The 57,671-nt window shown below is 36.3% G+C and carries 48 protein-coding genes (1 of these 48 running past the window's edge); 30 read left to right on the top strand and 18 right to left on the bottom strand.

Annotated features, from left to right (window positions below):
- Positions 1-466, bottom strand: the 5' portion of a protein-coding gene (locus QNJ50_RS06360; RefSeq protein WP_300633298.1) for a hypothetical protein. The gene continues 65 nt to the left of window position 1, outside the view; the window shows 466 of its 531 coding nt (coding positions 1-466); the start codon lies at positions 464-466; its stop codon lies off the left edge, out of view.
- A 483-nt stretch (positions 467-949) separates the two neighbouring features.
- Between QNJ50_RS06360 and hetR the strand changes: the two genes are divergently transcribed.
- Complete coding sequence (hetR, locus tag QNJ50_RS06355) at positions 950-1,849, top strand: heterocyst differentiation master regulator HetR (protein ID WP_300633296.1); 900 nt, start codon at positions 950-952, stop codon at positions 1,847-1,849.
- A 1,224-nt stretch (positions 1,850-3,073) separates the two neighbouring features.
- Here hetR and QNJ50_RS06350 read toward each other — a convergent pair.
- On the bottom strand, positions 3,074-3,676 hold the full coding sequence (locus QNJ50_RS06350; protein ID WP_300633294.1) for a hypothetical protein: 603 nt from the start codon (positions 3,674-3,676) through the stop codon (positions 3,074-3,076).
- A 402-nt stretch (positions 3,677-4,078) separates the two neighbouring features.
- Here QNJ50_RS06350 and rpsD point away from each other — a divergent pair, with 402 nt between their 5' ends.
- Entirely contained in the window at positions 4,079-4,687 is a 609-nt protein-coding gene (gene rpsD / locus QNJ50_RS06345; protein WP_300633292.1) for a 30S ribosomal protein S4, read from the top strand.
- A gap of 71 nt (positions 4,688-4,758) precedes the next feature.
- Here the strand turns inward: rpsD and moaA are convergent, their stop codons facing one another.
- Positions 4,759-5,748 (bottom strand): GTP 3',8-cyclase MoaA, encoded by a 990-nt coding sequence (gene moaA, locus QNJ50_RS06340; protein WP_300633290.1) that lies wholly within the window; start codon positions 5,746-5,748, stop codon positions 4,759-4,761.
- A 919-nt stretch (positions 5,749-6,667) separates the two neighbouring features.
- Here moaA and QNJ50_RS06335 point away from each other — a divergent pair.
- Together QNJ50_RS06335 and QNJ50_RS06330 are read left to right on the top strand one after the other, a co-directional pair.
- Positions 6,668-7,717: a hypothetical protein gene (locus QNJ50_RS06335; RefSeq protein WP_300633288.1), complete on the top strand. Its 1,050-nt coding sequence runs from the start codon at positions 6,668-6,670 to the stop codon at positions 7,715-7,717.
- A gap of 395 nt (positions 7,718-8,112) precedes the next feature.
- Positions 8,113-9,393, top strand: coding sequence for a bifunctional sterol desaturase/short chain dehydrogenase (locus QNJ50_RS06330; RefSeq protein WP_300633286.1), 1,281 nt, complete (start codon positions 8,113-8,115; stop codon positions 9,391-9,393).
- Positions 9,394-9,950: 557 nt separating this feature from the next.
- Here QNJ50_RS06330 and QNJ50_RS06325 read toward each other — a convergent pair.
- Positions 9,951-10,778, bottom strand: a complete 828-nt coding sequence (locus QNJ50_RS06325) for a carbohydrate ABC transporter permease (protein WP_300633284.1) — start codon at positions 10,776-10,778, stop codon at positions 9,951-9,953.
- Between the two features lie 306 nt (positions 10,779-11,084).
- Here QNJ50_RS06325 and QNJ50_RS06320 point away from each other — a divergent pair, with 306 nt between their 5' ends.
- From QNJ50_RS06320 to folE, 5 genes are all read left to right on the top strand, one after another.
- Positions 11,085-11,780, top strand: coding sequence for an aldehyde oxygenase (deformylating) (locus tag QNJ50_RS06320; protein ID WP_300633282.1), 696 nt, complete (start codon positions 11,085-11,087; stop codon positions 11,778-11,780).
- A 259-nt stretch (positions 11,781-12,039) separates the two neighbouring features.
- The gene (locus QNJ50_RS06315; protein WP_300633280.1) at positions 12,040-13,062 is read left to right on the top strand and encodes a long-chain acyl-[acyl-carrier-protein] reductase; all 1,023 of its coding nucleotides are present in this window, start codon (positions 12,040-12,042) and stop codon (positions 13,060-13,062) included.
- Positions 13,063-13,482: 420 nt separating this feature from the next.
- Positions 13,483-14,466: an acetyl-CoA carboxylase carboxyltransferase subunit alpha gene (locus QNJ50_RS06310; protein ID WP_300633279.1), complete on the top strand. Its 984-nt coding sequence runs from the start codon at positions 13,483-13,485 to the stop codon at positions 14,464-14,466.
- Between the two features lie 428 nt (positions 14,467-14,894).
- Entirely contained in the window at positions 14,895-15,620 is a 726-nt protein-coding gene (locus tag QNJ50_RS06305) for an SDR family oxidoreductase (RefSeq protein ID WP_300633277.1), read from the top strand.
- Between the two features lie 518 nt (positions 15,621-16,138).
- Positions 16,139-16,834 (top strand): GTP cyclohydrolase I FolE, encoded by a 696-nt coding sequence (folE, locus tag QNJ50_RS06300; protein ID WP_300633275.1) that lies wholly within the window; start codon positions 16,139-16,141, stop codon positions 16,832-16,834.
- Positions 16,835-16,982: 148 nt separating this feature from the next.
- Here the strand turns inward: folE and QNJ50_RS06295 are convergent, their stop codons facing one another.
- A complete protein-coding gene (locus QNJ50_RS06295; RefSeq protein ID WP_300633273.1) occupies positions 16,983-17,609 on the bottom strand; it encodes a phosphoribosylanthranilate isomerase in 627 nt (208 codons plus the stop codon).
- A 125-nt stretch (positions 17,610-17,734) separates the two neighbouring features.
- On the opposite strand from QNJ50_RS06295, the gene psaK reads away from it, so the two are divergent.
- Both psaK and QNJ50_RS06285 read left to right on the top strand, forming a co-directional pair.
- Entirely contained in the window at positions 17,735-17,986 is a 252-nt protein-coding gene (gene psaK / locus QNJ50_RS06290) for a photosystem I reaction center subunit PsaK (RefSeq protein ID WP_300633271.1), read from the top strand.
- A gap of 503 nt (positions 17,987-18,489) precedes the next feature.
- Positions 18,490-19,686 carry a site-2 protease family protein gene (locus tag QNJ50_RS06285; RefSeq protein ID WP_300633269.1) on the top strand — a complete coding sequence of 399 codons (1,197 nt, stop codon included), beginning with the start codon at positions 18,490-18,492 and terminating at the stop codon, positions 19,684-19,686.
- 284 nt (positions 19,687-19,970) lie between these two features.
- Here QNJ50_RS06285 and QNJ50_RS06280 read toward each other — a convergent pair whose 3' ends face one another.
- Entirely contained in the window at positions 19,971-20,453 is a 483-nt protein-coding gene (locus tag QNJ50_RS06280; RefSeq protein WP_300633267.1) for a GNAT family N-acetyltransferase, read from the bottom strand.
- Between the two features lie 462 nt (positions 20,454-20,915).
- On the opposite strand from QNJ50_RS06280, the gene QNJ50_RS06275 reads away from it, so the two are divergent.
- Positions 20,916-21,524 (top strand): HD domain-containing protein, encoded by a 609-nt coding sequence (locus tag QNJ50_RS06275; protein ID WP_300633265.1) that lies wholly within the window; start codon positions 20,916-20,918, stop codon positions 21,522-21,524.
- A gap of 51 nt (positions 21,525-21,575) precedes the next feature.
- Here the strand turns inward: QNJ50_RS06275 and QNJ50_RS06270 are convergent, their stop codons facing one another.
- Positions 21,576-22,298, bottom strand: a complete 723-nt coding sequence (locus tag QNJ50_RS06270; RefSeq protein WP_300633263.1) for a peptidase E — start codon at positions 22,296-22,298, stop codon at positions 21,576-21,578.
- Between the two features lie 1,048 nt (positions 22,299-23,346).
- Here QNJ50_RS06270 and QNJ50_RS06265 point away from each other — a divergent pair.
- A complete protein-coding gene (locus QNJ50_RS06265; protein ID WP_300633261.1) occupies positions 23,347-23,934 on the top strand; it encodes a hypothetical protein in 588 nt (195 codons plus the stop codon).
- A gap of 400 nt (positions 23,935-24,334) precedes the next feature.
- Here QNJ50_RS06265 and QNJ50_RS06260 read toward each other — a convergent pair whose 3' ends face one another.
- Together QNJ50_RS06260 and QNJ50_RS06255 are read right to left on the bottom strand one after the other, a co-directional pair.
- Positions 24,335-25,171, bottom strand: coding sequence for a biotin/lipoate A/B protein ligase family protein (locus tag QNJ50_RS06260; RefSeq protein WP_300633260.1), 837 nt, complete (start codon positions 25,169-25,171; stop codon positions 24,335-24,337).
- Positions 25,172-25,378: 207 nt separating this feature from the next.
- Positions 25,379-25,852, bottom strand: coding sequence for a YbjN domain-containing protein (locus QNJ50_RS06255; protein WP_300633384.1), 474 nt, complete (start codon positions 25,850-25,852; stop codon positions 25,379-25,381).
- 186 nt (positions 25,853-26,038) lie between these two features.
- Here QNJ50_RS06255 and QNJ50_RS06250 point away from each other — a divergent pair, with 186 nt between their 5' ends.
- Complete coding sequence (locus QNJ50_RS06250; protein ID WP_300633259.1) at positions 26,039-27,283, top strand: serine/threonine-protein kinase; 1,245 nt, start codon at positions 26,039-26,041, stop codon at positions 27,281-27,283.
- Between the two features lie 315 nt (positions 27,284-27,598).
- Positions 27,599-28,585: an SGNH/GDSL hydrolase family protein gene (locus QNJ50_RS06245; RefSeq protein ID WP_300633257.1), complete on the top strand. Its 987-nt coding sequence runs from the start codon at positions 27,599-27,601 to the stop codon at positions 28,583-28,585.
- A 283-nt stretch (positions 28,586-28,868) separates the two neighbouring features.
- Here the strand turns inward: QNJ50_RS06245 and QNJ50_RS06240 are convergent, their stop codons facing one another.
- The 5 genes from QNJ50_RS06240 to QNJ50_RS06220 form a co-directional block, all read right to left on the bottom strand.
- The gene (locus QNJ50_RS06240; protein ID WP_300633255.1) at positions 28,869-30,143 is read right to left on the bottom strand and encodes an SPFH domain-containing protein; all 1,275 of its coding nucleotides are present in this window, start codon (positions 30,141-30,143) and stop codon (positions 28,869-28,871) included.
- Between the two features lie 190 nt (positions 30,144-30,333).
- The gene (locus QNJ50_RS06235) at positions 30,334-31,695 is read right to left on the bottom strand and encodes an SPFH domain-containing protein (RefSeq protein WP_300633253.1); all 1,362 of its coding nucleotides are present in this window, start codon (positions 31,693-31,695) and stop codon (positions 30,334-30,336) included.
- 126 nt (positions 31,696-31,821) lie between these two features.
- Positions 31,822-32,157, bottom strand: a complete 336-nt coding sequence (locus QNJ50_RS06230) for an NfeD family protein (RefSeq protein ID WP_300633250.1) — start codon at positions 32,155-32,157, stop codon at positions 31,822-31,824.
- A gap of 535 nt (positions 32,158-32,692) precedes the next feature.
- Positions 32,693-33,337, bottom strand: a complete 645-nt coding sequence (locus tag QNJ50_RS06225) for a hypothetical protein (RefSeq protein ID WP_300633248.1) — start codon at positions 33,335-33,337, stop codon at positions 32,693-32,695.
- A gap of 200 nt (positions 33,338-33,537) precedes the next feature.
- The gene (locus tag QNJ50_RS06220; protein ID WP_300633246.1) at positions 33,538-34,323 is read right to left on the bottom strand and encodes a hypothetical protein; all 786 of its coding nucleotides are present in this window, start codon (positions 34,321-34,323) and stop codon (positions 33,538-33,540) included.
- A gap of 186 nt (positions 34,324-34,509) precedes the next feature.
- Here QNJ50_RS06220 and bchH point away from each other — a divergent pair, with 186 nt between their 5' ends.
- Positions 34,510-38,262, top strand: coding sequence for a magnesium chelatase subunit H (gene bchH / locus QNJ50_RS06215; protein WP_300633244.1), 3,753 nt, complete (start codon positions 34,510-34,512; stop codon positions 38,260-38,262).
- A gap of 115 nt (positions 38,263-38,377) precedes the next feature.
- A complete protein-coding gene (locus QNJ50_RS06210) occupies positions 38,378-39,115 on the top strand; it encodes a hypothetical protein (RefSeq protein WP_300633243.1) in 738 nt (245 codons plus the stop codon).
- 115 nt (positions 39,116-39,230) lie between these two features.
- Here QNJ50_RS06210 and QNJ50_RS06205 read toward each other — a convergent pair whose 3' ends face one another.
- The 3 genes from QNJ50_RS06205 to QNJ50_RS06195 form a co-directional block, all read right to left on the bottom strand.
- Positions 39,231-39,632 carry a hypothetical protein gene (locus tag QNJ50_RS06205; protein ID WP_300633242.1) on the bottom strand — a complete coding sequence of 134 codons (402 nt, stop codon included), beginning with the start codon at positions 39,630-39,632 and terminating at the stop codon, positions 39,231-39,233.
- Positions 39,633-40,293: 661 nt separating this feature from the next.
- Positions 40,294-40,497: a hypothetical protein gene (locus tag QNJ50_RS06200; protein WP_300633240.1), complete on the bottom strand. Its 204-nt coding sequence runs from the start codon at positions 40,495-40,497 to the stop codon at positions 40,294-40,296.
- Between the two features lie 10 nt (positions 40,498-40,507).
- Positions 40,508-41,758 (bottom strand): CCA tRNA nucleotidyltransferase, encoded by a 1,251-nt coding sequence (locus QNJ50_RS06195; protein ID WP_300633238.1) that lies wholly within the window; start codon positions 41,756-41,758, stop codon positions 40,508-40,510.
- 84 nt (positions 41,759-41,842) lie between these two features.
- On the opposite strand from QNJ50_RS06195, the gene QNJ50_RS06190 reads away from it, so the two are divergent.
- The 8 genes from QNJ50_RS06190 (at position 41,843) to QNJ50_RS06155 (ending at position 50,006) form a co-directional block, all read left to right on the top strand.
- A complete protein-coding gene (locus QNJ50_RS06190) occupies positions 41,843-42,091 on the top strand; it encodes a Ycf34 family protein (protein ID WP_300633236.1) in 249 nt (82 codons plus the stop codon).
- Between the two features lie 322 nt (positions 42,092-42,413).
- Positions 42,414-43,088, top strand: coding sequence for a tRNA (adenosine(37)-N6)-threonylcarbamoyltransferase complex dimerization subunit type 1 TsaB (gene tsaB, locus QNJ50_RS06185; protein ID WP_300633234.1), 675 nt, complete (start codon positions 42,414-42,416; stop codon positions 43,086-43,088).
- Positions 43,089-43,694: 606 nt separating this feature from the next.
- Entirely contained in the window at positions 43,695-44,978 is a 1,284-nt protein-coding gene (locus QNJ50_RS06180; protein ID WP_300633232.1) for a glycosyltransferase, read from the top strand.
- Between the two features lie 114 nt (positions 44,979-45,092).
- Complete coding sequence (locus tag QNJ50_RS06175) at positions 45,093-46,160, top strand: glycosyltransferase (RefSeq protein WP_300633231.1); 1,068 nt, start codon at positions 45,093-45,095, stop codon at positions 46,158-46,160.
- Between the two features lie 149 nt (positions 46,161-46,309).
- Positions 46,310-47,185, top strand: coding sequence for an ABC transporter permease (locus tag QNJ50_RS06170; RefSeq protein WP_300633230.1), 876 nt, complete (start codon positions 46,310-46,312; stop codon positions 47,183-47,185).
- A gap of 1 nt (position 47,186) precedes the next feature.
- Positions 47,187-48,467, top strand: a complete 1,281-nt coding sequence (locus QNJ50_RS06165) for an ABC transporter ATP-binding protein (RefSeq protein WP_300633229.1) — start codon at positions 47,187-47,189, stop codon at positions 48,465-48,467.
- Between the two features lie 186 nt (positions 48,468-48,653).
- Positions 48,654-49,613 (top strand): glycosyltransferase, encoded by a 960-nt coding sequence (locus QNJ50_RS06160; RefSeq protein ID WP_300633382.1) that lies wholly within the window; start codon positions 48,654-48,656, stop codon positions 49,611-49,613.
- A 165-nt stretch (positions 49,614-49,778) separates the two neighbouring features.
- The gene (locus tag QNJ50_RS06155; protein ID WP_300633228.1) at positions 49,779-50,006 is read left to right on the top strand and encodes a hypothetical protein; all 228 of its coding nucleotides are present in this window, start codon (positions 49,779-49,781) and stop codon (positions 50,004-50,006) included.
- A gap of 672 nt (positions 50,007-50,678) precedes the next feature.
- Here the strand turns inward: QNJ50_RS06155 and QNJ50_RS06150 are convergent.
- Positions 50,679-51,080: a hypothetical protein gene (locus tag QNJ50_RS06150; RefSeq protein ID WP_300633226.1), complete on the bottom strand. Its 402-nt coding sequence runs from the start codon at positions 51,078-51,080 to the stop codon at positions 50,679-50,681.
- A gap of 812 nt (positions 51,081-51,892) precedes the next feature.
- Here QNJ50_RS06150 and QNJ50_RS06145 point away from each other — a divergent pair.
- From QNJ50_RS06145 to QNJ50_RS06125, 5 genes are all read left to right on the top strand, one after another.
- Positions 51,893-52,171, top strand: coding sequence for a hypothetical protein (locus tag QNJ50_RS06145; protein ID WP_300633224.1), 279 nt, complete (start codon positions 51,893-51,895; stop codon positions 52,169-52,171).
- Between the two features lie 425 nt (positions 52,172-52,596).
- Positions 52,597-53,235: a sigma-70 family RNA polymerase sigma factor gene (locus QNJ50_RS06140; RefSeq protein ID WP_300633222.1), complete on the top strand. Its 639-nt coding sequence runs from the start codon at positions 52,597-52,599 to the stop codon at positions 53,233-53,235.
- Between the two features lie 854 nt (positions 53,236-54,089).
- The gene (locus QNJ50_RS06135; protein WP_300633220.1) at positions 54,090-54,725 is read left to right on the top strand and encodes a peptidoglycan-binding protein; all 636 of its coding nucleotides are present in this window, start codon (positions 54,090-54,092) and stop codon (positions 54,723-54,725) included.
- Positions 54,726-55,454: 729 nt separating this feature from the next.
- Positions 55,455-56,390, top strand: coding sequence for a MoxR family ATPase (locus tag QNJ50_RS06130; RefSeq protein WP_300633218.1), 936 nt, complete (start codon positions 55,455-55,457; stop codon positions 56,388-56,390).
- A gap of 203 nt (positions 56,391-56,593) precedes the next feature.
- Entirely contained in the window at positions 56,594-57,571 is a 978-nt protein-coding gene (locus QNJ50_RS06125) for a VWA-like domain-containing protein (protein ID WP_300633216.1), read from the top strand.
- Positions 57,572-57,671: the final 100 nt, after the last annotated feature.

Genomic DNA, 57,671 nt, shown 5'->3' with positions numbered 1-57,671 from the left:
CAGTTAATCTCTTATTTTTGGCAATTATATATAAACTAGCATAAGCATAGAATGAACAAGTGCCATTTTTAGCTTGACTACGATAGATATAATCTTGTTCATCTTTTGTAGGATTACCATAATAAGGAATTAAATTTAAATCAATGGCTAATTTTAGTTTTCTCTTTTTTCTTCGCCGTGTTAGCTTACTTATTAATGCTTGATTTAGCTGATTTTCTAATTCTTGAAAATTTTGAAATTTATTTAAATGATATCTAATATTTCTGCCAGAGCAAGAATTTTTTAGAATAGATGCTGTATTTTCTATGGTATTTGCTTTACTTGCTGCAGCCACTAAAATATTAAATAAATCTGTTTGTTTACAATCACCTTGGGTCTTAATCGAAATATGTCCTGTTAAACAATCAATAACTTCTTTCAAAGTATCTTTATCGCTTAAAACAGCTTTTTCTGTTAAATTAGTCAATTCTTTTTCAACTCAATTAATCTTCAAATGTCATGGATAATTTAACAGTTTTATTTTCAAAATATCCAGACAACATACATCCCAAGTGATAGACAACTGAGTCAATAAGTAAAAATTATATTTCTACAACAAGATAGAACTTTTGTACTAATTAATTGAGTGGAGAAGTCAATTTTTTCCCTGACGGTACTGTGCGTAAACTTGCAATCATCGCCTCTTCAAAAAAGTTTTCCATCTACTGAATTTACACTTATGCATAGTTAAAGACTAAATTTTGAGTATATGCTATTATCTTGCCTACCCGTACCTACATGCAAGAAAATACTGATACACTCTTGACTGTGATACTTAAGTTGCTGTTGTCACAATGGCAACTCCCAAAAAATCATCTAATATTTGAGATATTTTATTAACTTGGGTGTATACTACCGATCTCAACTGATATCTAGAACTTTATCAACGTATTATTAAAGTGTTTGTAATATGACTAACGATGTAGATCTGATTAAACGATTAGACCCCAGTGCGATGGATCAGATCATGCTATATCTGGCATTTAGTGCAATGCGGACTAGCGGGCACAGACACGGGGCTTTTCTTGATGCAGCAGCAACTGCAGCAAAATGTGCTATTTACATGACCTACTTGGAGCAAGGGGAAAACTTGCGAATGACCGGTCATTTACATCATCTGGAGCCAAAGCGGGTTAAAGTCATTGTTGAAGAAGTACGACAAGCATTAACCAAAGGTAAACTATTAAAAATGCTTGGTTCACAAGAACCTCGCTACCTGATTCAGTTACCTTACGTCTGGATGGAAAAATACCCTTGGCAACCAGGACGCTCTCGTATTCCGGGCACAAGTTTAACAAGTGAAGAGAAAAAACAGATAGAGCAGAAATTACCATCAAATTTACCTGACGCTCAACTAATTACTTCATTTGAGTTTCTTGACCTAATCGAGTTTCTCCATAACAGATCTCAGGAAGACTTTCCTCCAAAAAACCAAATGCCTTTAAGTGAAGCATTGGCAGAACATATCAAACGTCGTCTACTTTATTCGGGAACAGTTTCCCGCATTGATTCACCTTGGGGCATGCCTTTCTACGCGCTTACTCGTCCATATTACGCAACTGCTAATGACGAAGAACGTAAGTACATCATGGTAGAAGATACAGCGCGATTTTTCCGCATGATGAGAGATTGGTCAGAAAAACAACCTAAAGTCAAAAGAATTCTAGAGACATTAAATATCCCATCAGGGCGCTTCCAAGAAGCTTACGAAGAATTAGATGAAATTATTCGTGCTTGGGCAGATAAATATCATCAAGAAGGTGAGACTTCGATGGTATTACAAATGGTATTTGGTGAACAAGACGAATAAAAGCCTTGAATCTATGTAACATTTCTCTTTTCCTCGCAGAAAGGATTTAACAACTAATAAAGATATTAAGAATCTACCTAAAGGTTGATTTTTATAGGGCTGTAAAATTAAGCATTTCAGTTTAGGTTGTAGTTTTTCAGGAAAGGGAGCGTCTCTAATTTGCAGAAGAATCAAATCTAGACTTATTTTGTTTAAAGGAAATGATTCAGTAGAGATTTTTGAATCTATTTTAGATATATTCTGAAAGACTTAATTGAGTCAAATAAATTGCCCATATAACTAATTGCCTAGTAAGTCAGTTGTTAAATAATTTATATTTTGTCGGGGCCGCATCTAAAATTACTTATTTTACAATCCAAATTTTTTTGGTAAATCTAATTTTGGAAATCTAATTTCAACTATTTACGTCTTAGTTAGATTACAGTTTAATTTGATTAGAGTAATCCAGAATACAAGAATAATTTTAGTTGATTTTTGACGACTTACACTTATCAAATACCTACTTCGGGTGTATACCTACAATATGGAACAAATGGGTATGGGCTGTAAAACCTATACCCAAAATAGTATTTAGGTTTGGAAAAAAGTACATTTAAAATATACAACTCAAAAAAAATAATGGGATGTAGGGTGAAACGCTTGTAGGGCTTGAGGGATGAAGGGTCAAATGCTTGTGGGGAGTTGGGGTTGAGGTGTATAGCTCCTCATTATTATTCCTTGCTTGGGAATTTATCATTGATAACGAATTTTCATGCTCTAACTTATTGCAGACCTATGCCATTATGGCTATAACTCAATACAGTTCAGTTAAGACTTTTTTTAACAAATAACATTGTAAAGACGCGACAGAGCCTGTGGCGACCGACCGGCGGCGTCGGTGTTAGCCTCTGTAGCTTCTCTACGAATAAATTTAGGCTTATCTGTTAGCACGCGCCTACGGTGTTTGACCGCATCCTGACGGATGAACAGCGGTTCGCCCTATGGCGCGTCTTCCAAGCTGCGTCCAAACACGTAGTGCGGATAACCGTATTGGGCCATAACTTCTTTGTGTTTGATGCCATTTCCCCAAGCAAAAACCTATCCATTTTGATAAATAGTGGATAGGTTGCAAATTGTATTCAGTTATTTCATTTCTATCTTCTTGCTTGGCAATTTTCTATTTGCAATGTATCCAGATCAAAGCTTTTTTTCTTAGCAAACTTTTGAAGTTAAATTTTTGTCACATCAAGGCGAAATATTAGTGATAGGATCACTTGCATCAATACAGGTTTCCATCGCCTGGGTGGGAACAAGGTCGATTTCACTTCTTAAACCAACTACACACTGAGCAAAACGTGTTGGTAAAAGACTGCGATCACAAAAACTTAAAACTTCTGGGTCTGCAGATTCTTTGCTGTTTCTACTTATACCGACAACACAACTTGCTAATTCCTCAGGACGTCGTGCTTTTTCACAAGATGCTAGCGCATCTTTAGCTTCCAATTGAGTCTGTTTAACGATTTTAGTGAGACATTTAGATAATCTTTGTGGATGAAGTGCTCTAGCGCAAGCTTTTGACGCAGCTTCCGGACTAACATTATTATTTACTAATCTTCCCGCACACACTCGGTAACTATTTGTTTGTCTACTAAAAACAGCATCTACCGGACTTGGAAAAGAAATTGCTACGATACCAGCAACTGATAATACTGGTACAGCGACTTTCATTACTTTTTGGAGAAGCATTCCAGTACCCATATCATTGAAGTTATATTTTTGTTGTTCTTCAGTGTTCTTATACTCAGAAGGTGAATTTAAAAGATCCCTGTTGTTTGATTTGAATAGCATTAAATATCTCCAAACACCATAATTATTGCTATTTCATCATATTAATCTTGTTCTAGAAAGCTTGATCAATGTGAATGATATTTCTTTCCGTTAAAAGCTTTTAGTTAGATAACCTCAGGAAATATAGCACCACGGTTTTAGGTCAGAACATTTCCTGTTGCCCGTTCCCTTCTTAGCAAAATATAATTTCCTAACCTAGGTACTTACTGCTGTACATACAATTTATTTTTCTGAGACGCTAGATAATTAACCCATGCTCTCAGGCAAATCTAAAGATATTGACAAAATTGAGGTTTACATATAAAAGCGAAATTGACTAAAAAATTCTCGCATTTTTAGCCAAGGAATGTCACAATGGTATGTCTGAGTAAAATTTAAAGAGGAATATAGTTAAGGAAACTCATGTCCCGATATAGAGGACCACGTCTAAGAATTACACGCCGCCTGGGAGAATTGCCAGGATTGACTCGCAAAAGTGCTAGACGCGCTTATCCTCCCGGTCAACACGGTCAGAATCGTAAGAAGCGCTCCGAGTATGCTATTCGTTTGGAAGAAAAGCAGAAACTTCGCTATAACTACGGTCTCACAGAAAAACAATTGCTGCGTTATGTGCGTAAAGCCAGACGCGTAACAGGTTCTACCGGACAGGTACTACTGCAATTGTTAGAAATGCGTTTGGATAACACCATTTTCCGTTTGGGTATGGCTCCAACGATCCCTGCTGCACGTCAGTTGGTGAATCACGGTCATGTCTTAATAAACGGAAAGGAAGTTAATATTGCTAGCTACCAATGTCGTCCTGGAGAAGTTATTACTGTCAGGAATAATGACAGGTCACGCAAGATGGTAGAAACCAATTTACAATATCCGGGCTTGGCTAATCTTCCCAGTCATCTGGAATTTGATAAAAATACTATGACTGGTAAGGTTAACGGTCTATGCGAACGTGAATGGGTTGCACTTAATATCAACGAACTGCTGGTGGTGGAATACTACTCACGGAAAGCTTAAAAAATTCGTTGGTGGTCAATGGTCAGTAGTCAGTCAGTTCATAAAACTGACAACTGACTTGTCACTTTTTCTTAGCCACCAATTTGTGACATAGTGCGATTGTAAACTCCTGTTTGGTTACCAGTTTCGCGCTGCTTAAAGTTAATTTCTGGCTTTATTAATAATAGTTTTCTTACTTGCTCTCGTATTTTTGCTGGACTCACATCATTGCGTAGAGCTGTTTTTAAATCCAGTTGACCAGCCTCATTTAACAAACAAGGACGTAACCAGCCATCTGCACTCAGGCGCATTCTATTGCACCGGTTGCAAAAGCACTCAGACATTTGACTAATGAATCCCAAGGTTCCCTTTGCTCCCGGAATTTTAAACACATCTGCCGGTCCATTTCCAATAACTTGAGATTCTGTTAATCCCCATTTTCGCCGGATCCTGTCACGTAACTCCTCAGATGCGATCCAGCCCTTATCGGAAAATAATAAACTATTGCCAATGGGCATAAATTCAATAAAACGTACATGCCATTGTTTATCTATAGTAAGTGCGGCTAAATCTAAAACTTCATTGTCATTGACCCCTGGAATTACCACTACATTGATTTTTAACGGGTTGAAACCAACTTTGTACGCGACTTGCAGCCCATTCCAAACTTTTTCCCAACTTTGCCGACCTTGGCGACCAGTAATTGCTTTAAAAGTATCTGGATCTAAGGAATCTAAGCTGATATTAATTCGACGCAACCCAGCTTGATAAAGCTCTTTTGCAATTGGCGCTAACAAAAAACCATTGGTTGTCATTGAAAGGTCCTTTGTTTGTCTGAGGGATGCAATTTCTTCGACTAACCTAACCACTCCAGGGCGTAATAAAGGTTCACCACCAGTTAGACGAAAGCGAGTGAAACCAAGAGGAATAAAAACTTCTTCAAGCAGGGCTAATAATTCTGTATCTGTGAGAAATTCTTGCTTAAGTATATAGTTTAATTCTTCACCTTCTGGCATACAATACTGACAACTAAAATTGCAACGATCTATTAAACTAATCCTGAGATAATCTACCTGATTCATGGCTTATTATTTTGATTTTTTATTCAATGGGATTAATTGATTGTTATTTAACCCAATAAATACAGGTATACCAATATTTTTTCATTCACAAATCAAACCTGAGATTGTTTCTAAAATAAAGTTTTTTGCTTGATACAAAAAATCACCAAAAATTATTTAAGTAGAAAATATTTATAATTAAAAGTAAATTTGGTCCCATTTTATTTTTATTATTAACAGCGAAAATTTGACTTTTGGTGGTTGACTATAGAAGATACATTGATTTTATTTACAATTTATACATCTTTATATCTAGTAAATTTTATTACTGTAATTAAAGTTAATTTCTCGCGAAAATTCATCCGGACAAATTACTTTTTTAGCAATAGCTGACCAAGGATATTTTCTACTATTCATAAATAAGCGGTTATCTGCACCAATAATTTTTCACGTGGTATTGGAACTATCAGATTGCTCATTTGATAAGCACTTAAAACTACTTATTATGCAAGAAAGCCAATGTTAAATATGAATCATATCTTGAAAGTTAACTTCTTATTTTACCGTCAAAAAGCTGCTGTGCTTTCCGGAATATATTGTGGAGTTAGAAGATATTAATATTGAACAAGAAATTAAGCTGATACCCAAATATATTACCTTCAGTATTGAAGACTAAATAACAACACTATATTTTGTTAATTAAATAAAAATTAGGAAAACAACTCTCTTAGGAATGATATTGATTGTTGTTAATTCTTGCTAAGAATTACAAATATTCGAAAATTGAACGACATAAAATCATTTGATACGTTGAAATCTGATAACAGTTAAAACAGCTAATTATTGCCCAATCCTGCAGGAAAAAATGGTACTTATGGATAACCATTGTCCCCAGATTGTGCAATAATAAGCCGATCGCAAACCTTACCAATTTTCAGCCGTGCAACTGACCGACAATATCAATGAACTGGCGGAAGCTTTACAGCAGCCAGCAGATTTGACTTTTGAACTTCCCGACCCTGAAGACGATCAAATTCCCGAATCAGATTTCCTCAAGCAGGTAGATGTCGCATGGCAGGTGTGCGATCGCTTTGATTTACAAACGGATATTTGGCGGGGGCGAATTTTACGAGCGGTTCGTGATCGCGAGAAGCGGGGTGGTGACGGTCGCGGTACTGGTTTTCTTCATTGGTTAAAGGAACGAGAAATTAGTAAAAGTCAGGCATATTCATGGATCCAACTGGCTAATAGTGCTGATACTCTTTTAGAGGAAGGAAAACTAGAGCCAAAATCAATTAATAATTTTAGTAAACGGGCTTTTGTTGAAGCGGCTAAAGCTTCACCCGAAGTGCAACAAATGGTGAGTGAAGCAGCACAAAAAGGAGATAAAATTACTCGCCGAGAAGTTAAGCAACTTGCAGAAGAATGGACAGCGATGTCCTCAGAGTTGTTACCCGAAACAGTGAAAGAAAAAGCTGCAGAAAATTCTTTACCAGCTCGCTACATTGCACCTCTGGTAAAAGAAATGGAGAAGTTACCAGAACCCCATCAAAATGTTATTCAACAGGAAATAGCTTCAAACCCGGACTTGGATACCCTCAAGCAAGTTACTTCTGAGGCGCGGAGTTTAGCAAAATATCTCAAAGCTGCTGTCCAAGTTCAAGCTTTAAGCGCCCAAGAAGTTGATATTGAAACAGCTTTGGAAGAAGCTCAAAGAGTTGGTTGCTTAAGTATTGCAGCCGATTTAGTCAATCAAGCTTCTCAGTTAGAGCAAATGATAGCCAAAATGTACATGACTTGGAAGCGAATTAATAACTTGTCAGACAGATTGTATGTTGATACAGGAGCTAGCACCCCACAATTACGTTTCTTGTTGGAGTGTTTAGAACCTTTAGGTAGTGAGGTGATGGAATTACAGTTGGGTAGTGCGGGAGAGCGTAATATTCGACTCCATATTCAAGAAACTAGTGACCTACCAGATGGATTTTGATTATTTTTGATTAATTTAGAAGATGAATTTCAATCCATTTCTAATTTCTATCTGTTTTTAAAAGCACTTGAGATTAATTCACTAAACACGCTATTTTTGCAAAGGGTCGATTTTATTCCAATCTTCTAAATAATATAAATTCTCTAAAATCTTTATTACATCAGGAAAACTCAAAAGTCTTCCTGATTGACATTATGTATAAATTTATGGGAAGTTGGCAAACAGTAGCTTTATTTGTGAAAAGCGTACCAATTCGTAGATTAAATCAAAGAATGAATAAATAGTTGACAGTTTACTGTTAACTTTTGAATGCTAAATATCAAATGTTAACCGTAGCCCCAAAGGGCTTGGCTTTAGCCACAAACTGCTAACTAATAAAAGGTGTGTGATTGACAATGTTATCTTTTTACTTAACGGCTACAGCCTGGGGATTGGGGTCGATTTTATTCGCTGAACTGGTACGCGACATATACCATATGGTTTCACATCGCTGGTCTTGGCTTTATCGCCAACATGTTTGGCATCATCGTGTTTTTCGTCGTGACTATAGTGTTGTTAGCGATACTGTATATCGTAAATCCCAGTGGCGTAATGACTTACCTGAATCTCTGGTAATGCTCCTATTCGGTTTCTTTGGGTGGTGGATTTGCTTTCAATTGGCTCCTGATTTTCATTGGGCTACTGCGATCGGAATACTTTATACATTAGTTTTTTTATTTAGTTGTATTGCTCGCGGTATTGGTAGCCAATGGGCAGCAGAAGCTACTGATTTAACTCATGCACCTGGTATTTTTACTGAATCGCCATCTCGTTGGTTCGTAAACCGAACTTATCATTGGCGGCATCATTTTGATAATGATAATGCTTACTATTGCGGTACACTTACATTTTTTGACAAGCTTATGAGTACAGCTTTGTCTTTGAAAGGGAAAAAGATAGCTGTTACTGGTGCATCTGGCACTTTGGGACGTTCTTTATTATTACGATTACACTCATGTGGAGCTAAAGTTATAGCCCTCAGTTCCAAATCTGAGTCTATAACCTTAAAAGTTAATGGCAATGATGTCAACTTTAAAACTGTGAATTGGCAAGTTGGTCAAGAAACTGAATTAAAAGAAGTATTGGAAAAAATTGACATCCTGATTCTAAATCACGGTATCAATGTTTATGGTGAAAGGACTCCCGAGGCGATCGCCAAATCTTATGAAATCAACGTTTTTTCCAGTTGGCGCTTAATGGAGCTATTTTTTGATACGGTGCGAACTAATAAAGATATGGCGCTGAAGGAAGTATGGGTAAACACCTCAGAAGCAGAGGTTAACCCAGCCTTTAGCCCACTTTACGAACTTTCCAAACGGACTTTAGGAGATTTAGTTACTCTACGTCGGTTAGATGCTCCTTGTGTGGTGCGAAAACTAATCCTTGGACCATTTAAAAGTAATCTCAACCCAGTTGGAGTAATGTCAGGAGATTGGGTCGCAAAACAAATTATTGCCTTAGCTAAGCGAGATTTTCGTAACATTATTGTGACAATTAATCCTTTAACTTATTTACTTTTCCCAATTAAAGAGTTTTGTAGTTCGGTTTATTTTCGATTTTTCAGCAAGTACAATAATCTGTCACCTTCTGTTGATAAATCAGAACTATCAGAGTTAAATATCAAAGTTAAAGGGTAATTATTAATTTATTATTTGCTAAGTTAATTATCTATCCAGTCGAGCTTTCATCTCTGGTGATTAGTCATTCTTTCACAACAAACAATGATTAGTTATCAATATATGGCGTTGCAGAAATGAGGTATGAATTTTAAAAATTTATCCCAAAGTATAGCCCCCCAAATCCCCCATTAGCGGATCCGTAGTTAGCGCAGCTATAAGCTTCTAGCGTGATCGCAAGGTCATAAATGGGGGACTTTGAGAAGTATGTTTCCCCCAAAATTGGGGGCTAGGGGGCGAAATCATCCTTTGATTAAGCAACGTCCCAGTTATTAATTAATAAAAGCATATGTCCAAAGTAAATTAAGCCCACAACAACGTGCGAAATACTAATATTTGACACTACTGATTGATGATTTATAATCCATAGCAAACAAATATTAGTAACTATTTATAATATTATCTATTACTTTTATTAATACTTGATGGCAGAAAAATACTCTAATAAATGTAAATGTATTTATTGTCGCAATGTATAATAAATTAGTTAAAACAGGGGAAAGTAAAAATTTAAATCGCTAATTTTTAATTCCCGTAGTAGCTATGCCTCTAATAAATTGACGCTGACCGATTAAAAATAAAACTATGACAGGAAGAGTAGCAATTGTCACTGCAGCCATCAGTAGGGGCCAATTACTAGTAAATTGTTCTTGAAATTCTGCTAAAGTCAACTGCACAGTCCTTAATTCTGGTCTAGTGGTAAATACCAACGGCTTAAATACATCGTTCCATTCACCAATAAATGTAAATAAAAACAATGTAATCAAAGCTGGGCGAGCTAAAGGCAACATAACCTGCCATAGTATTTGCAGCCTATTTGCTCCATCCATAGCTGCGGCTTCTTCTAATTCAACAGGAATCGTTTGGAAAAATTGCCGCATCAAAAAGATTCCAAAGCCATTTGCTGCAGTTGGTAGGATTAATGCCCCATAAGTGTTAATCAGATTTCCCCATTTAAGTACTAAGAATGTTGGAATCACTAATAACTGAAACGGAATAACCAATGTAGCCAAAATAATTAATAATAAAGCTTGACGCCCCTTAAATTTCAACCTAGCAAGGGCATAACCAGCTAATGCCGAAGTGAATATCTGAAAACCAGTTACAGATAAAGCAACAAAAGTTGAATTCCAAAAAGCCAAGGGAAATTTACCACGACTCCAAGCCTCTTGATAGTTACTAAAAGACCAACCATCTTTCGGTATGATTTGTAGGGTTGTACCCTCAGGGGAGAACGATGTCAGTAATACTATTAACAGGGGCAATAAAACAATAAAACTCCCTAGTAGCAGTACTCCAATGTTTAAAAAGCTGAGATAATTGAAATTTAAAGATGTTTTTGACACTTAATCCATAGCAATGTATCTACTGTTTAATACTAGAGCATCTCCTGTCACAATCGTTAATTCACTGCCTTCTCGTTGTAATATTACGGATGTGATGCAATTTGTTATTATTTTGCTCTTTGTTATTTGTTCTGCTAAAAGCTAAGTAGTAACAAGTATGCTCGCGAAAAGCAAAAAGTATAAATATAGTGAAAATTATAGTGTACTTGCTAAATTAAATTAAAGCTCAGTAATACTGCCCTAAATGTCACAGGGTATATTCAATTCTCCTAACCCACAGTTCTCGTCTAAAGGAGTAAACGTACCATGCAGCAGCTTGCAAATCAATCCGAAATGGATTATCAAAGTGAGATTTACAAAGATGCTTATACTCGTGTCAATGCCATTGTGATTGAAGGGGAACAAGAAGCCCATGAAAATTACATCCAACTAGCACAACTGCTGCCAGAGCATATACAAGAGCTAACTCGTCTCTCAAAGATGGAGAGCCGTCACAAAAAGGGGTTTGAAGCTTGCGGACGCAATCTCAAGGTAACTCCTGATTTGGAGTTTGCCAAGCAATTTTTCTCTAAATTACATCAAAATTTTCAGACAGCTTTCTCAGAAGGAAAAGTTGTTACTTGTTTGTTGATCCAGTCTTTAATTATTGAATGTTTTGCAATTGCAGCATACAACATTTATATTCCAGTTGCTGATCCATTTGCGCGCAAAATAACCGAAGGTGTGGTGAAAGACGAATACACCCATCTAAATTTTGGTGAGGTCTGGTTGAAAGAACACTTTGAAGAATCCAAAGCTGAATTGGAAGAAGCAAATCGTCAAAACTTACCCATAGTTTGGCAAATGCTAGAACAAGTAGCTGTGGATGCTGAAAATATGGCAATGGAAAAAGACGCCTTAATTGAAGACTTCATGATTCAGTATGGTGAAGCTTTAAGCAATATTGGTTTCTCTACTCGTGAAATTATGCGTCTTTCTGCTTATGGACTGAGAGCCGTTTAATAAGCCAAGTAACACAATTACAAAAGTGCTGAGTCGATGGATACGGTTATTGGTGCGGTAATACATTAAGTTCAAAGAAAGTTTAAGGAAAAATTTAATCAGATATTCTTTAAAATTTCTTTTGCCTTTAACTCCTCATTAATAACTGTTTCTGAAGACGTCCCCTTGGGGCGTCTTTACTTGAAAATCATAATTTCAAAACTTCAAAACATTTTATTCCACGTTTTACACGAGGCAAACGCCCGTTGGCAAATAGTTCATGTTTGGTCTAATCGGACATCTTACCAGCTTAAATCACGCCCAATCAGTAGCAAAAGAATTGGGTTATCCAGAATACGCCGACCAAGGTTTGGATTTTTGGTGTAGTGCTCCCCCTCAAATTGTTGACACTATCACAGTAACCAGCGTTACTGGACAAAAAATTGAGGGGCGCTATGTCGAGTCTTGCTTTCTACCGGAGATGTTAGCTAATCGTCGAATTAAAGCTGCAACTAGGAAGATTTTAAATGCAATGGCTCATGCTCAAAAGCATGGCATAAACATCACTGCTTTGGGTGGTTTTTCTTCAATAATTTTTGAAAACTTCAAATTAGAGCAATTTCAGCAAGTCCGAAATATCAAACTTGAGTTTGAACGCTTTACAACCGGAAATACCCACACTGCTTATATAATTTGTCGGCAAGTTGAGGAAGCATCAAAGCAATTAGGAATAGAACTTGAGAATGCAACAGTCGCAGTATGTGGTGCAACCGGAGATATTGGTAGCGCCGTCTGCAGATGGTTGGATGCAAAAACCGAGGTTCGGGAGTTATTGCTGATCGCCCGTAACCAAGAACGCTTGCAAAAATTGCAAACCCAACTTGGACGGGGAAAGATTGTTGGGATGGAAGGTGCATTTCCCCAAGCCGATATTATTGTTTGGGTGGCGAGTATGCCAAAAGGCATGGAAATTAATCCAAAAACTTTAAAAAAACCTTGTTTACTGATTGATGGTGGCTACCCTAAAAATTTAGCGACAAAAATTCAACATCCAGGCATACATATACTTAACGGCGGAATTGTAGAGCATTCTCTTGATATTGACTGGAAAATCATGACAATAGTCAATATGGAAGTTCCTGCTCGTCAGTTATTTGCTTGCTTTGCCGAGTCAATGTTACTGGAGTTCGAGAAGTTACATACTAACTTTTCTTGGGGACGAAATCAGATTACCGTAGAAAAGATGGAACAAATAGGTCGAGTATCCGTAAAACATGGATTTAGACCCTTGCTTGTTGGATAACAAGAAGTTGAGAGTTGGCGGTTGACTATTAACATCACAATCGTTAACTGTTAACTGTCAACAACCTCATCTGCGATGTTCTATCTTGGTAGTTTACTTACTTAGTTTACTTCTTGAATGTCTCCGAGCAGAGTTTAATAAGGCCCAACAGAATAGAGCCCAAAAATAAACTCGGCTTTTAACTATTATTTAGGAATTATGTAAACAGGGTAGGAAAATTGCTATTTGTGATGATTTACTACCCAGATTAAGCCCAGGGCTGCAAGATAAGAAGCACTACCTAAATTTTCTCCTCTAAAACTCAATTAGTTTTTTAGAGGGATTTTTTAGTCCCGAGCTTAGGTAAGATCTATTATTTAGCTCTTAATTTCCCCGATATACCAACAAAATCTCTATAATTCAACAATTATCACTTTAATAATGGCTACTACAGAGCGCAAACCGCTACTACTAGATTTTGAAAAGCCGCTAGCAGAACTCGCTAATCGAATTGAGCAAATTCGTCAACTTGCTGAGGAAAATGGCGTCGATGTTTCTAGTCAGATTCGTCAACTAGAAACACGCGCTATGCAATTACGTGAAGAAATTTTCAGTAGCCTGACACCAACACAAAGGCTGCAAGTAGCTCGCCATCCGCGACGCCCTAGTACTTTAGATTACATTCAAGCGATTACCGATGAGTGGATGGAACTACATGGCGATCGCGGTGGTTCTGATGACCCGGCTTTAGTAGGTGGAGTTGCTCGTTTGGGGGGGCAGCCAGTGGTAATGTTGGGTCACCAAAAAGGTCGGGATACAAAAGATAATATTGCTCGCAATTTCGGTATGGCTTCTCCCGGTGGTTACCGCAAAGCAATGCGCCTAATGGAACATGCTAATAAGTTCAGCATGCCGGTTATAACTTTTATTGATACTCCTGGAGCTTTACCAACAGTGGTAGCCGAACAAGGAGGTCAAGGAGAAGCTATCGCTTATAATTTACGGGAAATGTTTCGCTTGGAAGTACCAATTATCTGTACAGTGATTGGAGAAGGAGGCTCTGGTGGTGCATTAGGAATCGGTGTAGGTGATCGGTTAATGATGTTTGAACATTCTGTATATACCGTTGCTACTCCTGAAGCCTGTGCTGCAATTCTTTGGAAAGATTCTTCTAAAGCACCACAAGCAACTTTAGCACTAAAAATTACTTCTAACGACTTAAAAAATCTTGGTATTATCGACCAAATATTAACCGAACCAGTTGGTGGCGCTCATTCAGACCCTTTACAAGCTGCCCAAACTCTCAAGCAAGCTTTGTTAGATAATCTTGAAGAATTGGTTCGCCTAACTCCCCAACAAAGACGCCAGTTGCGCTATGAAAAATTTCGCGCTATTGGATCTTTCCAGGAACTAGATGTTTCTTAAAAGTAGGAATTTTTAGTTTAAATAAAACAGCAATGCTATAATTGCCTATGGCACGTAAAGATTTTTAACAATCTTCTCAGCCATAGGCATTTGTACTTTTTTTACCAATTGACTCGATAGTACAGGGTGGTTTGTACCGGACTAATTTATTAACTTTAAGACCATGAAATATAAGGTCAGCCAGGATATGTCCTTGCAGAGTAGCCGCTATCAGTATTCAAGGCAAGCAGCTTATTTCTTAGTGAGAAATATGTGTGTGCCTTAGAATTTATTTGATAATTCGACGAGTTATATACCCATTGAGGGGAGTATAGCAGCAATCATCTAGAAAATTTTGAATTTTAAGTATAGCTTAATCTATCCAAGGCAAGAGACTTCAATAACAGGATAGATGTGCGGTCAAAGCGTTCGAAATATTGGAATAAAGCATGAGTTTGGAGCAAAAAAAAACTGCCCTAATTACCGGGGCAAGTAGTGGTATCGGTAAAGCCACCGCTTTGGAATTTGCAAAAGCGGGGATAGATATTGCTTTAGTCAGTCGAACAACTGATAAGTTGGCAAAGGTCGCATCTGAAGCTCGGGCGTTGGGGGTAAACTCAAAATTTTATCCTCTTGATTTAGAAAACCTAGAAACAGTGTCGGAAAATATCCAGAATATTATTAGTGACTTTGGGAACATAGATATTCTCGTCAATAATGCTGGCATTGGTTATACAGGGACTCTAAGTCAAACTTCACTATCTGATTGGCAACGGGTAATAGATTTAAATTTAACCAGTGTCTTTCAGTGTATTATGGGAGTCTTACCTGCGATGCGCGATCACGGCATGGGAACAATTATTAATGTTTCCTCTATTGCAGGAAAACAAGCTTTTGCCGGTTGGGGAGCTTACTGCGTCAGTAAAGCTGGTTTAATGGCTCTTTCTCAAGCTTTGTCACAAGAAGAACGCCCTCACGGTATTCGTGTGACAGCGATTTGTCCTGGTGCTGTAAATACTAGTATCTGGGATACCGACACCGTGAATGCGGACTTTGACCGCTCCAAAATGTTATCTCCTGAAGATGTTGCTCACTCGATTCTCTATGCTGCGATGTTACCAAAGCAAGCGGTTGTAGACGAATTAACACTTATGCCAAGTGCAGGCGTTCTGTAAATTTTCGTTCGTGAATTTCCGTTCGTGAATTTTTTCCGCGAACTCTTTTTCATCAATTCCTTTATTTGTGAATTATTGCGTTCGTGAATCGTTAGTTATTTGTGAACTATTCATCATCCAAATTGATTGTTGAGTTGACAGGATACTTCAGTTTTCTTGTCTCAAGAGGGTTTTAAGAGAAAAATGAAAGGCAAAGTTTTGATTTTGTGTCGTAAAGCTCAGAGGATAGTGTATGTGCTTTCCAGTGTAATGTTTTTACAAGTATTTAAGGTTGTCAGCCTTTGAATATATGAGTATTGAACTTCCCAAAACTTAATTCTCTCACTAACTTGTCAGATTCTTAATTCCCCAATTCACTATCTTCGATGGGTGTCTATCTAACTAACGACAATTGTCCGTAACAGCAAATAAACAGGTATCTCACAGACAAGCTATACGCTCGTCATATCTATTTTTCGATTATTTCTTTTTCGACTTAAATCGACTCTGTTAACTACAGACAAAAACTAAAAGACATCATGACTATCGTTCGTTCCAACGGTTCCAACGGCTCCAACATCTCCCAATCTCCTCTGATTCCCGATTTAGCAGATGTTATAAAAAGTAAAAAAGAACAAAACATACCAAAACCAGAATCACCAGAGCAGATGGAGCGGATGACCGATGCAGTTCGGACTCTGCTCGAGGGAGTTGGAGAAGATCCGGAACGGGAGGGATTACTCAAAACTCCGCAGCGTGTCGCCAAGGCAATGCAATTCCTTACCAGTGGTTACAAGCAGTCTTTAGAAGACATCATCAATGGTGCAATTTTTGATGAAGGTCATGACGAGATGGTCCTGGTTAGAGATATCAATCTCTTTAGTCTTTGCGAACATCATATGTTACCTTTCATGGGTAAAGCTCATGTTGCTTATATTCCCAATCAAAAAGTTGTGGGGTTGAGTAAGTTAGCTCGCATTGTTGAAATGTATTCTCGTCGGTTACAAGTACAAGAGCGTTTAACCAGACAAGTGGCTGAAGCTGTACAAGAGATTCTTGAACCGAAAGGAGTTGCAGTTGTAATTGAAGCAACTCATATGTGCATGGTAATGCGAGGCGTACAAAAGCCTGGTTCTTGGACTGTCACTAGCGCAATGGTAGGGGTATTTGAGCAAGAGCAAAAAACCCGAGAAGAATTTTTTAATTTGATTCGTCACCAACCAGCATTTTTCTAAATGTTGGGGACTAGGGATAGCACTGCGTGCCGCCTTGCGGCATAGAGCCTGCGGCGTCGGCAGAACCGCAGGTGATGTAGTCATAGCCTCTGGGGACTGGCTATTGGGGATTAGGGAAAAATACCTAATCCCTAGTCGCTAATTCTCACTAGCCAGCCAATTGCTCAAATAACTTTGCCACTTTATTCAAATCTTTATCTCCTGGAGAGCGTTCCACACCACTCGATAAATCAATCCCATTGGGACAAATCAAAGCCAAAGCTTCTAAAATATTGTCTGGAGTTAGTCCCCCGGCTAAAAACCAAGGCAAACCAGGATTAAATTGCTTTAAAGTTTGCCAATCTATTTTTTTACCCGTACCCCCCAATTGTTGGGGATGATAGGCATCAAGTAAAAGTGTATTAACCTTTGCAAGGTAAAATTCTACTTTACTTAAATCATCAACAGCTTTAATTCGTAAAGCCTTAATAATTTCCATTTCGGGCAGATTATCTCGTAATTGTTGGCAGAATTCTGGCGATTCATCTCCATGCAACTGGATACCCGTCAAGACTGAATTTGTGGCAATTTGAATTATTTCTTCTATTGAAGAATTAGCAAACACACCAATCTTGTCAGTATCTTTAGGAACTTGTTCTACTACTGCTCTAATTTGATTGACATCAACATAGCGTGGAGAGGCTTTAACGCAAATAAACCCCAAGGCTGTTGCCCCTAAAGATACAATTTCCCTACCTTGCTGTGGTTTTGTAATACCACAAATTTTAATTCGCATGACAATTGATTATTTTGTATCACACAATACAGAAAAAAATCTATTTTTGACACAATACCCGCTTTGTTATCTGGAACTTATAATTTTGGTGGTTTATATACATTTTCCATTCAGGAGAAAGAAATTTGATATCTTACTTACTGTCAACTGCGGCTAATGTACCCGTAACGCCCATCTGGACTCCCCAAGTAGCCGGAATAATTGCTGGCAGTTCTATAGTATCTCTTTTGTTAACAACAAAAGTTAAGTACCCCAATATTGGACCAAAAATGCCTCTTGTCCCTATCAGTATTCCAGCATTTGTTGGTGCAATGTGTTTTGGTCATATCCTGGGTATTGGTATTGTATTGGGATTGACTAATATTGGTACTTTGTAGATTGCAGATTTTTCTAAAGGCTAACGCTTAGGGAAATTGTAAAGTTTTAGAGGCGCTCGATTGCAGCGTCTCTACTAAAAATATTTTGCGTCCGTCTTCAATTCTGGTGGGTACATACTTGGGTACATACTTAATAAATAAATTACAACATCAAATACAATAATTTCTTAAAATTTTTATTGATAATTCTCATTTTCTAAGACTATTTTGTTAATACTGTTTTTATTGTGCCCACTCAATATAAATCATGAATTTCAAGGTTAAGTTTAAGTAAATATTTAGCACTTGTAATTTTTAATTATATGTATCAACTTTACATTTTATGACTTCTACTTTCTAAAGCTGTCAATAAGGATTTGAATCTTTAGGATACATCAATTGGTAAAACAATTAGAATAATAAAAAGAATTAACTAATTAAAGAATAAAAAATAAAAAGATGAAAAGAATTACCTTGCATATCTGCCCTCAAGCATAGGAAATCTTTATTTTCAAAAAATAGTCATGCAAACAAACTGGAAAATAGGATCGTTATTTGGAATCCCATTGTTTTTAGACCCCCTATGGTTTGTGATTTTGGGGTTAGCAACTCTAAATTTTGGTATAAATTATCAAGAATTGGGATCTGTTATTGCTTGGGGTGCTGGTGTAGTTATGGCACTGTTACTATTTGGTTCAGTGTTGTTACATGAATTAGGTCACAGCTTAGTTGCAAAATCCCAAGGAATCAAAGTCAATTCAATTACACTATTCTTATTTGGTGGTGTTGCTACAATTGAAGAAGAATCCAAAACTCCTTTCAAAGCCTTTCAAGTTGCAATAGCTGGACCTTTGGTTAGTATTACCTTATTTTTTCTCCTAAGTTTAGCATCTGAAGTATTTTCTGACACTAGTGTTCTCGGTGTTATGTTGGGGGACTTGGGTCGAATCAACTTAGTCTTGGCTTTATTTAACTTAATTCCTGGTTTACCTCTAGATGGCGGACAAGTCTTAAAAGCTGCATTATGGAAAGCTACGGGTGATCGCTTTCAAGCAGTACATTTAGCTGCAAGGACGGGTCAAATTTTAGGTTATTGTGCAATTGCTTTTGGTTTATTAGTAGATTATTTGACTGGCGAACTAGTTACTGGTCTGTGGATAGCACTTTTGGGTTGGTTTTGTATCCGCAATGCTACAAGTTACGATCGGGTGAGTGTTTTACAAGAAACTTTACTCAAAATCACTGCTAGAGAAACCATGACACGGGATTTTAGAGTTGTGGATGCAGATCGAACAATTCGTTCGTTTGCCGATTTATATGTTTTAGAAACAAATCATTCTCAGGTATATTTTGCTGAATCTGATGGGCGTTATCGAGGTATGGTGTCCATCGATGATTTACGTGTTATCGAACGCAGTCAATGGGAAAGTAAAACTTTAAATGACATTGTCCATCCCTTGACGGAAATTCCTAGCGTGACGGAAAATACGAGCATCGCCAATGTTATCAATAAACTAGAGAGCGAAAATTTGTCTAGAATCGTCGTGCTTTCACCTGCTGGTGCAGTTGCAGGAATCATTGATAAAGGTGATATAATAGGTGTCTTAGTGCAAAAATTACAACTGCGAATTACACCGGCAGATATTAAACGAGTCAAGGAAGAAGGTAAATATCCACCTGGTTTCAACTTAGGCGCGATCGCGAAATCAGCAATCGACTAACCAGCAACTAATTGACTGATTCTTGAACTCGTTATTGTTTTATTTGTTCGGGACTTACGCAATTGTCACAATATATGGGTAGGTGGTGCGTGACACTAAAAACCTTATTAATACCTTCAAATTGGCTTGTTCAAATTAACTTGCTCGTGTCACACATCCTACAAGAAAAATATGTCAGTTGCGTAAGTCCTATTGTTTTATGGGTCGTTATTATTAGTTTCAAAAATGCAACTCATAATGACAAATGCTTAAATTAGAATTTAAATCTAAATCCAGATTTTAAACTAGATACTTTTTTCTCGTAACATACCACTGTAGATGCCTGGTTTGGAATCTTCAATTACTATTGCACCTGCTGTTTTTTGATAAAACTCTACAGCGCCAGCGCCACCAATCACAGCATAAGCATAACCTTGTACCCGCATGTCATGTAAACTCGCCAACAAGAGTGCTCTTCCTACTCCACGTCCTCGTGCTGCTTCATCAACTCCCATTGGACCAAAAAAATTCTTGCAGGTGGATTCATAACAAGCAAAACCAATCAATTTTTCTTTTTCAATAGCTATCCAGCAACTAGGTGGCTTATTATGAAAAGAAACATCGCACTCACTTACCCAATGAGAATTGAAATGTTTTTCAACCCAAGCTAGAACTAAGTGTTTCTCGGGTGCGATCGCGCGACGTACAATAATACCCTCTTGTTGTTTTTTATCCATTTCTGCTTCTAAGGAAGGCAGATCGTAAAGTTTCACTAACATGTCCGGCATAAGCTTTTGAAGTATTAATTTAATTAGTTGTTTATTAAATACAGCAAGAAAAGTTCTGTGCTATATACTTGGTCAGGATTTGAGATATCTGGACTTTAGCCTTGCTGTAGATATAAGTTTGACGTTTAGTTCAGATTTGCACTGTATCTCCTAGCTACCGCTAAAGGAGGTTTTGTTATTAAGTTTTACGCCAGAATTTGCAGCATCTGATGAAGACTTCGTATTTGTCCCTTAGCAAAAACAGAATACAGGAGTCAGAATCGAGGCTTGTGCTGTCAAACCATATTGCAAAACAAGATTTTGTATTCCCTAAACCTTCAGTTTTCACTAGAGGAATTGCATAAGTCCTAACATTTTTGAAAATAGCAGATTGATTGCAATTCGTATGAAAAAGAACAATAAAACTTTTATGATGTTCTGGGGTAGAGTATTAAAAATATGTAACTACACGGAAAATTTCAGGTGAATAATTACCGATTAAATCAGCAAATCCAATTTATTGTCGAAATAGATAAACTAAAAAAAGTATTACGCCAAACTAGGCTTACCGACGGTTCTCGAAGAGAAAACAGTGGAGAACATTCTTGGCATTTGGCTATGATGACAATGATTTTGGCAGAATATGCACCCTCTGAAGTCGATTTGTTCCATGCAATGAAAATGGTGCTAATTCATGATTTGGTTGAAATAGATGCTGGCGATACCTTTTGCTTTGACGTTCAAAATAATAAGAGTAAAGCCCAAAGAGAGACCGCAGCAGCTAAAAGATTATTTGGAATTTTACCAGAAAATCAGGGAAAAGAATTACATTCACTTTGGGAAGAGTTTGAAGCGAGAAAAACTCCCTCAGCAAAATTCGCTGCAGCTTTAGATCGCATACAACCAATGCTAAATAATAAAGCGACAAAAGGTGGTACTTGGCAACTTTATAATATTACACACGAGCAGGTAATGAAAAGAATGGCTCCTGTAGAAGAAGGTGCACCTCAGTTGTGGGGTCTCGTTCAAGAAACTATCGAGGAATGTATTGCTGCGGGTTATTTGCAGCCTCCTAAATCCATGACTACTTAATTCTGCTGTATTTCTTGATCGCTTACTAAATTTTCAGATATATAACCTTAATTAAATATATTCCCTTAAATACATTGGTTCTAAAACAGTTTCACGAACTTCACCATTAATTTTTTCCAGTCTATAGGCTTTGGCTTGGGGACGGGAACTTACGACTTTGTGTAATGTATCGTCAATGAAGTGCAAAGCAACTCCATCATCTGCAGCATACCCATCGCTAACTAATCCTTGCGATCGCAAATTATGATATGCAGGTCTTCTTTCTGGTTCGCTGTCATAGTGGGGACAATTACTACCTTTAATTAAGCCCAAACATGGTAATACGGTGATCGAACCAGGTATTGAATCTGTTAATCCTTCCTCAAACCAACAAATAGAACCTGCACTCAACCCTGTCAGAATTATTCCTTTCTCCCAAGCTTCTAGTAAAATCTGATCGAGTTCCCATTCTTTCCACAAAACCATTAGATTTTTGGTGTTTCCACCTCCGACATAAATAATATTTTGTTCCAGTAAGAAAGACCTTAGGTCAGCTGTGTGTGGTTGAAAAAGTGATAGATGTGATGGCTGACATTGCTGACGTGAAAATGCTGAATAGAATTTGACGATATATTTATCGGAATCGCCACTTGCTGTGGGAAGAAAACAAATTTTAGAAGTTTTCTGGTTCGATAGTTCTAAAATATATTTATCTAGTCGGGGATTTCCTGGTTCCATTGAAAATCCCCCACCACCGATCGCTACAATTTGTCGAGAAAGATTATTTGTTGTCATTTATAAGTTTCACCCATACACTTTTGAGGACATTAATTCTTAGGATATTAATTCTCAAGATATTTAAGTTCTTTAAATCTAATTTTATAGTTCAAAAACGGTTTGTTGATGCCAAAAACAAATTATTTAATCTAATAATCCAATAACAAAACATTCTATATTTATACGTAAATCTGGAAAATTTGCATGGGAGGTATACTTATACGAGCGATACTTTTACTTTATGTTCTGCATGTATGTTATATGTGTATGAGCTGCATTTCACAAGTATGTCTGCTCATATGAAGAGTTGAAAAAAAGCAGGAAATACATTTTTGGCGATCGCACATATTTTTTAATTTATTGACTTGGTTCACAGCTAAAAAGAAAAATTGAACTTGTAATAAACTTTTGCAATAGCAACTATGGACAGAATATAAGTTTAATCTTTTTAAGCTTGAAAGCAGTAGAATAAAAACTCCCTTGCTGCAAAGTATATAATTTAACTTATTATTTTTTTGTATTACAGAGAGTAAAGCATAATATTTAGTGAAAATCGTGTTACATCTACAAAGAAAACCGAACCTACAAAATAAGCCGAAAGCTCTGTAGAGCTTTGCTAAGTAAATATTTTTAATCTATGGTGATATAATTTTTGGGGATCGTATTTTTACTTAAAGGAAAATTAGTAATAATACCGATGGTAAAAATACTGTCGCTATTATATAAGTAAAGAATACTTAAATCTGCAAGAAAAGTGGTTCGACAATCGAATTACTATCATCAGTTTTGCTCTATAAACATGTGCTAATACCAGGCAAGTTAAGGTGATTGCAACCTTTATTTTTTCGTGCATTGCATTATTTATAAAGGTGTGAATTGTATTTGCCAACGTTTGATACTTAATGGTTCAGCACCTGTAAAACAAAATATAAAACTCTCACGTTTTAGTTAAAAACTGAATATTTTTTAGTGCAGAATAACTTGGTGTGATTAGTAATCCAAGTTAGGTATCTTTATGGCTTTTGACTTTGAATTTATAAAATCAATTGAATAATTGGAGGATGAAATGGAAAACGAAATGCGTCTTTTGTACTTGGGTTGGAGTGAAGAAAGAAAAGACACCAAAACTCAAGTAGGTAAAGTGTTTGAGTCTACCTATACCTATGGACCTTGGTTGCTAGGAATGATTTGGTCACAACCAGAAAAGGGTATGATTCCTCTCTATGAATGTTGGAGTGACGAAAGAAAAGATAGTAAGCTTTCTACAGAACCAAGTCGTTGTGAAGCTATTTATAATCAAGAACCTCGCCTCCAAGGGTATGTGTATAGAGACAAAACAGATTCTAATATGATTCCTTTGTATCAGTGTTGGAGCGATAGTAGAAAGGATACTAGGACTTACACAGATCCAAGCGCTCATGAGGCTATATACAATCATGGACCAGAAATTCTTGGGTATATCAGACCTGTAGAAACACTCAAAATGATTGATTTTGACAATGATTCAAAGTTAATTGCTCTAGAAAATCAGTCTCTCAAAGCGATCGCGCAGATGGTTGAACAGAGCCAAGCGACTAAATCTAAATTGATTTATCGACAAAGATTGAATAATATTTCTAGCAGTTCACCAATTCATCTTTATATTGGTAGGTAAGTAGATATAGCGGTTTTCGGTTGAGTGTAGTACACCTCGTAGAGACGTAAAATTTTACGTCTCTACATTTGGGAATTAGAAAATGTATTTGATTCAAATGAAAACCGCTATATCACATTTTTTAATGTTTAATATCTTTGAGAACGGATAATGGTTTATAGATAATGGGTTAATTATTTATCATTTCTATATGGTAGTAAAACCTTAAAATCTAGTTTCCGTTATCCTTCTCTATTCAGAGTAAAGTAATTACAATTAATCCAACATTAGTAAATGAGTTAATGAAGAGATTAATTACCTATTACTTATTACCATTACCAATTACCATATGACGCTTACGCGTCACGCCTTGCTAAAATCGCGTCAGCGATGCGGGCGTATACTAATTACCAATTACCAATTACCAATTACCTAATTTAGAAATATTGTGCCACTCTAATTCAGAAAGTGGATTTATTTCAAATTTTATTCCAAAACAGTCAATAGCCGAATCAACTAAAGTATCAACTATTTTTTCAATATTGATTTCTTTAAAGTTAAATTCTTGAGAGTTAAATTCTTGAGAGTTAAACTTTTCAAGCTCTAGATTTTCTAGGCGGTTATTTGCAGCTTCTAAGACGTCAGTTTCTAAAGTATCTGGAAGCTTCACTGAAGTAAATGAGTCTGCATCAAAAACTTGAGTGAATAATTCTGGCTCTGGTTTTAAACGGATAGAACCATGTTGCAAAATAAAATTACCTTTTCGTAACTGAGCACTACCAATAAATTTTGTGCGATCGGGTAAAACTAAATCTGCACTTGTTGCTGTTCCAAAACAGTTGGGATTATGGATGTAACCTCTTCCAGCAGTACCATAATTTAGATCTAAACCTAATTTTTGCCAACCTTGAATCAAAAATGTACAGATTTTTTTGTATGCTTCAATGCGATTACCTGGAACATTTGATGTAACCACAGCATAAGTTAAATCGCCTTGGTGTAACACCGCTCTTCCACCGGTAGGACGTCTTACCAAATCTAATTTTTGACCTTTCCAAGTCAGATTTTCCCAATGCAGGGGATATTTTTTTTGATGGTAACCCAAGGAAATAGTTGGTGATGACCAAATATAAAACCTCAGAGTTGGTGGATGATTTCTCAATAAATGCTGTTCTAACAACCAGCGATCTATAGTCATCTGGACTTTTCCAGAAGCTTTTAATAGAGGAATTAGTCGCCAAGTTTGGTTATTGTTCAAGGTTTCGATTCAAGGTTTGGGCTAAAGGTTGGAGTTGAAAATTTGGGTTGAAAATTTGGGTTGAAAATTTGGGTTTAAAGCTTAGATTACAGCCTTGAGTGATGTGAGGAGAAGTTAAGGAAACTAAATCTTGGATCGAATAAATGTTGTTAATCAACCCCCGCATAGAGGACGGGAGATTGTAACAAATTTTAGGTGATACCAAGTTTAAGACATACCAAATTCAGCTTCTAATGGTTCATCGCTATCATCCGCAATACTTGCAACAATAGTAACAAGGCGAGAAACTTCTCCAGGAGATAACTCAGCTAAAGTACGTGTGGAAATTACCACAACTTGATTTTCAATAATCCCAAAACGCGCTTCAAAAGTACTGGTACAGTTCATCTCTAATAACTGTCGCATCATTTTTGGTTCATCTTTTGCAGGTAACTTGAGCACTGAAGACCAAACTGTAATTGTATCTTCATCAGTGGTTCCTGTTAATTGGACAAATACTTCAACTGTGCCATACTTAAACTTCCACAAGTAAGTGCCTTCTTGTGGATGACTGACCATTGCACTGTTGTCTTCATCTAGAGTAGAAATAACATTTTCAATTACTTCTACGTGATTTATACTGCTAGTATTAAAAAATACTTCATTAATACTGTCATCATTTATTGCTGATTCAGCACCCATGTTTTCAAGATCTATTTGGTTAGCCATACAGATTTATCCTCAAAATTATGATAATTCCACACCTACTTTATAGCTTGAGAATCAAGAACGTGGAGTAGGTTTGATAGTTTATAAGATTCATACAAGATTAAATAATAATTGTTCAAGAGCAAGGCAAAATAGAAGCAGGTATATTATTGTCTTCACATGAGCTACTGTCTCAACCCAAATTGTCCCCAACCGCAAAACACTTCTAATGAGAAGTTTTGTTTGCATTGTGGTTCCAAATTGCTGCTCAAAGAACGTTATCGCGCAATTCAACCGATCGGACAGGGTGGTTTTGGCAGAACTTTTTTAGCTAGAGATGAAGATAAACCTTCAAAACCCTATTGTGTAATTAAGCAGTTATATCCTCAAGCCCAGGGGACGAGTACTTTACAAAAAGCTGCAGAATTATTTACCCAAGAGGCGATGCGCCTTGATGAATTGGGAAAACATCCGCAAATTCCCGAATTATTAGCATATTTTACCCAAGGCGATCGCCAGTACTTGGTTCAAGAATTTATCAATGGGTACAATTTAACCCAAGAACTAGCACAAAATGGCGCTTTTCAAGAGCAACAAATACTAGAACTCTTACAGGATTTATTACCAGTACTAGAATATTGTCATCTCAGACAAGTAATTCACCGCGATATTAAGCCTGAAAATATTATTCATAGAATCGATACTGTAAGTTCTCCTCAATCATTCCAGGAAGGGGGAAATTTATTTCTGGTAGATTTTGGTGCAGCAAAAGTTGCAACTTACACAGCTTTGAATCGTACTGGAACAAGTATTGGTAGTCCTGAATATGTCGCTCCGGAACAAATGCGAGGGAAAGCGATTTTTGCAAGCGATATTTATAGTTTGGGTGTTACTTGTATTCATCTGTTAACAGGACATTCTCCTTTTGATATATACGATGTGAATCATGGAGTTTGGATTTGGCAAAAATACATCAAAAACCCTGTTAGTAAAAAGCTAGTCCAGATTTTGGATAAAATGCTTGCTCATATTCCTGCTCATCGCTATCAAACTGTAGAAGAAGTTCAAGCTGATTTAAGTTTAATATCTGAACCGATATCTAAACCAATATCTAAATCAAGATCTAAACCAAGATCTAAAGCTGTTTCAAAATCTGTCAAAAAGAAAAAATCGATTAATCCATCATCACCTGTACCCCCACCTGCAGTTCAAATATCTTCTAATCAAAAATCTCAGAGTCAAATAGATCGGGAATTAGAAGAAATGAAAACTATATTTCTGGGTGGTAAACCAAAAAATAATTCTTCCAATAAATCTAATTCAAAATCTAATTCACAATCTAACTCTTCATCTCGCAGCAAAGATAAAATTGATACAGAGTTAGATGAATTGAAAGCTAAATACCTTGGAAATAACGATTTCTAATAGCCTGCAGCCAAGCTGTTTACCGTAAAGTCTGGCTCATACAATGCCATACTACGGGTAATTTGGCAGACATCATATCATATGCTTCACTAGCACAAACTTAATTGGTTACTCGATAGTTTTTTGGTGTTTTGTATTAATAATTTTTAAGCCAAAAGGAGTAACCTAAAAAAGTGATATTTCATAATTTTATAATATAAGTAAATCATCTTTTAAGTAACTTATTTTATTGGCAATACATAGCATTATTTAATATCCCTAATAAATCGTTATTTTTAGTTTGATTTCTTAAAAATTTATCATTTGGAGAGAATAATGATGGTTAACACTAGTAATGCTAAAGTTAGCCCTTTTAAACTGCGCCGAATGCTAGCCGATCCGAGATCAGATAATTCTGAACTACAGCGATTACTTGTAGTTGATAAAGAATCTCGTGACTCTTTCGAACCAATAATTTGTGCAAATCCGGAAACCGTCGATACTACTAAGATGGTTAACAGGGGGATGTTTGGTGAAATTAGTCGTCTAGCTAGAGAACGGCGGCAACTTCAATATAGACTAAAAGTTAATAACCCTTTCTTTAGTGGTCAAAAGATTGTTTCTGAGGGTGATTCTTGGTTTCAGTTTCCTTTTTTATTGGTAGATGTCATAGACCAATTATTTAATCCGTTTGATTATTTTGATGGTTACGCAGTTTTCAGTTTAGGTGCAGCTGGCGATTTACTGGAAAATATCATCAATGAAGATGAAATAACCCAGGCTATTGAGACTGAAAAACCCGAGATATTTCTCATCAGTGGAGGTGGGAATGATCTTGTTGCTGATGGTAATCTTGCCAATTTTCTAAGTGAATTTGAGCCTGATCGACAGGCTGCAGATTATCTTAATGAAGAGTTCGATCGCTTTTTGGAAAAGATAATTCAGCTCTACCGTGGCTTATTCTTACGTCTCTTATCCCGCTTTCCTAGTTTGAAGATTATTTGTCACGGATACGATTATGGAATCCCTAATAATGGGGTTTCTCTTGGTCAACCAATGATAAGCAAAGGTATAGTAGACCAAGAACTACAAAAGGAGATTCTTCAAAAGATAATTGATCGCTGGAATGAAGCACAAATACGTTTGCTTGAAAATGTAGAATTTGGTGGACGAGTTTTTCACGTTGATTGCCGAAATGCTGTGGGAGATGACAATTGGTTTGATGAACTCCATCCCAACAACGCAGGATTTAAAGCTGTTGCTGAACTGTTTGATCGGAAAATAAAAGAGATTACTGTTAATGATAGAGGGCTAAAAAACTGATAATTTATCGGAATGTAAGCATATTCATTCTTTTGATGCACTCTCTGTTTAAATCTTTGATATGAAGGTTTATAGCCTAATACAGTTCAGATAATTGAATTTCTTAATTTCTTAATTTCTTGTTAGAGACGTGTTCGTGCAGCACCCCGCAGGGTAATTTCACGTCTCTACAGAGCGTATTACACTACACTCTACCGAGAACCGCTAGATTCTTAACACCAAAAATTAAGAATTAAGCATTGCGATCGCAATGTACGGGGTGGCGATCGCCCTACAAGTTGCGTTAGTGCTTCGGATCTATTTTCACTTCTGCACTTTTGAGTTTTTTCCCTTCACTTAATTGATTAATAATTTCTGCAACATCTAAACCGGTAGCTTGTCTCAATTGCTCGATAAAAGCCGCCATCTTGGTTGCATTACTACCACTATTACCATCAATCATGGTGACATTTTCCACTGCGACTTCAGGAATACTCGATGACATCGCTTTAAGCAACACATCTAATTTTTGCAGTAAGAAAATTTCTTTGGCGCTATCGCCAGCAGCAACCCAAGACTCAGCTAAGCTCTTAATACCATCAGCTTGTGCTTTCCCATCTTCAACAATGCTAGCTGCATCACCTTTCGCTTTAGCGATCGCTCGTTCGCATTCAGCTTCAGCGGGTGCGAGTACATCTGCAATTAATTGCTGTTCGACCTGTTTAATGCGCTCGGTTTGTACCGCAACTTCTGCTTGTGTCTTCGCAATTTGCGTTCCTACAGTAGCTTCTGCTTCCGCTACTAATGCTACTCGTTTGGAAAGTGCATTTCTTACCCGTCTTTCCGCATCAGCTTTTGTAACTTCCAATTCTTTTTCTATTTTTCGTAGAGCTACTAACTTTTCGTTTTCCGAACTCCGAATTTCGGATTTTGCTTTGGCTTTTGCTTCTCCTATCCGTGCATTACGTAGCAATTCAGCTTGTTGTTTGCGTCCCAGAGAATCAAGGTAATGGACATCATCGGAAATATTTTGGATTTGCAAACTATCCAAAGCTAAGCCCAGTTTTTCTAGATCGTCTTCAGCTTCTTCTAATAAGCTTTTAGCAAAAGCAATTTTATCTTCGTTGACCTGTTCTGGTGTCAAACTTGCTAAAACACCCCGGAGATTACCTTCTAAGGTTTCCTTTGCTAGTTGTTCTATTTGTTTGCGACTTTTACCTAACAGGCGTTCAATTGCATTGTGAATAACTGGTTCTTCTCCAGCAATTTTAATGTTTGCAACCCCTTCAACTGTGAGGGGAATACCGCCTTTTGAGTAAGCATTTGCGACCTTAAGGTCAATAATCATGTTACTCAAATCCATGCGGAAAGTCCGCTCTAACAATGGGGTTTGAATACTACTACCACCCTTAACTAGGCGATATCCTACTTGACCGCCAGTAGAAGTTCTATGTTTTCCGCCAGCAAAAATTAATACTTCATTCGGCTGACATATGTGATAAAAGTAACGGATTATCCAGTAAGTAGCTGCTGAACCTGCGCCGAAAATACCCAGGAGTAAACTGATTATTTCTATCATATTTATTACTTGTGATTAAAGATCAAATTTCGAGATTAAGAAATCAGAATTTAACAACCCGTAATTCTAAAATTTGGAATGGTGCGTTACGCTAACGCTAATAGCACCCTACACTTAATCGGTATTCCTCAAATTTTTGAATTTTGAACTTTTGGTAATTAAATTGGAATTTAGAATTAAATTGGAATAACTAACTTTCAACAGCTTTATTGCTAGTTAAAGTTCCAATGACATCGATACCAATAGTCTGATGAATGCTCTCTAAGTACTGGTTTAATATTGCTGGGTAAACTTTTACCAGACTTGCTAGAGATTTACCATCGCCGTTATCTACAACATTGATTTTATCTAGTTGAAGTCTTCCGGGAATTTCTACGGCTTCAGAAAGTATTTGTTCAATTTTTTGAATTAAAAATAACTGTGATGCATCAGTACCAGTTTCTTGCCATACTAGAGACAGCATTTCATTAACTAGAGCGGCAGCTTTAGCATTTTCTGCAATTACAGCCGCTTCACCACGGGCTTGTAGTTCTTGTGCTTGTTGTTGTGCTTTTGCTGGAAGTACTTCATCAGCTTCCAAGCGCAAACGTTCTAATTCTGCCCTAAGTTGTTGTAATTTTTGCTCAAATAATGCGCGTTTTTCCTTAGCTGTGGCGATACTAACTTCTTCTTCAGAACGTGCTCTTTGTTCTAACTTAGCTTTAAATTCCCGTAGTTCGTTTTCTTTTTCCTGAACTATAATCTGATTTTGAGTTTTAGCAACTTCTGCTTCTTGTTGACATTGGGCTTCTACTTGTTCTGCTTCGCGAATGGCGTCTGATTCCGCAATCTCTGCATCTCTAACAATTGCTGCAATGCGGCTACGACTAATAGAACTGAGATAACCTACGTTATCGGAAACACTCTGGATTTTCAAAGTATCAATTTGTAGACCCAATTTCATCAAATCGCGACTAACGTCCGAAGTAATACGTTCGACAAATTGTAAGCGGTCTTCATTAACTTGTTCCGGAGTAAGAGCTGCAACAACCCCCCGTAGGTTACCTTCTAGGGTTTCCCTTGCTACCCGGAGAATTTTTTTGCGATCGCTCTCTAAAAATCTTTCAATTGCATTACCGACAATTGTTGGGTCGCTCGATAATTTAACGTTAGCAATAGCTTGAATATTTAATGGCGTCCCACCTTTAGAATAAGCATTTTTTACCTCTACAGGAACAGGCATAGTAGTTACGTCCATGCGTTTAACTGTTTCCACAATGGGAATACGAATCGCCCGACCGCCAGCTAAAACTCGATATCCTAATTCCTGTCCGTCTTTAGTTTTCCACTTCCGACCAGAAATAACTAGTACTTCATTGGGCTTACAAATACACAAACAAGATTTGATAAACCATACAAATAAAACGACGCCAAAGATACCTAAAGCAATGGGTAAGCTAGTGATGAGTGCTCCATCAATCTGGCTTTTTTGGATATTTAAAGGACGTCTAGAATCGACTTGTGCAACAGTTACTGTTTGAGGGTTTTGTTGTAAAAAATATTTCATTGACATAGGTTTTTTATAAGTAATGAGTAAGAAGTAAGGAGTAAGAAGTAAGAAGTAAAGAGTAAAAAGTAATTAGTGATTGATAATATCCCAATCGCCAATCCCCAGTCCCTAGTCGTCAGTCCCAAACCCCTAACGATTCAAATAATTTTCACCTACAACCCACACTTGATTTTCCTTTGTTTCCACAATTAAGACTTTATCTCCAGCTTTAAAACCTATAGGGTCATCCGTACCAGCAGTAAAATCAAGCATGGATCCTTTGATTTTTATGCGTACTTTGCCTTTACATGTTCTATCAAAAGGAATCTCTACTGTAGCCAAAAGACCAATCAAACTTTTAGTAGATACTAAACTATCGACTTTTTGGCGACGGCGTTGGACAACAATAAAAAAAACAATTACTGCACCACAGCACATACCAATAATGATTGCGATCGCTACAAATATTAATATTTGAAGGTTCATTTTTTATTCCTCAGTATTTGTTTTAACCTATATTGCTTTTTCTGGCTATCAACATCAAAAGCTTACGATGCAATCCCTTTGCTGTGTCATTCTTGATGTGTGCAGTATTACTTTCTCTATCTCCACCGGAGTTGAAAGATTTTTATATTATTAGGCTGACAAAAGTTAAATGGACATAATCAACCTTTGTGACATATATCTTTTGTGACATATATCTAAAGTCATACTAGCCTAATTAATCTAGAGCGAGGGGAGTAAATATGCTCTGACGAAGTTTAAAGTAGTATAATTTTCCCATAGTAGTGACAAAAATTTTGAGCCTTTCAAGCCTTAATTAAAAATTAGATCTTGTATAAGTCTCAAATTTACAATTATCTTCTACTAAATAACCACAATTTAGAGTTTTATCTTTTCGGAAAAATACTAAATTACTTCGATTTAATTAGAAGTAGGCATAAAAATTAAGTCCTCAAAGAAGACTTTCTACGGTTGTATTTTATTCTTTATTTTTTATTAATCTTTTCTTACTTAGTTATCAAGCGGGATTTTCACGATGGAGTAAGAACCAATATAACACTCGCCCTGTTATAACGCTGTATAAAATAGCAGATGCGATCGCTAATTCTATCCAATTCCAGGGGAAGTGGGAAACATTAATCAGAACTGATATTGTGACACTTATAAAGGCAGCAAGTACGCAACTTACGAGGGAAGAAAAAATCCAAATGATGGCAAAATATCGGTGAACTATCCACTTTTTTAGCAAACACCACTGAGTTAATCCAGCTATCCCCCCACCTAGTCCACTTGCAATAGCAGCTAAAATACCCACGGCGATCACATCACCAAAGTACGGAAATAAAATATTACTAGTATTTATGCCAACTACTAAAAAAGTGTAAACTCCCAGAGGTAAAGCTAAAGCATTACTTAAAATCCACATAGTGCTGATTTTAGGTAAATATTGTTTTAAAATTACCCATTGAGCAATACCAATAATTATGCCAACAAAACCATAAATTAGAATTATATATAAAATTTTATTTGATTGAAGCTGGATAAAAGTTTTATTTAATAACCAGTTCATGCCAAAGCCAAAAGGTATACTGGCACAGAATCCAATTAGATTTGTAATGATCCATTGGCGGAATATTTGTGTGGATTGCTTTGATTTTGACATACAAACATTCGAAATATCATTTCATAATTTACTGTTGATAATATCAAATAAACACTCAATATTAGCGAACAGAGAAAAATTATCACAAGTCGAATATTTTGACCTATTCACAAGACAATACTTCACCTGATACCGGTAATGAGGTTAATCTTAATTTTGTCTGATGTTCTCAGAGTTCAAATCTGACTTGAAGTCTGAATTTAAATCTGAATGGAATTTGAATTTGAACTAGAATTTAAATCTATATTTGAACCTGAATCTAAGTCAGAATCTGAAACTGGTTCAGTATTTAGAATTGATGCAGCCTCATGCAATAATTGATGTTGTTCTTTTTGAATATCTGCTAACCGGCTGGAAATTTCCTTCAATCTTTGTTGTTTTTCTAGATAAACAAATTTTTCCCCTACTACTGGTAATATTTGTGAATTATTCGATATATTAATATTTTGCTTGTCAGGTGAATCGGTTAGGTGCCTGTATTTAAATTTTATAAATAATAGTTTGATAAGTTTATTCAAATATAAAAAGCTTAACTTTAAACCGGCCTGAAGTAACTGTAAAGGTAATCGAATAATAGATAAACTTGCCGATTCAATTAATCTAACAATAGCCTTAATGAAGCTGAAAATTAGAGCTATTGCAAATATAATCACGATTACACTAATAATTGGGTGGTTAACACCCCAAACAAAAATTTGTGTCAGCTTAAAAAATGCCGGATGTTTGTCTAAAAAATGACCAAAGGAAGAGTCTATTGCTATTTGAAATGTATTCCCTAAAGAATCTTTAGCTTGCTCAGTAGTAGCAGTAAATTTATTAACAAATTTATCCGTAACTTGATCTGCTGTAATTTGCCAAGATTCACCAATTTGTTGTGCATTTTCACTCCAAGAGTTGAATCCTTGATGCACAATTTGTTTTGCCTTCTCAACCTGCTCGGGTATTTTAACAGGTAAATTTAAATTTAAGTTTTCTGGTAAATTCATGAGGGAGAAAAGCTTAACTACCTACTAATATAAAGACTTTCTTTCCATCCAGGATATTAACTATTGATGAAGGTAACCAGGAAATAAATTAAATAGAATAGAGTCAAATAGAATAACGTGAGGTAACACTAAAACTATGAGCTAGTTTAAGATTTATGAAGGAGAGACTATTTTCGGTTGTGGTAAATGAAACGCATCGTCTTGATCGCAGGGTTTGAATCTTTCAATGCTGACTTGTACCGTAAAGCAGCAAAAGTGGCGATATCTCGCTGTCCGCAATTAGATATTCGGGTATTTAGTGACAGGGATATCAATACTAAACGTGCTGAGGTAGAAGCAGCACTTGATGGTGCAGATGTATTTTTTGCCAGTTTATTATTTGACTACGACCAAGTTTTGTGGATTAGCGATCGCATTAGTAATATTCCCATCCGGTTGGTGTTTGAGTCTGCATTGGAATTGATGAGTTGCACCAAGATTGGTGCGTTTTCCATTGGTGACAAGCCCAAAGGAATGCCCAAACCGGTAAAATTTATCCTTGATAAGTTTGGTAATGGACGGGAAGAAGATAAATTAGCTGGTTATATTAGTTTTTTAAAGGTTGGTCCTAAATTATTAAAGTATGTTCCAGTACAGAAGGTGCAAGACCTACGCAACTGGTTAATTATTTATGGTTATTGGAATGCTGGTGGTTCTGAGAATGTCGCTGCTTTATTCTGGACGCTAGCAGAAAAATATTTGGATTTGCAAGTTGGTGATATTCCTCAACCAATAGAGACTCCGAATATGGGGTTATTGCATCCCGATTACCAAGGTTATTTCGAATCTCCTCGCGCATATTTAGAATGGTACCAAAATAACGTACAGACGTACCATGGTACGTCTGTACAAAATTCAGAAGTAAGAAATCGCAAATCCCCAGTCATCGGAATTCTCCTTTACCGTAAACACGTTATTACCAAACAACCATATATTCCCCAGTTAATTCGCCGTTTTGAGGCTGCGGGTTTAATTCCTTTACCGATTTTCATTAATGGTGTGGAAGGACATGTTGCTGTCAGGGATTGGATGACGAGTGAATATGAAACTCAGCAACGTCAGCAAGGTAAGGTCGAAACTCTTTCTTTATCTAAGGAAGCGGTCAAGGTTGATGGAATTGTTTCTACCATTGGTTTTCCCTTGGTGGGTGGACCCGCAGGTTCCATGGAAGCGGGACGTCAAACCCAAATTGCTGTAAATATTCTCACCGCAAAAAATGTACCTTATATTGTTGCTGCACCGTTGTTAATTCAAGATATTTATTCCTGGACGCGTCAGGGAATTGGTGGATTGCAAAGTGTGGTTTTATATGCTTTACCCGAATTAGATGGAGCGATTGATACTGTTCCTTTGGGTGGTTTGGTGGGAGAAGATATTTATCTAGTTCCTGAACGGGTACAAAGATTAATCGGTCGAGTCAAAAGCTGGGTAAATCTCAGACAAAAACCTGCATCTGAACGGAAAGTCGCGGTTATTCTCTATGGTTTTCCCCCTGGATATGGGGCTACGGGTACTGCTGCATTATTAAATGTTCCTCGTAGTCTATTAAAATTCCTGCATTCATTAAAAGACCAAGGTTATGATGTTGGCGAATTACCCCAAGATCCTGAAGAATTAATTCGTTGGGTTAAGGAAGCAGATGAAAATCCGGTCAACAAAGAAGAATTTGCATCTCAAAATATATCTCAAGCAAATGACGATAATCGTCGAGTAGGTTCTAGTGTCAAAGCCCGTAGTTTAGAACAATGGTTGGGATATTTAGGTACTTCTCGCATCGAAAAACAGTGGAAATCTTTGACAGGTACTGGTATTAAAACCTTTGATAATGAGTTGCAAGTTGGTGGAATTCAACTAGGTAATGTGTGGATTGGGGTACAACCACCTTTGGGAATTCAAGGGGATCCAATGCGGTTAATGTTTGAACGGGATTTAACACCCCATCCCCAATATGCAGCTTATTATAAGTGGTTGCAAAATGAGTTTTCCGCAGATGCGATCGTGCATTTTGGGATGCATGGAACTGTGGAATGGTTACCAGGTTCGCCCTTGGGTAATACTGGTTATTCTTGGTCAGATATTTTGTTGGGAGATTTGCCGAATTTATACATATATGCGGCGAATAACCCTTCTGAATCAATTTTGGCGAAGCGGCGCGGTTATGGGGTGTTAATTTCCCACAATGTACCGCCTTACGGTCGTGCGGGACTGTATAAAGAATTGGTAGCACTGCGGGATTTAATTTCTGAATATCGGGAAGATCCGGAAAAGAATTATGCTCTCAAAGAAGCAATTTGTAAAAAGATTGTGGATACGGGTTTAGATGCAGATTGTCCGTTTACAGAAGCAAAGCGTTTGGGTATTCCCTTCAGTCCGGAAAACGTGCGCATGTTCAGCGATCGCGCTTTTAGGGATTATTTGGTAGATTTGTACGAATATTTGCAGGTTTTGGAAAATCGTCTGTTTTCCTCTGGGTTGCATGTGTTAGGTGAAGCACCGAACGACGAAGAAATGCGATCATATTTAGAAGCTTATTTTGGGGAAGAAGAGTTAGAAGAAGTAGAAATACAGGAAGACTCAGACAAACACGAACATAAAAAGTTAGTTCATGATCTGTTAATGCAGAGTACGGATGAGTTAACAAATTTGTTACGGGGTTTGAATGGGGAGTATATTCCCCCCGCACCTGGAGGAGATTTATTACGGGATGGTCCTGGTGTTTTACCGACAGGAAGAAATATTCATGCTTTAGATCCCTATCGTATGCCTTCTCCTGGCGCTTACGAACGGGGACGGGAAATTGCAAAGAAAATTATTAGTCAACATTTGCAGCAGGAAGGAAGTTATCCAGAAACCGTAGCGGTAATGTTATGGGGTTTGGATGCAATTAAAACTAAGGGTGAATCTTTAGGTATTCTCCTGGAATTAGTTGGTGCAGAACCCGTGAAAGAAGGTACCGGAAGAATTGTCCGTTACGAACTCAAACCTTTGGCTGATGTGGGACATCCGCGGATTGATGTACTAGGGAATTTATCGGGGATTTTCCGCGATAGTTTTGTGAATATTATTGAGTTGTTAGACGATTTGTTTCAACGTGCTGCGATCGCGGATGAACCGGAAGACCAGAATTTTATCAAAAAACATGCTTTAGCATTAAAAGCACAAGGAGTAGAAAACGTATCTGCAAGACTATTTTCCAATCCTGCGGGTGATTTTGGTTCCTTAGTAAATGACCAAGTTGTTGATGGAAATTGGGAATCAGGGGAAGAGTTAGGAAAGACTTGGGAAGGTCGGAATGTTTTTAGTTATGGTAGAAAAGATAAAGGACAAGCTCGTCCGGAAGTACTAACTCAATTGCTGCAAAGTACCGATCACATTGTCCAAGAAATTGATTCGGTTGAATACGGTTTAACTGATATTCAGGAATATTACGCTAATACTGGCGGCTTAAAGAAAGCTGCAGAAAAACAAACCGGGAAAAAAGTCACAACCAGTTTTGTGGAAAGTTTTTCTAAAGATACTACCCCTCGAAACTTAGACGATTTATTGCGAATGGAGTATCGCAGCAAATTGTTAAACCCTAAATGGGCTGAAGCAATGGCGGATCAGGGTTCCGGTGGTGCTTACGAAATTTCCCAACGTATGACAGCCTTGATTGGTTGGGGTGGTACTGCTGATTTTACTGACGATTGGGTATACGACCAAGCCGCAGATACCTACGCTTTGGATGCAGAAATGGCAGAAAAGTTACGTAAAAGTAATCCTGAGGCGTTTCGTAACATTGTAGCGAGAATGCTAGAAGCCCACGGGCGAGGTTTTTGGGAAGTTAATGATGATAAATTACAGAAGTTGCGGGAATTATACGATCTGACCGATGAAGAATTGGAAGGAGTGACAGCTTAACAAGCTGATAAATGTGGGTCAAAAACTTATGATACTACTGAGGGTAAATTAGTAATAATTCCTTAAATTGGTAACACTACTTGTCAGTGATTATTTATCAGCAGGCAGTATCAGCATGGCAGATATAACTAAAAATCTCAATAATGTTTGGTGTGATTTATGGAAAGTTTTCGGGACATATGGCTCTTGGAAATCCGACATCCCTAAGTGCAAGGACATACAAGCGAGATTACTGCACTTCAACAATAGTCACTCAAATGACCCAGAACATATTGATGATGTTGTGCAATCTTTATCAAGAGGATTTTATTTAATTAAATCTGGATTAGAATGGTGTGAGCCCACTGCTGGACACAACTCAATTGATAAACTCAACGCAACACACAAAGCACGCGGTGCTCAATGGCGACTTGTGATGACATATGGTGGATTTGAGACGTTCGCAAAAACATTATTAACTAAGAAGACTAAAAAAGGCTTAAGTCCCAATGAATTCAATCAATTTACGCAAAAATGCCAATTGAATTCTTACAAACCATTATATTCACCGAATAAAACAAAATTTAAAACGCTTGAAAAATGGTTAACAATCAAATCAGAAAGAGAAGCAATACTTGATTTTCTTAGCCTTAACGACGGAGATACAAAGATAATTCAGAGGTGGTTGATTGAGAAGCAAAATATCTCATCATGGGTTGATGCTCTTAAATTATCTAAAGCACTAAGAAATGCAACTGCTCATGGTGCTCTGAGTGCAACTAAAGTTCAGCAATGGGGACTGCGAAAACCATTACTTACTTTATCTGAAAATCTTGGAGAAGTTGCTGTAGCAGGGATACAGAAGCTAATATAACAGCATTAATTGGTTAGGAAATACTGCTGATTTGTTAGATTAATAATTGCGTGCGTGTAACAACTTTAAGAGCGCACTGATGTGCGCTCTTATAATTTGCAGTCAAATATATTTCTTAACTTACTCCCTTACATTCCTTCTTTAATAAAGGTTTAATTTCCCCCGCAACTTTGGTAGATACTTTTTCTTTATTAATAGGAATTTTAAAAGGATTATTGACAAAGAAAGAATGATTTGAGATGTCAGTTTTGATGCGATCGGGAATATCATCTTGTGAAATATTTCCCTGATTGACATCTTTGATTGTCTTAATTAATTCTGGCTCAGCAATTCCAATAATAATTGGTTTGGCAATATTAGCTCCCTGAGAACCAAAATCGGCTTCTTTCAGTTTTTGTTTGATCGCATTCCGACAAACTTGCTCGGAAGATGCAGCCATAGCATATTTTGGCAAACTCCCTCCAATCACCACACCAAATATGACTATTGAAATAGCAATATGGTTAAATACCTTCATATGTTTAAACTACAATTATATAAACTATGTTCTACCTATATTATGAGTAGAAATAAGTAAAAGCCAGTAGTTTAAATTTGTATCCTAACTCCAATCCTTAGAATCCTGATGGGTAGCTAGAATTTCCCAAGTCAGAAACTACCAGGTAAGATAATTGACTAATACTTTATAAAAACAAAACATTATTGCTAACAACATAATGACTTGATACCCAAGAAAAGGAGAAAGTAGTAAACCCCAAAAAGCTGCAATTAAAAATAGAAGTCTTTTATCTTTTTTATATGTTTCTCTATTTTTAATAATGAACTCTGAAATTTCTTTTTTTCTTAGTTGATATCGGGATTGTTTATCCATAAAAACATCTAAAATAATTTACAAAGGAAATTACTTTATCTACAAAAATCAAGGCATAAATCAGAATTAGTTTTGCGATACATACAATAACAAGGTTTACTAGATTTATTAAAATAAAGTTTTTGAGCCTGAAGCTTTTTAATGAAAATAATATATCAAACCAAAAATCTAAAGTTTGTAATTTGAATTTACTATAACTAAAAGTAAATATAAAGCGGTATTCTTACTGAAAAAAAACAACATTACAAAATACAACTTAAGGTACAATTAGTTACACAAACAATTCACTAATTAGTATAATTAACAACTATTGCTTAAAGCAAATAACCTTGTGAATGAATGATGGTTTAGTGATGTCAACACTTCCACTACCATCGTTCACACAAAATTCATCTTTTTCTGGAAATAATCTCGCATTTGCACGGAAATTATTTAATATTGTTCTTTGCTGGTAGTTAACAGAGAATTCCCAAAAATATTGCGATCGCGTGGGAAGATCTACTGTAAACAACCCAATCTAATCAATTCCAATCTTTAATTAGCTGACGGGCAAATTCTATAGCTTCATGGGGCGTAGATACTTTGCCTTCAGCCTGTGCCACTTTGATTTCTGTCAACAATTCCCCTACTAGTGGCGAAGAAGGTATATTTAGATATAAAATAATATCCTTACCACTCACAAGCTGAGTGGAATGACTAACCAGATCATCAGGGTCAAGGTAGCGAGCGATCAAGGGTGTGATCGCCTCTACCCTATTATTATCTGCTATAAATAAAATTGCTGTAGTTGGGAATACATCTCCCGCTGTTTGGAAGAAAAAAAACTGTTCCCTTAAGGACATTTCACCTGAATTTAAGGTTTTTAAGGATTTCAGAGCAGTGGTAACAGCTTTAATTTCTGCACGGCTATAGGTTAAGTTTTGTAACTCAATTTCTGCAACTTCTGGATCTGGGCTCGCGAGCATAGCAAGTTTAGCAATACCCAGCCAAGTAGTTTTGATGGTATCCCGAATATATTTTGGAAATTTCTTCCCTAACTCCATCCAATTTTGAGCAAGTAGGGAAGCCGCTCGATCCACATCCAGCAATTTAGCTACCCGTTCGGAGGTAGTACTTTTAAAAAATGGTGATAGTAAATTGTCTTCCCAAGCTTTTTTTAACCAAGGAGTACCTTCAGGTTTTGTCAACATGTAACTAATTTCTACCCTTACTCTCTCGGCAGCCAATGAAGTAACATGTGAAGCTAAGGAACAGATCGCGTCTTGAGTCTTTGCTTCAATAGTAAAACCCAGTTGAGACGCTTGACGATATCCCCGTAATAATCGCAAGGGGTCATCTTGTAAATTAGCAGGTGATATCATCCTCAAAATACCTGCTTTTATATCCTCAGCACCTTTCAGTGGATCGATTATTTTTTGCGTATATGGGTCATAGGCGATCGCATTAACTGTAAAATCGCGCCGGTGTAAATCAACTTCTAGAGTATCCCCTTCTTGTCGAGCAAAATCTGCTGTAGCGTTAGGAAAAACCACACGAGCAATTTGTCTTTCTGCATCGAGTAAGACAAACCCAGCTTGATAATGCTTAGCAATGTTACGCGCTACACCCACAGCATCGCCAGGTAATACAAAATCTAAATCTAAATATTCTCGTTTTCTGCTTAAAAGCCCATCCCGCACTGCACCGCCAACAATGTAAGCTGGTTTTGGTAGCAATTCTAAGTTAAAAGGATAATTTTCTGGGGAGATAAGAGGATCAATAAAGTTTGACATTGTAATAAAAATAAACCTTCCGGCTAGTAATAAAGCCAGTTATTAAGCTAGATTAACAATAAAGGTATTGGAGTTGATTTCCCTATGTGTATTTGTGTCAACTGCCACTATGTAGATCGCTGTGTCACTTACAATGCAGTAGAAACCCAGCATCAGCAACCTCACTTAACTGAGGAACCAGATTTTGAACCCAATGAACCATCCATAAATGTTAATATTCGTCCCCGTGAAGACATAATTGAAATGGAATGGGACGTGGTTGGCTGTCTTAGCTTTAAGAAGGATGCTGGAAAATGGGCTAGATTGCGTCCCGGTGAAGCAATACCGACTTAGGGCTTTAAAAGTCAAAATTCATTAGCGGATCCGTAGGTAGTGCAGCTACAGCGTGTCCGCAGGACATAAGCCACAATATGAACTGTGATTAAGAAAATACTTATGGTTACCAAAGCCTAACCTTTAACAAAAACTACTTAATTATCTTGCTTCGCTATCTTGGTTAGAATTTCGCATAACTTTATGCATTATACTTGCTGACTGAATTAATCAGTAAAATTAATAACCTCTAGACTTTTTCCATGGTATTGCCGATGGTCAAACTGACATGGTTAAATGAACCGGTAAGATAATTTCGTTCTACTTAATCTTTCTTTGACCTTTGAGTAATAAAAAAGAGCATCTTCAGTTGAAAAAGTATGGTTTAGCGTTACATACTACAACCCCAGAATTAGGTTTAGCAATTAGTAACTTTGATGGAGAAGATAGACGTTCTAGTGTTTGGAATCTAGAACGAGAATTATCCAGTCAGATGCATCCATGTCTAATGGAATTTATTAAACCACAACAATGGCAAGATTTAGCTTTTATATCTGTTGCCAAAGGTCCGGGGGGTTACACGGGAACGAGGATTGGGATGGTAACCGCTAGAACTTTAGGACAACAATTAGATATTCCCGTATTTGGAATCTCTACATTGGCTGCCTTTGCTTGGTATTATCTTACCAATCTCAAACTTAGTGAGAAGAAAGACGAAAAAATATTAGCCGTACAAATGCCCGCACAAAGGGGTAAATTATTTGCAGCTATTTATCAAACTACACCAGATAACTCTCCATTCAAAGTTTTATTATCAGATACAGTATTAACTCCAGAAATTTGGCAAGAAAAGCTTTCTGGCTTGAATGATAATTATCAACTACTTAAAGCTAATTCTGAATTAGCAAAGACAGCAATTAGCATTTTAGAATTAGCTTATATAGATTGGTGCAATGATAAATTTCCTTTATGGTCGGAGGCTCTACCATTTTATGGTCAGCATCCCGTAGATATGTAATTTGAATCTTTTTCTTCTTTTGCTTTGGATTGAGAATTACCCTTAATTACATCCTGCTATTGAATAAAAATAATTCTTTAGTATGATTGATTTATTTGCCACAAATAGTTAAAGCAAACAGAAAATATCTTTAATAAAATATTTTATTATTAGCCTGAAATTAAACATATTATAAAAATTATTTTTTCAGGTTGCTTTTTTTGCTAAAAAAAAATTACTCTTTCAAAGTAATACCCATATATTTAACTTTTGATTTAATCAATGCTTGCAAACTAATTTCATCCACGGTTCTCTATTATACGTAAGTAAGATTAAAATCTGATCTCCATCAAGTATCTAGTATCACACTAGCTTGATTGAATAAATCTTTTTTTACTAGATAAAGGATGTTGGAGTAAATCAATGTTGAAAACTATTTAATTACAAGTATCAAATCTCAGATATCCGCTCCCAAATAAGTTCTACAGTACAGGCACTTGTATTTTAAGAACATTTTTTATTTTTGATGTTTATCTTTTAATATTTTTATTTTATTTCTAACCCCGAGCAATAAATTGAACCGAGAAAATTGAGATCTAGTACTAATCGCTTAGCAACATAATTTTCATGAGAATTGCTTTCCTGGTAGATACTTTTCCCGTAATTTCAGAAACCTTCATTATCAATCAGATTGTGGGTTTGATTAATCGCGGACATGATATTCACATATATGCCAAAAAACGTGGCAATATGTCAAAATATCATACTGACATAACGAAGTATAATTTGCTTGAAAAAACAACTCTGTTGCAGCAAACACCAAGAAGTTATTTGTGGCGATTGGTTAAAGGGATAGGATTATTTTTAACAAACTTCCACAAGGCTCCTTTGGCTTTTTTATACTCATTTAACTTTATCAAATATGGCAAAAATGCTCTTTCTTTAAGGTTGATGTACTCAATCGTACAAATGTTAAAGTCGGAACCTTACGATATTATTCATTGTCAATTTGGAATTCATGGTCTTGAGGGGATGTTATATCGGGATCTTGGAGTCCTCAAAGGTAAATTAATTACATCTTTTCGTGGCTATGATATTAGCTATTATCTTCAGGAAAAAGGAGACAATGTATATGATGAACTGTTAGTTAAAGGAGACTTCTTCCTCGCAAACTGTGAATTTTTTCGACAACGAGCGATTAAATTGGGTTGCGACCCGAAAAAAATTGTTGTTCACGGTTCGGGGATTGATTGCAGTCGATTTACTTTTCAAACTCGTAACATTACTCCTGGGGAAAAAATTCAGATTGCAACTACTGGTCGTCTTGTAGAGAAAAAAGGCATAGAATACGCCATTCGTGCGATCGCTAAAGTTGCTAAAGTTCAACCAAATATTGAATTTAAAATTATTGGGGACGGACCTTTAAAAGAACATTTAGATCAAGTAATTCAAGAACTCAATATCGGTGAGAAAGTGCGACTACTTGGTTGGATGAACCAAAAGGAAATCATTGAAATTCTCAATAAGACTCACATATTTGTTGCTCCTAGCGTCACCGCGAGTGATGGGAATCAAGACGCTCCAGTAAATACTTTAAAAGAAGCCATGGCTATGGGTTTACCTGTAGTTAGTACCTTCCATGGTGGAATTCCTGAATTAGTTCAAGATGGGGTGTCAGGGTTTTTAGTCCCAGAGAAAGATGAAACTGCGATCGCAGAAAAATTAATCTACCTGATAGAGCATCCAGAGATTTGGTCGAGCATGGGTTTATCAGGTCGAGAATATGTAGAAACACATTATGATATCAACAATCTTAATGATGAATTAGAGCGAATCTATCATCAGCTCTCAATAGATAAGCTACCTGCTGTATCAGAAACAGTGCGGACTTATTCCCTTACTCCCCAATAAATTAGAAACTCAATAAATTAGAAGTTGTTGAAACAACTAAAAAATACGAATCAACAATACAAGTATTTTTTGTTTGACTTTGAGTCTAAATAGTTATTAAGCAAGGATTAAGTTATGAGCCCTTTAAACACAACAGCAAAAGATGTAACAATTGTCGTTGCTCCCAGAGAACGTTTCAGTTACACCCGCGAATCTCTAGAAAGTATTTACGAAAATACAGAGTATCCATTCGAACTAATTTATGTAGATGGTGGCTCTCCGAAACATATAAAAAATTATATTGCCACTAAAGCGAAAGAGAAGAATTTTCAACATATTCGCACCGACTTTTACCTTTCTCCCAATCATGCTCGTAACTTAGGTTTGCGCCAAGTAAAAACTAAATATATTGTTTTTGTTGACAACGATGTAGCTGTTACTCCTGGCTGGTTAAAAGCAATGGTTAACTGTGCCGAATCTACAGGTGCAACAATTGTTAGTCCTTTAGTATGTCAATTTTTACCATTACATACAGAGGTTCATTGTGCTGGAGGTGAATCAGGGGTAAAAGTCATTGAAAAAGAAGGAAATGTCCGGCGTCAAATTATTGAAAAAATATACAAGCAAGGTCGTAAAGTCGAGCAAGTACGTCCGCAGTTAAAACGTGAACAAACTGGATTAGCAGAGTTTCACTGCATGATGGTACGCACGGATATATTCGACAAAATTGGCGTTTTAGACGAACAGTTATTTAATACAAAAGAGCATGTAGATTTGTGCATGTTGGTGACTGAAGCAGGAGGTACTATTTATTTAGAACCAGATTCTTTGGTCACCTATGTACCCGGACCACCCCTAGAATTTTCAGATTTACCTTATTACATGTTACGTTGGAGCGATGCTTGGGAACTCAACAGCTTAAAACGCTTGCGTGAAAAGTGGAATGCAACGGAAGATCAATATTTTAAAAATAAATATAACAGATTAGGCTGGCGCAGACGGATGACAATTGTCGATCCTTTATGTCGTAAATTAGCCTTTGGTAATCGTTATTTGGCTCGCGCATTCGGTAAAATCCTCAAACCGATAGATAAATTCTTTAATAAATTTGTTACCAATCGCTATGCGAACAAGTATTTACCTAACAAGCTGATATCGACTACAAAAGCTCAGCAATCTACTGTTACAACAGCATCATCATAATTTGTAATTGATCATTTACACCTGTTAGGTGAAGGTAATTCGTAACTTCTAATATGGTTAATGCCAAGCTAGAAACTACGAATTACAAATTAGGTTAGCGTAGATTGTCCAAAGGATATATTACAAACTTTAATAAAGGGTCATAAATATTGAAACGACGCAAACATTTACAGCCTCCGAGACGACCAGAGGAATTTTATACTCCTGAAAGTCAGTTACGGCATCCTCGGCAATTACTGAAACAAATGTGGCTAGATTTACTAGCTTCTCGCGAACTTGCTTGGAGACTAATGGTCAGGGATATTAGCGCTCAGTACCGTCAGTCCTTCCTGGGAATTATTTGGGCTTTTATTCCCCCCATTGTGATGGCTGCTGGATTTAATTTAGCAAATGAAGCCAAAGTCATTAATGTAGGTGAGACTTTCTTACCTTATCCAGCCTATGTAATGTTTAGTACCGCTCTTTGGCAAACCTTTGTTGAAGCGATTAATGGTCCCATCCAAGCAGTTACAACAGCTAAGCCAATGTTGGCTAGGGTAAAGTTTCCTCGAGAGGCTTTAATCTTATCAAAATTGGGAGAAGTATTTTTTAATTTTTCAATCAAATTAATTTTAATTGTTGCTTTATTTCTTTGGTTTCGGATTCCCATAACCTGGTCAGTGATTTTAGCTCCTGTGGCGCTAATACATTTGGTCATGCTGGGAACATTTATCGGCGTGATGCTATCTCCTTTCGGAGTTTTATATCAAGATATATCCAAAGGTTTAACACTAGTAACTGGATTTTGGTTATTTTTAACCCCTGTGGTTTATCCAGTTCCTAGCGATGGAGTATTTGGATTTTTAGTTAAATTTAACCCAGTAACTCCCCTATTGGTTACTACCAGAGAGTTAGCGACTACTGGATTACTGACTCAAACTGTGGGATTTTGGGTAGTGAGTCTTGTCACTATCGTAGGTTTATTTTTAACCTGGATTGGATTTCGTTTAGCTATGCCTTTTGTGGTTGAAAGAGTAAGTTCCTAACATGACTAGTTTAAAAGATAAAGAAATAGCAGTTGCGCCAAAAGATGACAATGAAGCTGTTATCGAGATAGACGATGTTTCCAAAAAATTTTGTCGGGATTTAAAACGCTCTTTGTTTTATGGTGTCACAGATATTGCCACAGAACTAACTGGTGGAACTAGGAAAAGTGACACTTTACGAACCAAAGAATTTTGGGCTCTTAAGGATGTCAGCTTTAAGCTACGAAAAGGTGAAGCTTTAGGTTTAGTTGGATCCAATGGTGCGGGAAAAAGTACCTTGCTGCGTATTATCAGTGGTCTAATCAAACCAGATACAGGTTCGATCAGAATTAAGGGAAGAGTAGCACCTTTGATTGCATTGGGAGCAGGATTTAACCCAATTTTATCTGGTCGAGAAAATATTTACGCCAATATGTCAATTTTGGGTTTATCAACCCAGCAAATACGAGAAAGATTTGATGAAGTTGTAGAATTTGCGGAAATAGCTGAAGCGATTGATGCACCAGTACAAACCTATAGTTCCGGTATGGCTGCAAGGTTAGGATTTGCTTGTGCTGTCCACATCGAACCAGATATTTTGCTGATCGATGAAGTGTTAGCTGTAGGGGACATTAAATTTAAAATGAAATGCCATCGCAAGTTGGCAGAAATCCGTAAAAAAGGTACAGCTTTTATTTTAGTTTCCCATAACTCCCACAGTATTCTCAATGTTTGTGAATCTTCTGTTTATTTACGCAAAGGTCAATTAATTACTTACGGAGAAACAGAATCAGTAATTCGTAGATACGAAGAAGACCTTTGTTTAAGTGGTACAGGTAACGCTTTGGGTAAAATGGTATTGCCTCCCAAACCAAAAGCACAAAGTAACGGCTTAGATATTCTATCTTTGTGTTTTAAAGATCCCCAAGGAAATACTTTAGATAATTTATGGTCGGGAGAATCCGCTTATTTTTCCGTAGAATGTCAAGCCCACGAGGAAATTGATGGCGCTAATTTGGGGATGTTAATAACATCTCTTTCTGGAGAGATGGGCTTAGTTTTATATATAACTTCTAATAGTGACAATAACCTTTTAAGTATCAATAAAGGTAAATCTGAAATTCAAATGCATATGCCCTATTGTACTTTAACTCCTGGGATATATAGTGCAAAAATATATATAAGAAAAGGGGTTTATTCCTTTGACATAGTTGATTCTTTTAGATTTACCGTTAAAAGTAATAGAACAGTGAGTAGATGTTTATTTTATCAACCACGTGAATGGGCGGTTGTTAGTAAATAAATAAAATATTCTCAATTTGCTAAGTACTCGGGAAAATTAAAATTTCCGAGAATTTAGTTGTATCTAGAAAAGAATAGCAGAATTAAGGAGACAGGAGACAGGAGACAGGAGACAGGAGACAGGAGACAGGAGACAGGAGACAGGAGTGAATTTCCTTCACGTCTAAATATCCAGCAAAAATTACATTTGCATAAGTTAGTTTCGATAATTATACCTTGTTTTAATAGGCTGAGAGAAGCTATCGATAGTTGTTTAAAACAAACTTATCCTCAAATCGAAATTATTGTTATTGATGATGGTTCAACCGATAATTCTTTAGATATTATCAAAAGTTACAATAATCAAGTTATTTGGGAAAGTTTTTCTAAAAATCGAGGAGGTTGTTGTGCAAGAAATCATGGTTTTGAAATCTCAAAAGGCGAATATATTCAATTTTTAGATGCTGATGATTACATTCTCCCAGAAAAAATTACTAGACAAGTTGATTTTTTAGAATTGACAGGGAATGATGTAGTTTATGGTGATTGGCGACATCAACTAAATTTACCTGATGGTACGAGTATTCTCGAAGAAATTAAAATTTCGGGACAGCAAGAAAATATTCTCGCATCTCTCATCTCTAATTGGTGGACTGCTGTTGCTTCCATACTTCATAACAGAAGTGCTGTGGAGAATAGTGATGGTTGGGATGAAAATCTAGCGATCGTACAGGATAAAGACTTTTTTATTTCTGTAGTAATGAGTGGTGCAAAGGTAGCATACCAACCTGGTTGCTACTCAATTTATCGGAGATACGGTAACGTTACTGTTTCTACTACCTCTAAATCTAGATGGTTAGAAGGTCATCATATTGTTTTAAAAAAAGTAGAACATCAGCTATTAAAGTCTCATAATTTGTGCGATTTATATCGTGATGCAATTGCACTATGTTATTTTAAGTTAGCTAGAGAATCTTTATTTTGTGATTATTCATCATACTTAAAATTTTTGGAAGAAGCACTAGCTATAAAACCTAATTTCAAACGTAAAAGTAAGCAATTTACATATAATCTTTTTCAAAATATTTGTGGTTTTCGACAAATAGAACTAATTACTAGTTACATTTTATTTTTTAAGTACAGCATTAGCAAATGTTTCTATCAATAATCTTTTACCAATAATTTTTTACTAATAAATATTTTAATATCAATAAATATTTCGAATTCCCTAATCTTATGAAAGTAGAAATCAAAACATTATGCTTTAAATATCTCAACAATGGTGACAGATTAAGATAGACTTAAAAGCAATTGGCATTGTAGGTAATTATTAATGAACCGGGGAAAAATTGTTGCAATTATTACGGGCGCACTTTCTATACTGTTAGCATTAGCATACTTGGTAATTGTCCAAATTCTAGATTTTCGTGGGGAAATGAAACCAGCACCCATAAGCCAAGTGGGAGTACAAAACGTCAAAGTGATTCATAAATATTTTGGAGTCACATCCTTTCAGAAAAACTACTTGACTTGTAATCAATATCAAAGTTTTACGCTGTAAATTGTGAAATTTATGGTTTTTTCGGGCTAATCCAATTTTTATCCCAAATTGCTACATACTAAATAAATAAGCTTAAATAAATTTAACTACGAACATCTCTCTGGAGATGTTCTGTAGTTTCTGGAACTGAAATAGAATACACGTAAAACTTGATATTTAGTTGTAAATACAAACAGAAATTCTCTGGAAGTCAATTCTATTGAACAATGAACCTATCCCACTATTCTAAAAATGCTTATTTGTTTGAGTAAAATTTGCCTGGAAAGCTTGATTTTTCGTTTTTAGTTCTTAAAATACTTAAGCTTTTTCGCAAAAATCATATTAGTGGGATAGGTTCATGTAAAAATATTTCAGAGGATGTTTTAAAAGTCTTTTGTTCTCATAGCAAGCACAGTGAAGCATCTCATTACATAGACTAAACCTTGATTCTTCCCTGTAATAAAATCGAGTAACAACAATAAAGTAATATTTTGGGACTTTTAAAACATCCTCTCACAAACAAATTACAGCAGGAAAACAATTATATTGTCGATCGAGCAAGATACACCCTATGGAAATCGAACTGACACTCATAATTTGGGAACAATTCTTCAAATATGAACTCCAGAAATTATAATACTTCTAGTACTCGGGACTCGATCGCTACTGTATTAATGACCTTTATTTTGAGTCCTAAATTGACTGTAATTCAAGTTCGTAAGCAATTAAGCGATCCGCTTCGTTTATCAGACAATTCAATTCAGCATCATATTGGGCTAATTCTAAAATTGCTGCGATTTTATCTATATCTCTTTCAGAAGGCTCAAATAACTTAGATAATCTGCAATATTCTTGTAATAAGTCAAATAAATGTCTATTATCTGCTTGCTGTAGCGCTGTACGAACGTAGTGATCGCTATATTTTTTAAAATATTTTAATATTTTGGATAATATGCAATCCTCTTTTACTGGTTCAAACACTTGACCTTTTTCGTCATGTTTATTTGTGTCCGTCTTTAGATTAATAATGACAATAGGGTTAGGAGGTTCTTTTGATTGAGTGTTCATGGTTGCAAATTTGTGAGAATTTTTCATAGATAGTTTTTCTGTGGTCTATTAAATCATCGCGATTATATACTTTGTTTAACGCTAATTATTACGTTTGTACTTCAGTTTTTCTCTCTCAAGTACGCTTCAAAGCATTAATAATGAGAGAAACTCTTTAATACCAATTTCCTTTAATATGACTACACTTCTTTTATAAAAGGGAACAGGGAACAGATTGGAATAATTGATGTGTAGTAGTATTTTTTTAAACTGGTATAACTTATAACTAGAAAACTTATAAAGATTATTCGAGTTACTAAGTTCAGTTTCAATTAGAGTTTTGGGAAATTCCAGAACTTATGACAATACGGTTTAATTAGAACAAAAAACTTAAATTTCCTAGGTCGAACTGACAAACGAAACCTGACATTTTTGGGAACTTGTTGGGGTTACTCAGGGTGAAGTGAGCAAACACCGTTGCTTTAAGCAACCTACACTTATCCTTTATTGAACCGTATTGTAGTTTGTTCACGATTTTATAAGACCTTTAAACCACTCATTACTTAATGATCTGGACATATCAACTTGTGACATACTCCTTCATATAAAAATTTAAAAGCGATTCATTTTGTCGGTAATTCCAAATATAGAGATTAATCTTAAAAGTATTTAAAACAACTGTTATATTGCTTTAAATCACTTAAGTACTTAAGTCTTATTAGTCACAAACATTCTTATAACGATCATTCTATTGTGAGGGATCCGAAACGGGTAGAGCACAAAGCATAAATGTTAAGTAAAGCCCCGAAAGTAGATTTCCCAAACCTATTAAATTTGCCAGAAAAAAGTACTGAAAAGCTATGACAAGAAAGACTAAATATGCGATTAAATCCGATTCACAACACAGACAAATGCACGAAAAAGCAACAAGCTCACCAAATACTTTTCCAAAAAAAATACCTTCTACCTTATTACCTTATTCGCTTATCATCCTTTCCTTGACGATAATTACACCCAGCCTAGTAGCGATAGTAACTTCCAGTTGTGGCGAAGGGGAACTCCAGATTAAATTTTGGGAATTTGAATATCAACTCAATAAAGAAAGTAATTGCAGTATTCCCGAGCAAACTCAGAACTAAACCTTAAGTCAACCAGGTTTTATCCTATTTTACTTTAATACTGATATAACTTCTTACCCATCTGTTATAAATGTATCAGTCCAAAGATTGAAACAGTATTAATACTGATAAACTTCGCTAATTTTATGACTAATCTAAAAAATCAAGGTTTGTTCTTCGCACAGATGTACGTAGTTCCACAGTTAAGAGTGTATTTACCGTGATTATAACTAATAGTCAAATAGCTTTTTTGTGTACAAAAACACTTACGTGAATTTGCATAATGATGTCACAAATATCCTTGTAAACATCATTTTTTTAATAGGATGTACAAAAAGCTGATATTACAAGGCAAAAATATTGCGTAAAATCCCAGAAGCAGATTCCTCCACCCTGAAGTAGGGATGTGATTTTTCTTTTAGTAATCTTTTATAAATGAGGTATTAATGAAAAACATGAAGGAACAGTTATATGTAAAAACCCAAAGCTTTATTTTTGCACATATGGAACTACTCCGAAGAACATACCCAGAACTAGATACTGTTATTAATTGGAATTCACTATATAAGAATGTTCAAAACCGTTTACGACAATTTAATATGGCTAAAAATTATAAGTCTGATGAAATTATCATGGAGGTTCTAACTCGATATGACAAAAAAGTTAAGAAAAAAGAGGAAATTCCAAATGTAGAAGCTTGGATGAAACTCACAGCTTTAAATTGCATTCGAGAACTAAACCGCCAAGAATATCCAGTTACAGCATTCAAGAAAATACCTCATGACCCTTTAGATTTTGAAACCGACCCTAAATTAGTTAAATCAATGATGTCTAATGGTGAAGACATTACAGATTTGGAGAGCGAAAATATGTCTCAAGTTCGAAAAGCCATGAGCAAACTTCCCAAAGATAAACGAGAACTTTTAGAGCTTCGAATTGTACGAGATCTATCTTGGAATGAAATTGCGAATCACTATATTTCAAAAGGTAAAAATGTCAAAGTTGCTACACTTCGGAAGCGAAAGGAAAGAGCATTAGAAGAATTAAGAGGAGTATTTTTAGAAATGATTCGAGAAGATAACTAATGCTGTGACATTTAGAATCTAAGATTTTTGATGCATAGTATTACCCCAAGAATCTTTCTAATGATTCACTTTAATCTTTTGTTGTATATAAATATCAGTTGACTTGGTGTGAGTGGGCACTTTTTCTAATCATTTATAGACGAAAAATACTGGTTGAGATAAAGTGAATTGGACATTGTGATTAATTGCTTTCTTTATAGTTTAATAATAGTTCGTCAAATCTGCAATTTGAAATTAGGATATTGCGAGCAAAATGATGGCTACATGCAATTACTTATTAACATTAGTAGAAAACTTTTTGATTAATTCAGCAATTGATGACGCTCAAAAACTTCTCGTTTTCTAATAGATGATTTAAATAATTGATTTATAAAAAAATCCGTAATCTTTTTTGCGATCGCTTGTTGCTGTAGATGATCGCTGTATTGAGGGATATCCCACTTTTCTTTTTCTATCTAATTTTCTTTCACAAATAATACTAGAACTTACGCAACCGGCACATTAATACCGGTTCAGATAAGTCTGAATTTATTGGTAGAGACGTAGCATACTACGTCTCTACATCAATTTTGTTTCACAAAAATTCTTAACTTAACCCTATTGTCTTATAACTTTTCTTGGATCTACTGAAAAGCTATTGTTGTATGCACGAGCATTAGCATCCAAAGATGTCACAAGAAATAGATATTACAAGAAATTATTCTAATTTTCTGGAATTAAACAGCCTGGATCGGTATTCATCGTCAGAGCAAACGAGCGTAAATGGCTTCTATAAAAAGTTATCCGGAATACTACTTTTAACAGGAAATCATTTTTTGTCGCAGACCAGCAATACAATTATTATTAATAATCTAATGGCACAAACATACATATCAAAAGTCATCGTTGACTTATGGAAACAAGAAGTGACACTTGAATGGACTGGACCAAATGCAGCAGCACAAGAAAAAGGTCCATTTCACTGCAGTCCAGGTGAAGGTGTTTCCGGTGTAAATTGCGATGATATTGCAACCAGTAAAAGAAGTGGAACGAGTTGTACTCCAAAAGGTGAATTTCCAGTAAATTACCACGAACGTCGTTTTAGTCAATTTCCACAAGCGGAATGGGTAACGCGTTTTCAAGATGATTCCCGTGGAATTGCTCTCCATTACTATCCAATCGTTCCCGAATATCCTGATTCCAATGGATGCGTTCGTATCGCCAGCTTAAACGCAGCAAAACTCATTTATGACAATACAAAATCCAGACAATCAGTTGTCAGCGTACGTGAAGAACTACGCCCAAGATTCGGTATTGTCTTAAAGCGTGGAGCAAAAAGTCAAGATGTCAGAAAAATTCAGCGTCGGCTAGTTGAGAAAGGATATAGACTAGGGATAGATGGTGATTTTGGTCCTAGAACTGAAGCGGTAGTTAAACAATTTCAAAAGGATAAGAGGCTTTCAGCTGACGGAATATTTGGTCGTCAAACCTACCAAGTACTTTTTGCGTAGTATATTTGCAATTATTGCAATATTGTTGACTTGCAATATTTTTGGTGGAAAAACGCTAACATACATCTACCGTAAAATGCAAAATTCATATTACATTTTTTCACAAAATAAGGGTAGCCTAGTGAGGGTTACCCTTTAAATTTTTGAGTTTTTAAGCAAAATAATTTAGGTCTTTTTATACAAATATAACTTCATGAAATTTGATTTTATTATTTCCATTTTCATTATTTAACTAAAATTTTTCCATAATTGGATTTTAAATAATATTTACTGACAGATAATATCTCAGAAGTATCTAGATGACTGAGTTGAGATCGACCCTAAAGTAAAATTAATATTTCATCGCCACAAATAATATTTCACCACCACAAAACTAGAGACAACATCGCTGAGTGCTTGTTAAATTTATAACGACATTTTGTCTTGTAGATGCGATCGCACTTTAGACAGTCGCATTTATTATTCATAAAATTTACTGGTTCCCTTACATCGAATCAAAAGATTGCTTGATTTTGCCTTCGTCATATTTTTAGAGAAGTTTCATCAACAGAGCGATTTTTTACTGAAAACAATTAAATCGAACACCTTTTTACAGTGGTGTTCCAAAAACTCTTATTCTTATTTAGTTACCTGTTATTTTTAATTATCTTTAATTTTTGCCCAATGACCCCACAGCAGTTAGAAAATTACCTAAACCAACTAGTTAATAAAAACATCAAAATCAGTACAATGATCTGGGGTCCCCCTGGTGTTGGTAAATCAAGTATTGTTTCCCAAATTGCTTCCGCGCATAAAATAAACTTTGTGGATGTGAGATTATCGCAATTAGCACCTACAGATTTAAGAGGTCTACCGGTTGCTTCTAACGGTGTTTCCAGTTGGTATCCACCAGATTTTTTACCTCGTACGGGTAAAGGAATATTATTTTTAGACGAACTGAATATGGCACCTCCGGCGATGCAAGGTGTTGCACAACAATTAATCTTGGACCGTCGAGTCGGTTCTTACCTCGTACCATCGGGTTGGTATGTTTGGGCTGCAGGAAATCGTAAGGAAGACCGTGCTGCTGTATTTGATATGCCCACTCCATTAGCAAATCGATTTTTACACTTACAGGTAGAACCTGATTTTGATAGTTTTAAAACTTATGCTCTTTCCAACGGAATAAACGAGCACATAATTGCATTTTTATCATTTCGTTCCACCCTGCTGCATCAAATAGACAGGCAACAGCCTGCTTGGCCATCACCACGTTCTTGGGTAATGGCGAGTCATTTATATGAAATTGGATTAGATATTGTCTCAGCAGTAGGGGAAGGTGCAGCGGCAGAATTTAACAGCTACATTACTTTGTACGATAATTTACCGAATTTAGAACCAATTTTAAATGGTGACGGAGAAAATACCCCTTTTCCTCAAGAACCTTCCATTCGTTATGCAACTACCACAGGATTAACAGTTAGAGCCGATAGAGCCGAGCGTGCTTACAATGCTTTCAATTGGTTGAGTAGGAAAGCAAGCGCTGAGTGGGTACAACTATTTGCGACAGACATGTTTCATTCCCTGCGCAGTAATGGACAAATGGGAGCTTTAGCCTCACTGATTCAAAGAGATGCTAAGTTGCGCGATTTTTTCAAGGATTTTCAGGAATTAGTCGCACATTAGTGCTGGGCGCAAGTAAGAAGTAAAAAGTAAGAAGTGAAAAGTATCACAGTTGCCATAATTTATAGGAAATTTTTCTGTTCCCCCCTTCCCTGTTCCCTGTTCCCTTTAAAGCAAAACTATGATGTCCTAAACGAGGTGTTTGCTGCTATAAGAAGTAAAAATTCAAACAGAATTAAATATTAAATAGATAAGTAAATAATAATATGAAGCAATCTATAGACAAAATAATCAGTGCTTCCCTGTTGCGCTTAAGAATGCGCGAGCCTTTCTTTGCGACTTTGGCTTTATTTGCTAGTTTTATTCAAACAAACGAACATTCCACAGCCGGAACAGATGGTAAAAACATTTTTGTTAATTATGAATTTTTACTTTCTCTAACCCGAAACCAACAAGATGGTTTACTTTTACATGAAGTTTTACACGCAGCATTATTACATGTTGTGCGACGTGGAACGAGAGATCCAATAATGTGGAATATTGCTGCTGATATTGTTGTTAACGGTATTATTGCAGAGGACAAAAATTTTGAATTACCACCCGGAGCAATTAGAGATTTAGAGTTAGAAAAATTCACTGTAGAAGAGGTTTATGAATTATTACAGAAAGATGTAGATAAATATAAAACTTTCTGTTTAGCCGATCCAGATCTCTTAGAATCCGGATTAGGAGATAGCTCAAATGATAATGCAAATAGCTCTGCAGATAGTTTATCAATTAGTCAAAAACAAGTACTAAAAACATATTGGCGCAATGCTTTAGCTAGATCGGAAACCATCGCTCTTAGCAAATCTGGCGGTAATATTCCTGGGGGAATCGCTCGGGAATTAGGAGCAATAAAAGATGCTCAACTAGATTGGAGGTCTTATTTGTGGCGTTACTTAGTAAAAACTCCAACTGATTTTTCTGGATTTGATCGCCGTTTTATTAGTAGAGGTTTATATTTAGAAAACTTAGAGGGGGAATCAGTTAAAGTATACGTTGCTGTCGATACTTCCGGTTCCATTGACAATAAAGAGTTATCTCTGTTTCTGGGTGAAATTGACGGAATAATTAATTCTTACCCTCATTTAGACTGCGAACTGTATTACGCTGATAGCGATATTTATGGACCTTATTCCCTTGATAATAAAAGTTCTTTACCCACACCGGAAGGGGGTGGAGGTGCGCTGCGATGCGCATAGTGGTATTGCTTAACTAGGAGGTGATTTATTAAACCTTAAAACAAGCTGGTTGCTCACCCCAGAGCGCCAAGGCTGAGTCGGCAGGCGGGGGACAATGAGT

It is taken from the genome of Mastigocoleus sp. MO_188.B34 (assembly GCF_030065675.1).
Classification (GTDB): Bacteria; Cyanobacteriota; Cyanobacteriia; order Cyanobacteriales; family Nostocaceae; genus Mastigocoleus.
The sequence above is the reverse complement of the archived record's forward strand: the minus strand, read 5'-3'. Positions and strand labels throughout refer to the sequence as shown.

Bases quoted from the DNA above. Each gene is read 5' to 3' on its own strand.
- hetR (WP_300633296.1), top strand. From the start codon at position 950: ATGACTAACGATGTAGATCTGATTAAACGATTAGACCCCAGTGCGATG.
- QNJ50_RS06350 (WP_300633294.1), bottom strand. From the start codon at position 3,676: ATGCTATTCAAATCAAACAACAGGGATCTTTTAAATTCACCTTCTGAG.
- rpsD (WP_300633292.1), top strand. From the start codon at position 4,079: ATGTCCCGATATAGAGGACCACGTCTAAGAATTACACGCCGCCTGGGA.
- moaA (WP_300633290.1), bottom strand. From the start codon at position 5,748: ATGAATCAGGTAGATTATCTCAGGATTAGTTTAATAGATCGTTGCAAT.
- QNJ50_RS06330 (WP_300633286.1), top strand. From the start codon at position 8,113: ATGTTATCTTTTTACTTAACGGCTACAGCCTGGGGATTGGGGTCGATT.
- QNJ50_RS06320 (WP_300633282.1), top strand. From the start codon at position 11,085: ATGCAGCAGCTTGCAAATCAATCCGAAATGGATTATCAAAGTGAGATT.
- QNJ50_RS06315 (WP_300633280.1), top strand. From the start codon at position 12,040: ATGTTTGGTCTAATCGGACATCTTACCAGCTTAAATCACGCCCAATCA.
- QNJ50_RS06310 (WP_300633279.1), top strand. From the start codon at position 13,483: ATGGCTACTACAGAGCGCAAACCGCTACTACTAGATTTTGAAAAGCCG.
- QNJ50_RS06305 (WP_300633277.1), top strand. From the start codon at position 14,895: ATGAGTTTGGAGCAAAAAAAAACTGCCCTAATTACCGGGGCAAGTAGT.
- folE (WP_300633275.1), top strand. From the start codon at position 16,139: ATGACTATCGTTCGTTCCAACGGTTCCAACGGCTCCAACATCTCCCAA.
- QNJ50_RS06295 (WP_300633273.1), bottom strand. From the start codon at position 17,609: ATGCGAATTAAAATTTGTGGTATTACAAAACCACAGCAAGGTAGGGAA.
- QNJ50_RS06285 (WP_300633269.1), top strand. From the start codon at position 18,490: ATGCAAACAAACTGGAAAATAGGATCGTTATTTGGAATCCCATTGTTT.
- QNJ50_RS06280 (WP_300633267.1), bottom strand. From the start codon at position 20,453: ATGCCGGACATGTTAGTGAAACTTTACGATCTGCCTTCCTTAGAAGCA.
- QNJ50_RS06270 (WP_300633263.1), bottom strand. From the start codon at position 22,298: ATGACAACAAATAATCTTTCTCGACAAATTGTAGCGATCGGTGGTGGG.
- QNJ50_RS06265 (WP_300633261.1), top strand. From the start codon at position 23,347: ATGGAAAACGAAATGCGTCTTTTGTACTTGGGTTGGAGTGAAGAAAGA.
- QNJ50_RS06255 (WP_300633384.1), bottom strand. From the start codon at position 25,852: ATGGGTGCTGAATCAGCAATAAATGATGACAGTATTAATGAAGTATTT.
- QNJ50_RS06250 (WP_300633259.1), top strand. From the start codon at position 26,039: ATGAGCTACTGTCTCAACCCAAATTGTCCCCAACCGCAAAACACTTCT.
- QNJ50_RS06245 (WP_300633257.1), top strand. From the start codon at position 27,599: ATGATGGTTAACACTAGTAATGCTAAAGTTAGCCCTTTTAAACTGCGC.
- QNJ50_RS06240 (WP_300633255.1), bottom strand. From the start codon at position 30,143: ATGATAGAAATAATCAGTTTACTCCTGGGTATTTTCGGCGCAGGTTCA.
- QNJ50_RS06235 (WP_300633253.1), bottom strand. From the start codon at position 31,695: ATGTCAATGAAATATTTTTTACAACAAAACCCTCAAACAGTAACTGTT.
- QNJ50_RS06230 (WP_300633250.1), bottom strand. From the start codon at position 32,157: ATGAACCTTCAAATATTAATATTTGTAGCGATCGCAATCATTATTGGT.
- QNJ50_RS06225 (WP_300633248.1), bottom strand. From the start codon at position 33,337: ATGTCAAAATCAAAGCAATCCACACAAATATTCCGCCAATGGATCATT.
- QNJ50_RS06220 (WP_300633246.1), bottom strand. From the start codon at position 34,323: ATGAATTTACCAGAAAACTTAAATTTAAATTTACCTGTTAAAATACCC.
- bchH (WP_300633244.1), top strand. From the start codon at position 34,510: ATGAAACGCATCGTCTTGATCGCAGGGTTTGAATCTTTCAATGCTGAC.
- QNJ50_RS06210 (WP_300633243.1), top strand. From the start codon at position 38,378: ATGGCAGATATAACTAAAAATCTCAATAATGTTTGGTGTGATTTATGG.
- QNJ50_RS06205 (WP_300633242.1), bottom strand. From the start codon at position 39,632: ATGAAGGTATTTAACCATATTGCTATTTCAATAGTCATATTTGGTGTG.
- QNJ50_RS06195 (WP_300633238.1), bottom strand. From the start codon at position 41,758: ATGTCAAACTTTATTGATCCTCTTATCTCCCCAGAAAATTATCCTTTT.
- QNJ50_RS06190 (WP_300633236.1), top strand. From the start codon at position 41,843: ATGTGTATTTGTGTCAACTGCCACTATGTAGATCGCTGTGTCACTTAC.
- QNJ50_RS06180 (WP_300633232.1), top strand. From the start codon at position 43,695: ATGAGAATTGCTTTCCTGGTAGATACTTTTCCCGTAATTTCAGAAACC.
- QNJ50_RS06175 (WP_300633231.1), top strand. From the start codon at position 45,093: ATGAGCCCTTTAAACACAACAGCAAAAGATGTAACAATTGTCGTTGCT.
- QNJ50_RS06165 (WP_300633229.1), top strand. From the start codon at position 47,187: ATGACTAGTTTAAAAGATAAAGAAATAGCAGTTGCGCCAAAAGATGAC.
- QNJ50_RS06155 (WP_300633228.1), top strand. From the start codon at position 49,779: ATGAACCGGGGAAAAATTGTTGCAATTATTACGGGCGCACTTTCTATA.
- QNJ50_RS06150 (WP_300633226.1), bottom strand. From the start codon at position 51,080: ATGAAAAATTCTCACAAATTTGCAACCATGAACACTCAATCAAAAGAA.
- QNJ50_RS06145 (WP_300633224.1), top strand. From the start codon at position 51,893: ATGACAAGAAAGACTAAATATGCGATTAAATCCGATTCACAACACAGA.
- QNJ50_RS06140 (WP_300633222.1), top strand. From the start codon at position 52,597: ATGAAAAACATGAAGGAACAGTTATATGTAAAAACCCAAAGCTTTATT.
- QNJ50_RS06135 (WP_300633220.1), top strand. From the start codon at position 54,090: ATGGCACAAACATACATATCAAAAGTCATCGTTGACTTATGGAAACAA.
- QNJ50_RS06130 (WP_300633218.1), top strand. From the start codon at position 55,455: ATGATCTGGGGTCCCCCTGGTGTTGGTAAATCAAGTATTGTTTCCCAA.
- QNJ50_RS06125 (WP_300633216.1), top strand. From the start codon at position 56,594: ATGAAGCAATCTATAGACAAAATAATCAGTGCTTCCCTGTTGCGCTTA.